The 57,671-nt window shown below is 74.6% G+C and carries 33 protein-coding genes (2 of these 33 running past the window's edge); 22 read left to right on the forward strand and 11 right to left on the reverse strand.

Features of this window, described 5'->3' with window-relative positions; translation table 11 throughout:
* A protein-coding gene (locus ACFVVL_RS23370) for a LacI family DNA-binding transcriptional regulator (RefSeq protein ID WP_387678198.1) crosses the window boundary here: on the reverse strand, nucleotides 1-824 show its 5' portion. Its footprint begins 148 nt before the window's first position; the window shows 824 of its 972 coding nt (coding positions 1-824); its start codon is at nucleotides 822-824; the stop codon falls past the left edge of the window.
* Nucleotides 825-1,207: 383 nt separating this feature from the next.
* On the opposite strand from ACFVVL_RS23370, the gene ACFVVL_RS23375 reads away from it, so the two are divergent.
* The 14 genes from ACFVVL_RS23375 to ACFVVL_RS23440 all read left to right on the forward strand — a co-directional run bounded on the left by ACFVVL_RS23375 (nucleotide 1,208) and on the right by ACFVVL_RS23440 (nucleotide 19,793).
* The gene (locus ACFVVL_RS23375; protein WP_387678201.1) at nucleotides 1,208-2,125 is read left to right on the forward strand and encodes an ABC transporter permease; all 918 of its coding nucleotides are present in this window, start codon (nucleotides 1,208-1,210) and stop codon (nucleotides 2,123-2,125) included.
* A gap of 82 nt (nucleotides 2,126-2,207) precedes the next feature.
* Nucleotides 2,208-3,005, forward strand: a complete 798-nt coding sequence (locus tag ACFVVL_RS23380) for an ABC transporter permease (protein ID WP_387678203.1) — start codon at nucleotides 2,208-2,210, stop codon at nucleotides 3,003-3,005.
* Between the two features lie 21 nt (nucleotides 3,006-3,026).
* Nucleotides 3,027-3,980: an ABC transporter ATP-binding protein gene (locus ACFVVL_RS23385; RefSeq protein ID WP_387678205.1), complete on the forward strand. Its 954-nt coding sequence runs from the start codon at nucleotides 3,027-3,029 to the stop codon at nucleotides 3,978-3,980.
* Complete coding sequence (locus tag ACFVVL_RS23390; RefSeq protein ID WP_387678208.1) at nucleotides 3,977-4,807, forward strand: ATP-binding cassette domain-containing protein; 831 nt, start codon at nucleotides 3,977-3,979, stop codon at nucleotides 4,805-4,807. The genes ACFVVL_RS23385 and ACFVVL_RS23390 overlap by 4 nt, the downstream gene beginning before the upstream one ends.
* A 68-nt stretch (nucleotides 4,808-4,875) precedes the next feature.
* The gene (locus ACFVVL_RS23395; protein WP_387678210.1) at nucleotides 4,876-6,411 is read left to right on the forward strand and encodes an ABC transporter substrate-binding protein; all 1,536 of its coding nucleotides are present in this window, start codon (nucleotides 4,876-4,878) and stop codon (nucleotides 6,409-6,411) included.
* Between the two features lie 74 nt (nucleotides 6,412-6,485).
* Nucleotides 6,486-7,298 (forward strand): IclR family transcriptional regulator, encoded by an 813-nt coding sequence (locus ACFVVL_RS23400; protein WP_380287900.1) that lies wholly within the window; start codon nucleotides 6,486-6,488, stop codon nucleotides 7,296-7,298.
* Nucleotides 7,295-8,482: an NAD(P)/FAD-dependent oxidoreductase gene (locus tag ACFVVL_RS23405; protein ID WP_387678213.1), complete on the forward strand. Its 1,188-nt coding sequence runs from the start codon at nucleotides 7,295-7,297 to the stop codon at nucleotides 8,480-8,482. The genes ACFVVL_RS23400 and ACFVVL_RS23405 overlap by 4 nt, the downstream gene beginning before the upstream one ends.
* Complete coding sequence (locus ACFVVL_RS23410) at nucleotides 8,482-9,450, forward strand: alpha/beta hydrolase (protein ID WP_387678216.1); 969 nt, start codon at nucleotides 8,482-8,484, stop codon at nucleotides 9,448-9,450. The genes ACFVVL_RS23405 and ACFVVL_RS23410 overlap by 1 nt, the downstream gene beginning before the upstream one ends.
* A 255-nt stretch (nucleotides 9,451-9,705) precedes the next feature.
* The gene (locus ACFVVL_RS23415; RefSeq protein WP_380287896.1) at nucleotides 9,706-10,308 is read left to right on the forward strand and encodes an isochorismatase family protein; all 603 of its coding nucleotides are present in this window, start codon (nucleotides 9,706-9,708) and stop codon (nucleotides 10,306-10,308) included.
* Nucleotides 10,309-10,491: 183 nt separating this feature from the next.
* The gene (aceB, locus tag ACFVVL_RS23420) at nucleotides 10,492-12,144 is read left to right on the forward strand and encodes a malate synthase A (RefSeq protein WP_380287894.1); all 1,653 of its coding nucleotides are present in this window, start codon (nucleotides 10,492-10,494) and stop codon (nucleotides 12,142-12,144) included.
* A gap of 135 nt (nucleotides 12,145-12,279) precedes the next feature.
* Nucleotides 12,280-12,864, forward strand: a complete 585-nt coding sequence (locus tag ACFVVL_RS23425; protein WP_380287892.1) for a TerD family protein — start codon at nucleotides 12,280-12,282, stop codon at nucleotides 12,862-12,864.
* Between the two features lie 591 nt (nucleotides 12,865-13,455).
* Nucleotides 13,456-17,856 carry a hypothetical protein gene (locus tag ACFVVL_RS23430; protein WP_387678220.1) on the forward strand — a complete coding sequence of 1,467 codons (4,401 nt, stop codon included), beginning with the start codon at nucleotides 13,456-13,458 and terminating at the stop codon, nucleotides 17,854-17,856.
* A 231-nt stretch (nucleotides 17,857-18,087) separates the two neighbouring features.
* Complete coding sequence (locus ACFVVL_RS23435) at nucleotides 18,088-19,239, forward strand: sulfotransferase family protein (protein ID WP_387678223.1); 1,152 nt, start codon at nucleotides 18,088-18,090, stop codon at nucleotides 19,237-19,239.
* A gap of 122 nt (nucleotides 19,240-19,361) precedes the next feature.
* Complete coding sequence (locus ACFVVL_RS23440; protein ID WP_380287924.1) at nucleotides 19,362-19,793, forward strand: MarR family winged helix-turn-helix transcriptional regulator; 432 nt, start codon at nucleotides 19,362-19,364, stop codon at nucleotides 19,791-19,793.
* A gap of 119 nt (nucleotides 19,794-19,912) precedes the next feature.
* Here the strand turns inward: ACFVVL_RS23440 and ACFVVL_RS23445 are convergent, their stop codons facing one another.
* The 8 genes from ACFVVL_RS23445 to ACFVVL_RS23480 form a co-directional block, all read right to left on the reverse strand.
* Nucleotides 19,913-20,710 carry an alpha/beta fold hydrolase gene (locus ACFVVL_RS23445; RefSeq protein WP_387678226.1) on the reverse strand — a complete coding sequence of 266 codons (798 nt, stop codon included), beginning with the start codon at nucleotides 20,708-20,710 and terminating at the stop codon, nucleotides 19,913-19,915.
* Nucleotides 20,707-21,351: a LysR substrate-binding domain-containing protein gene (locus tag ACFVVL_RS23450; protein WP_387678229.1), complete on the reverse strand. Its 645-nt coding sequence runs from the start codon at nucleotides 21,349-21,351 to the stop codon at nucleotides 20,707-20,709. Before ACFVVL_RS23450 ends, ACFVVL_RS23445 begins: the two co-directional genes overlap by 4 nt.
* 6 nt (nucleotides 21,352-21,357) lie before the next feature.
* The gene (locus tag ACFVVL_RS23455; protein WP_387678232.1) at nucleotides 21,358-22,146 is read right to left on the reverse strand and encodes a DUF6182 family protein; all 789 of its coding nucleotides are present in this window, start codon (nucleotides 22,144-22,146) and stop codon (nucleotides 21,358-21,360) included.
* Between the two features lie 92 nt (nucleotides 22,147-22,238).
* Nucleotides 22,239-23,363: a hypothetical protein gene (locus ACFVVL_RS23460; RefSeq protein ID WP_380287880.1), complete on the reverse strand. Its 1,125-nt coding sequence runs from the start codon at nucleotides 23,361-23,363 to the stop codon at nucleotides 22,239-22,241.
* Entirely contained in the window at nucleotides 23,363-24,814 is a 1,452-nt protein-coding gene (locus tag ACFVVL_RS23465) for an FAD-dependent oxidoreductase (RefSeq protein ID WP_387678235.1), read from the reverse strand. Before ACFVVL_RS23465 ends, ACFVVL_RS23460 begins: the two co-directional genes overlap by 1 nt.
* Entirely contained in the window at nucleotides 24,811-25,665 is an 855-nt protein-coding gene (locus tag ACFVVL_RS23470; RefSeq protein ID WP_380287876.1) for a class I SAM-dependent methyltransferase, read from the reverse strand. Before ACFVVL_RS23470 ends, ACFVVL_RS23465 begins: the two co-directional genes overlap by 4 nt.
* A 27-nt stretch (nucleotides 25,666-25,692) precedes the next feature.
* The gene (locus ACFVVL_RS23475; protein ID WP_387678238.1) at nucleotides 25,693-27,375 is read right to left on the reverse strand and encodes a GH3 auxin-responsive promoter family protein; all 1,683 of its coding nucleotides are present in this window, start codon (nucleotides 27,373-27,375) and stop codon (nucleotides 25,693-25,695) included.
* The gene (locus ACFVVL_RS23480) at nucleotides 27,372-28,031 is read right to left on the reverse strand and encodes a hypothetical protein (RefSeq protein ID WP_387678241.1); all 660 of its coding nucleotides are present in this window, start codon (nucleotides 28,029-28,031) and stop codon (nucleotides 27,372-27,374) included. Before ACFVVL_RS23480 ends, ACFVVL_RS23475 begins: the two co-directional genes overlap by 4 nt.
* 252 nt (nucleotides 28,032-28,283) lie before the next feature.
* Between ACFVVL_RS23480 and ACFVVL_RS23485 the strand changes: the two genes are divergently transcribed.
* Nucleotides 28,284-29,132: a helix-turn-helix domain-containing protein gene (locus ACFVVL_RS23485; protein ID WP_387678244.1), complete on the forward strand. Its 849-nt coding sequence runs from the start codon at nucleotides 28,284-28,286 to the stop codon at nucleotides 29,130-29,132.
* A 49-nt stretch (nucleotides 29,133-29,181) separates the two neighbouring features.
* On the opposite strand, the gene ACFVVL_RS23490 is transcribed toward ACFVVL_RS23485, so the two are convergent.
* On the reverse strand, nucleotides 29,182-31,290 hold the full coding sequence (locus tag ACFVVL_RS23490; RefSeq protein ID WP_387678247.1) for an acyl-CoA dehydrogenase family protein: 2,109 nt from the start codon (nucleotides 31,288-31,290) through the stop codon (nucleotides 29,182-29,184).
* Nucleotides 31,291-31,494: 204 nt separating this feature from the next.
* Here ACFVVL_RS23490 and ACFVVL_RS23495 point away from each other — a divergent pair, with 204 nt between their 5' ends.
* The 5 genes from ACFVVL_RS23495 (at nucleotide 31,495) to ACFVVL_RS23515 (ending at nucleotide 36,736) form a co-directional block, all read left to right on the forward strand.
* Nucleotides 31,495-32,268, forward strand: coding sequence for a thioesterase II family protein (locus ACFVVL_RS23495; protein WP_380287866.1), 774 nt, complete (start codon nucleotides 31,495-31,497; stop codon nucleotides 32,266-32,268).
* Nucleotides 32,269-32,457: 189 nt separating this feature from the next.
* Entirely contained in the window at nucleotides 32,458-33,594 is a 1,137-nt protein-coding gene (locus tag ACFVVL_RS23500) for an acyl-CoA dehydrogenase family protein (RefSeq protein ID WP_380287864.1), read from the forward strand.
* Complete coding sequence (locus ACFVVL_RS23505) at nucleotides 33,591-35,072, forward strand: amino acid adenylation domain-containing protein (RefSeq protein ID WP_380287862.1); 1,482 nt, start codon at nucleotides 33,591-33,593, stop codon at nucleotides 35,070-35,072. The genes ACFVVL_RS23500 and ACFVVL_RS23505 overlap by 4 nt, the downstream gene beginning before the upstream one ends.
* 39 nt (nucleotides 35,073-35,111) lie before the next feature.
* Entirely contained in the window at nucleotides 35,112-35,387 is a 276-nt protein-coding gene (locus ACFVVL_RS23510) for an acyl carrier protein (protein WP_380287860.1), read from the forward strand.
* A 2-nt stretch (nucleotides 35,388-35,389) separates the two neighbouring features.
* The gene (locus ACFVVL_RS23515; protein WP_380287858.1) at nucleotides 35,390-36,736 is read left to right on the forward strand and encodes an NAD(P)/FAD-dependent oxidoreductase; all 1,347 of its coding nucleotides are present in this window, start codon (nucleotides 35,390-35,392) and stop codon (nucleotides 36,734-36,736) included.
* Nucleotides 36,737-36,785: 49 nt separating this feature from the next.
* Here the strand turns inward: ACFVVL_RS23515 and ACFVVL_RS23520 are convergent, their stop codons facing one another.
* Nucleotides 36,786-37,481, reverse strand: coding sequence for a 4'-phosphopantetheinyl transferase family protein (locus tag ACFVVL_RS23520; protein ID WP_380287856.1), 696 nt, complete (start codon nucleotides 37,479-37,481; stop codon nucleotides 36,786-36,788).
* A gap of 76 nt (nucleotides 37,482-37,557) precedes the next feature.
* Between ACFVVL_RS23520 and ACFVVL_RS23525 the strand changes: the two genes are divergently transcribed.
* Nucleotides 37,558-52,578 carry an SDR family NAD(P)-dependent oxidoreductase gene (locus ACFVVL_RS23525; RefSeq protein WP_387678252.1) on the forward strand — a complete coding sequence of 5,007 codons (15,021 nt, stop codon included), beginning with the start codon at nucleotides 37,558-37,560 and terminating at the stop codon, nucleotides 52,576-52,578.
* A gap of 70 nt (nucleotides 52,579-52,648) precedes the next feature.
* Nucleotides 52,649-57,671, forward strand: partial view of an SDR family NAD(P)-dependent oxidoreductase gene (locus ACFVVL_RS23530; RefSeq protein WP_387678351.1) — the 5' portion only. It continues 1,541 nt past the right edge of the window; the window shows 5,023 of its 6,564 coding nt (coding positions 1-5,023); its start codon is at nucleotides 52,649-52,651; the stop codon falls past the right edge of the window.

Here is a 57,671-nt window from a genome sequence, read left to right on the forward strand (position 1 = left end):
AGGTCGATGCGCTCCCACGCGGACAGCGGCACGTCGTCGCAGCCCACGACGCTGAGCCCGGCCGGCACCGCGACACCGGCCGCCGCGGCCGCGTTCAGCGCGGCGTACGCCATCACGTCGTTGTGGCAGAACAGCGCCGTCGGCGGTTCGGCGCTCGCGAGCAGGGTGCGCACCGCCTCGTACGCGGTGGCGTAGTCGTAGGCCCCGTCGGTCTCGGTGAGGGTGGCGCCCGCCGTTGCCGCGACCGTGCGGCGGAAGGCGAGGGCGCGCTGCCGGGCGGTGCTCGTCCCGGCCAGGCCGCACACCATCGCGATCCGGCGGTGTCCCAGGTCCAGCAGGTGCGCCGCGGCGAGTTCGCCGGCGGTCGGGTTGTCGGCCTCGACCTGATCGGCGGGGAAGTCCTTGAGCGTGCGATGGCACAGCACCACGGGGATGCCGTGCGCCAGCATCCGGTGCGCGAGCGGCTCCTGCTCGACCGCCGCGGTGAACACGACCCCGTCGACGCCTTCGCGGCGCAGCAGCGCCAGCCCCTCCTCGTCGGACAGCACGTCGGTGACCAGCGACAGGCGCAGGTCGTGCTGGTGCAGCACGGTCTCCATCGCCTTGACCATCACCGGGTAGAACGGATTCGTCAGATCGCGGATCACCACGCCGATCAGGCCCGACCGGGCGCCCACCAGGCTCCGTGCGGCCTGGCTGGGCTGGAAGTCGTACTTCGCGACCACGTCGAGCACCCGGCGCCGGGTCTCCGGGGCGACGCTCCCGCCGTTCAGCACGCGCGAGACCGTCGACTGCGCGACTCCCGCCTCCCGTGCGATCTGCACGCTCGTGACAGTGGGCCGCCGCACCATGGGTCCTCACCTCCGGGTCATGTGGGGGCAAGCATAGGGATCCCCGCCGGACGTCCGCTCCCGCGGCGGGCCCGCGGCGGGCCCGTGGCGCCCCGGACGCGCGGCCTGCGCGCCCCGGCCGCCGTCGTCAACTCGCCTTTCGCCGCGGCCGGTTGGGAGCGGTCGAGGGATCCCTGCGGCGGATCCGCGCACCCGGCCCCGGACCGGGTCCCGACCCCGGCCCCGACCCGGGATCCGGCTCGGGTCCGGCCTTTCCGCATCGTGGAAAAGCATTGACGCATGACGGAAAAGGCTGCTAAACGTTTCCCCCCCGGCTCCGAATCGCACACCACGATGTACCCGAATGAGGAGGATCGTTGGGCTACTACGTCGGACGACGTCTGCTTGAAGTCGTCCCCACCCTCTTCCTGATCGTGACGATCGTCTTCTTCCTCGTCTACATCGTGGGGGATCCGGTCGCGCTGATGCTCGGCGAGAACGCCACGCCCGAGCGGATCTCGGCCATTCGCGACGCGATGGGACTGGACGACCCGCTGCCGGTCCAGTACTGGCATTACATCGTCTCGGCCGTCACCGGTGATTTCGGTGACTCGTACCAATACCACGAGCCCGCTCTGGCCATCGTTCTGGAGCGCCTTCCCGCCACACTGATGCTCGCCGTCGGGTCGATCGTCCTGGCCCTCGTCATCGCCATTCCGATGGGGGTGTGGGCGGCCGTGCACCGGGGCGGGGCCGTCGACCACCTCGTTTCCTCGGTATCGGTCGTCGCCAAGGCGGTGCCCACGTTCTGGCTGGGCATCATGCTGATCATGCTCGTCTCCGTGAACCTGGGCTGGCTCCCGGTCTCCGGCAGCGGAACCTGGGCCCACCTGGTGCTTCCCGTGATCACGCTCGGAACGGGCACCGCGGCCGAGATCACCCGGCTCGTGCGTTCGAGCATGGTGGAGATCCTCGGGCAGGACTACATCCGGACCGCGTACGGAAAAGGCCTGCGTGAATCGCTCGTCGTCTTCAAGCACGGTTTCAGCAACGCTTTCATCCCGGTCGCCTCGATCACCGTGCTCCAGTTCTCGGCGCTGCTCGGCGGCGCACTCGTCACCGAATCCGTATTCGCGTGGCCGGGGCTCGGACAGCTCCTGGTCAAAGCGGTGACACAGCGGGACATGCCCATCGTCCAGGCGGCGGTATTCGTCGTGGCGGTGATGGTCATCGGGCTGAGCATTCTGTCCGACATTTCGTTCAAGCTCGTCGACAGGCGGATCAACCTTGACTGAATCCATCGGCCTTCCGCGGGCGGGCACCGCCGCGCGGCGCAGAAAGGCCCTCCGGAGCATTCCCTTCCCGGCGGTCGTCGGAATGTTCCTGCTGATCGTGCCGGCCGCCGTCGCGATATTCGCGCCGTGGATAATGCCGCACGACCCCGCGGCGATCGACCCGTCGCAGGCGCTCATTCCGCCGCTCCCGTTCGAGGGGAGCGACCCGGCCCACCTGCTGGGCACCGACAACCTCGGCCGCGACATGCTCAGCCGCCTCATCGACGGTTCGCGCATCTCGCTGCTGGTCGGCGTGCTCGGCGTGGTCCTGGCCGGATCGATCGGCCTGGTGGCCGGCCTGCTCGCCGGCTACTACGGACGGTTCGTCGACGCGGTGATCATGCGGCTGGTCGACGCGCTGCTCGCCATTCCCGGCATCCTGCTGATCCTCGTCATCCTCGGCGTGGTGAAGCCCGGTCTGACGACGCTCGTCGTCGTGCTCGGCCTGACGAACTGGGTGGTGTACGCCCGTCAGATCCGCGCGGAGGTCCTGGAGATCCGCGAGCGCCTGTTCGTCGAGGCGGCGAAGAACTTCGGCGTCCCCCACACCCGGATCCTCCTGCGGCACATCGCGCCGAACGTCATGCCGACGTTCATCGTGCTCTCCACGCTGAGCGTGGCGACCATCATCATCACGGAGTCCTCGCTCAGCTTCCTGGGCCTGGGGGTGCAGCCCCCGGACGTCTCCTGGGGCCTGATGCTCACCAGCGGCCGCGACTACATCACCAACGCGTGGTGGCTGAGCACGCTGCCGGGTCTGGCGATCGCCGGCACGGTGCTCGGGATCCTCCTCCTCGGCGACTGGCTGCGGGACACCCTCGACCCGCGACTGGGGGTGTGAACAGTGCACGGGAACGAACCCATGCTCAGCATCCGGGACCTCCGGGTGAGGGCGGAGAAGCGCGACCTCACCCTCGTCGACGGCGTGTCGCTCGACATCCGCGCCGGCGAACGGGTGGCCCTGGTGGGCGAGTCCGGCTCCGGCAAGAGCCTCACCTGCATGGCGGTCATCAACCTGCTGGCGCGGGGCCTGCGGATCTCGGGCGGTGAGATCCTCTGGCAGGGCGAGGACGTCTCCCGGGTGTCCGCCGGCCGGATGCGGCAGCTGCGGGGCCGTGAGATCTCGATGATCTACCAGGAGCCGCTGACCTCGCTCAACCCGGTCCTCTCGATCGGGAACCAGCTGGGCGAGGCCGCCAGGCACGTCTCCGCCTCGCGCGCCGACGTGCTGTCGATGCTCGACCGGGTCGGCTTCCACGAGCCGGAGCGGGTGCTGCGCCGGCGCCCCCACGAGCTGTCGGGCGGGATGCGCCAGCGCGTCATGATCGCGATGGCCCTGCTGGGCAGGCCCCGGCTGCTCCTCGCCGACGAGCCCACCACGGCCCTCGACGTCACGGTGCAGGACCAGGTGCTGAAGCTCGTCTACGACATCACCGTCGAGACGGGCACCGCCCTGCTGCTGGTGAGCCACGACCTCAACGTGGTGCGCCGGATCGCGGACACGGTCGCCGTGCTGTACACGGGGCGGATCGCCGAGAGCGGACCGACCGAACGGGTGCTGTCCGAACCCAGGCACCCGTACACCGACGCCCTGCTGCGCTCGGTCCCCTCCCTCGGCTCGAAGGCCGACCGGCTCACCGCCATCCCCGGGCGGGTGCCGACGCCGCACGAGTGGACCGACGGCTGCCGGTTCGCCGCGCGCTGCGAGTTCGCCACCGGGACCTGCGGCGACAAGCCGCCGTTCGCGGAGTTCCGGGGGCAGGCCTCGGCCTGCTGGCACACCGACCGTCTGATCGAGTCGAAGGGCGCACGATGACCGCCGACACCGCGCTGCCCGGCACCTCCCCGGACGCGGCCGTGCGCGTCACGGCGCTGTGCAAGACCTTCCGGGTCGCCGACGGGTTCTTCGGACGCAAGAAGGACTTCGCCGCCGTGCGCGACGTCGGTCTGTCCGTGCCCAAGGGGGCGACCCTGGGCATCATCGGGGAGTCGGGCTCCGGGAAGACGACGGTCGCCCGGATGCTGGCGGGTCTGCTGACGCCGACCTCGGGCGACGTCCTGATCACCGGCGCACCGGTCTTCGACGCCAGGGGCCGCACCACGGCCGCGGGACGCACCGCGGCGCAGATGGTGTTCCAGGACCCGTACTCCGCGCTGAACCCGCGGATGAACGTGCGCTCCATCCTCGCGGAGCCGCTCACGGTGGCGCCGCGCGCGAGCCGGCAGGAGATCGCCCGGCGGGTGGCCGAGCTCACCGACCAGGTCGGCATGTCGGCCGCGGCGCTGGAGAAGTACCCGCACGAGTTCTCGGGCGGGCAGCGGCAGCGCCTGGTGATCGCCCGCGCCCTGGCGCGAAAGCCCCAGGTGCTGATCTGCGACGAGCCGGTCTCCGCGCTCGACGTCTCGATCCAGAGCCAGATCCTCAACCTCCTCAAGGACCTCCAGGAGGAGATGGGCCTGACCTACGTCTTCATCGGCCACGGGCTGGAGAGCGTCCACTTCATGAGCGACCGGATCAGCGTCATGTACAAGGGCGCGGTCGTCGAGCATGGCACGGCGGACGACATCCTCCACCGCCCCGGCCACGAGTACACCCGGCGGCTCATCGAGTCGTCGCGCGCGCAGCCCTTCAGGACGCGTTGACCGTCCGACCGCGACCCCTCCCGCCGGCACCGGCGGGAGCGGGCGAACCGTTCGTGAAAGGACCGATGATGAAGAAGAGACTCACCGCGGCGCTGGCCGTGGCGGCCGTGCCGCTGGCCGGGTGCATGCCCGTCGCGAGCAGCGGGGGAGAGGGCGGCGCGCACAAGGACACCCTCGTGTTCGCGCAGAACGTCGACCCCCGCAACCTCGACCCGCAGAACGCCGTGCAGACGTCGGCCGACCGCATCAACCGGAACATCTACGACCGGCTGTTCACCAGGGACGAGTCGATGAAGATCGTTCCTCAGCTGGTGACCGACTACCAGCAGGTGGACGACGAGACCTGGACGTTCCGGCTCCGCGAGGACGTCACGTTCCAGGACGGGTCGCCGCTGACCGCCAAGGACGTCGTGTTCACGATCCACCGGCTGAAGGACCCCGCGCTGCTGGAGGCCCGGTGGTTCGAGCAGATCGCCGACGCCACGGCGGTCGGCGACCACGAGGTCCGGATCACGACCAAGGGCGCGATGCCGACCCTGCTCGCGGTGCTGGCGAAGAGCGGCGCCGACATCGTCCCGTCGGCCTACATCGAGAAGAACGGCATCGAGGAGTTCGTCAAGGCCCCCTTCGGCTCCGGGCCGTACAAGTTCGTGGAGTGGAAGCGCGACGACCGCGTCACCCTGGAGCGCAACGACGCCTACTGGGGCGGCGCCCCGAAGTGGAAGCGCGTCGAGGTCCGCACCATTCCCGAGAACTCCACCCGGGTGTCCGAACTCCTCACCGGTGGCGTCGACATCGCGACCGAGATCCCGGTGATCGACTGGAAGCGCGTCGACTCCGGCAGGACCGCGATGGAGCTCGGGGAGACGACCCGGGTGATGCTGCTCGTGCTGCGCCTGGACGACCAGTACGCGACGAAGGACCCCCGGGTCCGTGAGGCGATCGACCTCGCGATCGACAAGAAGGCGATCGTCGACACGCTCTTCGGCGGCAAGGCGACGCCGGTGCGCACGCGCGCGCCCAAGACGGTGTTCGGCGGGGACCCGTCCCTCTACAACACCGCGGCGTACGACCCCGAGCGGGCGAAGGACCTGGTGAAGCAGGCCGTCGCGGACGGGCGCAGCGTGAAGCTGCACTACAGCGCGTCGCGCGGGACCTACCCGATGGACGCCGAGCTCGCGGAGATGGTGACCGCGATGCTCAAGAAGGCCGGCTTCAACGTCGAGCTGGAGATCCTCGAAGGCGGTGCCTTCGGCGACATCTACAGCAAGTACACCAACAAGGACGTGTACCAGGTCGCCTTCGCGGACGGCCTGATGGACTCCTCGTACGCGCTCCAGGGCTTCTCCACCGTCCTGGGCAAGCCCCGGATGGGATACAGCAACCCGAGGGTCGACGAGCTGCTCGCCCAGGCGAACCGGACGATGGACGAGGCCGCGCGCAGGACGGCGTACTCCGAGGTCCAGAAGATCATCGCCGACACGGACCGGCCGATGGTCTCCCTCTACACGCAGCCGGCGGCGTTCGGCGTCTCCAAGGACGTGGCGTTCACGCCGCGTGCCGACGACGGGTTCGTGTTCGACGACGTGACGCTCGCGAAGTAGTGCGCGGGAGATCCGGGCGGACACGGGTGCCGCCCGGGCCCCTGCCGACAACGATGCGGGAAGGAGAAATCACCATGGGGGCCGTTGATGCGAACAGCGGTGGTCAGCGGACAACCGGCGCGGTGCAGTCGCTCCGCAGGGCGTTCACGGTCCTGGAGGCCGTGGTCGACAGCGACGACCCGATCGGGGTCTCCGACCTGGCCCGCCGCAGCGGTCTGCCGGTCGGCACGGTCCACCGCCTGGCGCAGACCCTCCACGAACTCGGCTACGTCCGCAAGGACGAGCAGAGCAAGTACCTGCCGGGGCCGCGCCTGCTGAAGCTGGCCAAGAGCAATCAGAAGGCGATCACGGTCGTCGCGCAGCCCTACCTCGACGACCTCGCCAGGCGCTACGGGGAGTCGGTCGCCGTCGGGACGCTGAACGGGGACTACGTCGTCCACCTGGCCAAGACGCCGGGGTCACGGTCGATCAGGATCTGGACCAACCTCGACGAGCCCCTGTACCCGCACTCCTCGGCGATCGGGAAGATGCTGCTCAGCAGGCTCCCCGACGAGCGGGTCCGCACCATCCTCGGCCACACGAAGATGCCGCGCTTCACCGATTCGACCCTCACGGACCCGGACGAGCTGCTCGCCGAGCTGGCCGCCGTGCGCGAGCGCGGATTCGCCGTGAACGAGGGGGAGCAGGAGGCGGGGATGCGCTGCGTCTCGGTGGCCATCCCGCTCCGGGGGGAGCTCCTCGGGTTCTCGCTCTCCGCCCCGACCCTGCGGATGTCCGACGCGGTGCTCGCCGAGATCGTCACGGGGCTGAAGCGGGCCGCCGTCGCCCTCGCGGCGGAACTGGACGGCGCACGAGGCCTTTCACAGAAAGAGATCCACAGGAAGTGAACCGGGAAGTGAACAACGTCAAGAACGCGTCCGTCGTCGTCATCGGCGCCGGGATCGCCGGTGTGACCACCGCCTTCCACCTGGCGCGCCGCGGGGCCAGGGTCACCGTCGTCGACGACGGCGGATTCGGCCAGGCGACCGCGGCCGGCGCGGGGATCATCGCGCCCTGGGTGTCCTCCTCCGAGGGCGACTTCTACGAGGCCTACGCCGCCGGGGGCACCTACTACCCGGAGTTCCTGTCGCAGCTGGAGGCGCTCGGACTCCCCGAACTCGGGTACCGCCGCTCGGGCGCGCTGATGGTCAGCGCGGACGCCGCCGAGGTCGACGCCGTCGAGGAGCGGATCGCCGGCCGCGTGCGCGACGCCGGACCGGTGGCGGGCACCCTCGAACGCGTGGACGGCACCCGCGCCCTGGAGCTCTTCCCGGCGCTCGCGCCCGGGCTGAGCGGGCTGTTCGTCCCGGGCGGCGGCCGCGTCGACGGCCGGGTGCTCCGTGACGCGGCCCTGAGCGGGGCGCTCGCGTTCGGTGCCCGGCACGTGGTCGACGCGGTCGTCGGGCTCGCCCCTTCGGGGGCCGGCTGGCGGATCCGGACGGCCACGGCGGACCTCGACGCCGACGCGGTCGTCGTGGCCGCGGGTGCGCGCGTCACCGATCTGCTCGGCCGGCTCGGCCTCCGGGTGGGGGTCAGCCCGCAGCGCGGGCAGATCGTCCACCTGCAGCTGCGCGGCGTCAACACCTCGCCGTGGCCGACCCTCCACCCGTTCGCCGACCACTACATGACGCCCTTCGACGGCGGCCGGATCGCCGTCGGGGCCACCCGCGAGACCGGCAGCGGATTCGACCCCAGGGTGACCGCGGCCGGGCAGCTGTCGGTCCTGCGCAACGCCCTTGAGCTCGCACCGGGCCTCGCGGAGGCGACCGTGCTGGAGACCAGGGTGGGCATCCGCCCCATGGCGGACGGCCGGATGCCGCTGGTCGGCCGGGTGCCCGCCGCCGACGGCCTCTGGCTGGTCGCCGGGTACGGCGCGGCCGGGCTCACCATGGCGCCGCTGCTCGGCGACGCCGTCGCGCGCGATGTGCTGGGCGAGGCGGCTCCCGAGCTCGCGGCCTTCCCCGTGGCGGTCGAGCGGCAGGCCCGCGGGGACGGGGCCACCGGGGGCACGCCCCGTGGGGACGGGGCCTGATGGCGGCCGCCTCCCACGCGTACCGGCGGGCCCGGGTCGAGGTCGCGGGCGGTCGCTCCACGGTCGGGGTGTGGGAGCCGGTGGCACCCCCGCCCGGACCGGTTCCGACCGTCTGCGCGATCCACGGCATCACCTCGAACCACCTCTTCCTCGCCGGCCTCGTCGCCGCACTGCCGGGCGTCCGGGTCATCGCCCCCGACCTGCGCGGACGGGCGGGTTCGCGGCACCTGGGGGCCCCGTACGGGATGCGGGCGCACGCGCGGGACGTGCTGGCCGCGGTCGAGGCCCTCGCCGGGCCCGGAGAGGTGACCCTGGTCGGCCACTCCCTCGGGGGCTTCGTCGCGATGACCCTGGCGGGGCTCGCCGACGGGGACCTCGCGGTGGCGGAGCACCGCTTCCGCGGCCTCGTCCTCGTCGACGGGGGGCTGCCCCGGCCGCCCCGGCCTCCCCGGGCCGCCGATGCGGCCGACCCGGCCGACCGGCCGGCCGCCGTGGGGCCGGCGGCCCGGCTCTCCATGGTGTTCGACGGCGTCGAGGAGTACCTGGACTTCTTCCGCGCCCACCCGGCCTTCGCCGACGGGGTGGACCCGGTGGCGGCGGAGAGCTTCCGCTACGACCTGGTCGCCGACGACGCCGGCGGCTTCCGCGCCTCCACCGCGGTCGAGGCGATGCAGGCGGACTCCGACGACGTGTACGGCGCACCGGACTTCGGCCGCGGCGTCGAGCGCGTCATGGGGGATCCCGCGCGCCGGCGCGACGTCCACCTGATCGTGGCGGAAGGCGACCTGGTCGCCGCCCGCCCCGGCCTCCACCCCGCCGGGATCCTCGCCGACTACCGGCGGCGGTGGCCCGGCGTGCGGATCACCGAGGTCGCCGGCACCAACCACTACGACATCCTGCTCGCCGGCCGCGGCATCCGCGTCTGCGCCGAGGCGGTGCTCGCCGCCCTCGGCCCCGACCGCGCCTGATCACGACCGACCACGACTGATCGCGACCGGCCGCGACCGGCCGCGACCGATCCCCACCGATCGCGCAGCCGTCCACCGGGACGCGGCCGCGCCGGCCCACCCGCATCGCCGGGCGCCGCGGGCCCCGTCGCCGGCACGCCACGGTCCGTGCCGGCCGGCCCCGCGCCCCCGGCCCGACCTCCAGCCCGACCTCCGGCGACACCCGGCCGGAACACCGCAGCGGACAACGCGCTGCCCAGCCAACGAAAGGTACCCATGAATCTCTTCGACCCCGCCACCACCGCCCTCGTCTGCATCGACCTCCAGGGAGCGAACCTCTCGCACGGGGCCGAGCCGCACTCTCCGGAGGAGGTGCTCGGCCAGAGCCTGCGGCTGCTGGAGGCCGCGCGCGCCGCCGGATCGCTGGTGGTCCACGTCCGCACCTCCTTCCTCCCCGACGAATCGGATTCGCTGCAGCCGCTGCGCATCGAGCAGATGCGCCCGGCGCGGCCCCACCGGGAGCCGGGATGGGACGAGCTGCTTCCGGAGGTCGCGCCCACGCCCACCGAGCCGGTGATCTCGAAGCGCAGCTGGAACGCGTTCCACGGCTCCGACCTGGACGTCCAGCTGCGCCGGCACGGGATCTCGACGATCGTCCTGCTGGGGATGTCCACCAACTTCGGCGTCGAGGGCACCGGCCGCGCCGCGTACGAGCACTACTACAACGTGGTGTTCGCCAAGGAGGCCATGTCCTCGGTCACGGCGGAGGGCCACGCGTTCTCGGTGGCGAACATCCTGCCGCTGATCGGCGTGGTGCGCTCGGTCGACGAGATCGCCGGGGCCTTCGCGGGCGCGCCGAACGAGGAGGCCGCCGCCTGACCCGGCCCACGCCGGTGCGAGCAACTCCCCCGGGGAATGCTCGCCGTTGACGGAGCCGCGCCCGGTTCAAGCACCCCACCGGGCGCGGCTCCCACCCCGGAACCCCTTCTGCGGGCTCCGACCGGGGACGCTCCCGCCGGAGCTCCCCCCACCAGGCTCAACCGTCCTAGGAGTGTCCTGTTCATGGCTGCACATCAGGGGCCCGTCAGCGCCTCGCCCGCCGATCCGGCGGTCACCGTCACCGGTCCGCACGTCCACCGGGCGGAGGAGGTGCTCACCCCGGAGGCGCTCGCCTTCGTCGCCGGCCTCCACCGTGCCTTCGAGGGCCGCCGGCAGGAGCTCCTCGCCGGGCGGAGGACCCGCCGCGCCGAGATCGCCCGGACCGGCGTGCTGGACTTCCTCCCCGGGACCGCGGACGTCCGGGCCGGCGACTGGACGGTGGCCGGGGCGCCGCGTGCCCTCCAGGACCGCCGGGTCGAGATCACCGGTCCGACCGACCGCAAGATGGTGATCAACGCGCTCAACTCCGGCGCGAAGGTCTGGCTCGCCGACTTCGAGGACGCCACCGCCCCGACCTGGGAGAACGTGGTCGGCGGCCAGGTCAACCTGATCGACGCCTTCGAGGGCCGGATCGACTTCACCACCCCCGCCGGCAAGGCCTACACCCTGCGGCCCGCCGCCGAACTCGCCACCGTCGTGGTCCGCCCGCGCGGCTGGCACCTCGACGAGAGCCACCTGCTGGTCGACGGCGTCCCGGTGGCCGGCGCGTTCGTCGACTTCGGCCTGTACTTCTTCCACAACGCGGCCCGGCTGCTGGCCAAGGGCGCCGAGGACCCGAACTCCGGCCCGTACTTCTACCTGCCGAAGATCGAGAGCCACCTGGAAGCCCGGCTGTGGAACGACGTGTTCACCCGCGCCCAGGCCGAACTCGGCATCCCGCACGGCACCGTTCGCGCCACCGTGCTCATCGAGACCATCACCGCCGCGTTCGAGATGGACGAGATCCTCCACGAACTGCGCGACCACGCGGCCGGCCTCAACGCCGGCCGCTGGGACTACCTGTTCTCCCTGGTCAAGAACTTCCGCGACGCCGGCGCGCACTACGTCCTGCCGGACCGCAACAGCGTCACCATGACCTCCCCGTTCATGGCCGCCTACACCCGGCTGCTGGTGCGGACCTGCCACCGGCGCGGCGCCCACGCGATCGGCGGCATGGCCGCGTTCATCCCCAGCCGCAGGGACCCCGAGGTGAACGCGGCCGCCCTGGCGAAGGTCACGGCCGACAAGGAGCGCGAGGCCGGTCAGGGCTTCGACGGCTCCTGGGTCGCCCACCCGGACCTGGTGCCGGTCGCCCGGGCCTGCTTCGACGCCGTCCTCGGCGAGCGCCCGCACCAGAAGGACGACCCGGGCCCGTCCGGGCCGGTCACCGCCGCCGAACTGCTCGACGTCGCGGGCGCCGGCGGCAGCTGCACCCGCACCGGGCTGCACAACGCCGTCCAGGTCGGCGTCCGCTACCTGGAGGCGTGGCTGCGTGGGCTCGGCGCGGTCGGCATCTTCAACCTGATGGAGGACGTGGCCACCGCCGAGATCTCCCGTTCGCAGGTCTGGCAGTGGGTCAACAACGGGGTCGTCCTCGCCGACACCGGCGAGACGGTCACCGCCGGACTCGTCCGCGCACTGGTCGCCGAGGAGCTGGCGGGGCTCCGCGCCGAGCTGGGGGAGGAGGCCTACCGGTCCGGCCGCTGGCCGGAGGCCGCCGAACTCTTCGAACAGGTCGTCCTGGCCGAGGAGTTCGTGGACTTCCTGACCCTCCCCGCGCTCCCCCTGCTGGGCTGATTCCCCCCCCGTCGGCGGCGCGGACGTCCGCCCCGGCAGGATCGGGGGCGAACCGGCTCACCGGCTGTTTCGGGTCGGTGAGCCGGCTCAGGCAGACTTGAATCTGCAACAGTTCCCCCACCGAGAGGACCACGCATGATCACGCTGACGAAGGACGACGGCCCGGCGGATCTGGACGGGGTGACCCACCTGTCCATCGGGGTTTCCTGGGATCCGACCGCAGGGAGCAGCGGCGGCCTGCTGGGCAAGCTCCGGCAGAAGCAGGGCACCGACCTCGACCTGATCGCCATCGCCATGCAGGGCGCCGAGCCCGTGCGTCTCGCCGGCCTGGACTCCCTGGATCCCCTGGGCAACGGCTCGCTGGTCCACAGTGGCGACAACCAGACGGGCCACGGAGACGGTGATGACGAGACGGTCACCGTCGAGTTCGCCCGGGTGCCCGCCAACATCACCTCCATCGTGTTCATCGCCGCCGCCTACAAGAAGCGCAGCGCTTTCCAGAACGCCCGCAACATCAGCTTCAAGGTCTACGACGCGACGGGCGGCAGCACCCAGCAGGTCGCGGACATCTGGCCCAGCATGCTCACCAACGACAACGGCTGCGCCGTGGCCAAGGCGATGCGGGCGGGCTCGGGCTGGAAGCTCCAGGTGATCAACGAGACGGGGAAGATCAAGCAGGGGGACGAGAAGGACCTGATGCGTTTCGCCGTGAGCAAGTAGCACGGGCCCGGGCGCGACGTCACGCAGGACCGGAAGGGCCGGCAGGCCGGCAACATCCGCCCGCCGCGGTTCCTTCCGCTCCGGTGTCCGCCCGGCCGCGAGGGGCCCGCACCGCGATGTGTCGCACGGTGCGGGCCCCGGCGTTTCCGGGCGCCGTCCGCCACCCGGGCGATGGTCCCGGCTTCCAGGTAGTTCATATGACTGATTCCCTGGCTTGTCCGTGCCTGCCTGCCGGGCGTGTCCGCGTCGGCGGGTGAACGTGGGGGCGTTCTGTACTCATCGACCGATCGACGTTCCAGGGGCCGCCCGGTCCGATCGGCCGGCACGGAGGGCTGGTTCGTCATGGTTCGGACGTGGTCGGGATCCCGGCGGAGACGGTGCGCGTCCTTCGCGGCCGCACTGCTGGCCTGGGGGGCGGTGGTGCTCGCCGTACCGCCGGTGGTCGTGGCCGATCCGGGCCCGGCCGACCGGACACCCGCCGCCGCCCGGGCCGCGTCGCCCACGCCGCCGCCCACGGCGTCGGCGTCGCCCGCACCGGCCGCACCGGCCGCACCGGCCGCACCGCGGGCGAAGCGGGCCGCGGAGGTCGACGTGACGACCAACGTCGCCGGGCCGACCAGCGGATCCGCGGGCCAGGAGTTCACCTACACGGTGACCATGAGCAACAACGCGCTGACCGCAGCCGACGGATCGCCGTTCACCGTGACGCCGCCGGCCGCCGCGACGAACGTGGCGGCGAGCTGCTCGGCCGCCGCCGGCGCCGCCTGCCCCGCCTCGCTGACCGTGTCGGACAGTCAGATCTCGGGCACGGCGGTGACCCTGCCGCACCTCGGGGTGCTGACGTTGACCGTGACCGGCCGCTTCGGCGCCCCCTCGGCGTCGTCGGTGACGGCCTCCTCGCACATCGACCCGCCGCCGGGGGCCACGGACTCCGACCCGAGCTCCAACGACAGCTCGGTCAGCACGACGGTCAGCAACCAGATGAGCCTGCGGGTCACCAAGTCCCAGTCGTCGACCACGATCCTGCCGGGTCAGCCGAACACCTACACGGTGACCTTCGGCAACGAGGGCAACGGCTGGGCGGACGGCGCGACGATCCGCGACTACCTGAGCGCGTCGCGGTCGCTGTACACGTCCTATGCCGTGCACATCGTCTCCTGCGACGGCACCGGCGGCGCGTCCTGCCCGTCGTTCATCCAGGACACCACGGCCAACAACAGCACCATGATCTTCTCCGGCCCGGTCGGGTCGTTCCCGCCGGGTGCGAAGCTGACGGTGGTGATGACGGTGGACCCGTCCGGTCCGGAGCCGGAGTGCTCGCCGTCGCCGACCGCCGACATCGTCGGCAACACCGCCAACATCTTCACGCCGACCGGCGTGACCAACACCCTGTCCAGCCAGGCGTACGTCTCGGCGACCGGCCTCACTCCGGGCAACTGCCCGCAGACGGACATCTCCGTCACCAAGACGCAGAGCAACACGCAGATCCTGCCGGGCATGCCCAACACCTACACGGTCACCTACCGGAACAACGGCCCGAACGCGGCGGACGGCTCGACCATCCGCGACTACCTGGAGTCGACGCAGCGGATCTTCACCTCCTACGCCGTGCACATCGTCTCCTGCGACGGCACCGGCGGGGTGAGCTGCCCGTCATTCGTCCAGGACACCACGGCCAACAACAACACGATGGTCTACTCCGGCGAGCTGGGCGCGTTCCCGCCCGGCGCCGCGCTGACCATCGTCATGACGGTCGACCCGACGGGCGCGCCCACCACCTGCAGCAGGAATCCGACGGTCGACATCGTCGGCAACACCGCGCAGCTGTTCACCGTCAGGCCGCTGGTCAACACCGGCGACACCACGGCGTACACCAGCGCGACCGGGCTGACGCCCGAGGCCTGCCCGCAGACGGAGATCTCCGTCACCAAGACGCAGGCCAACACGGTGATCCTGCCGGGCATGCCCAACACCTACACGGTCACGTACGAGAACAAGGGGCCGAACCCCGCGGACGGGTCCACGATCCGGGAGTACCTCAGCTCGCCGACGACCCTCTTCCGCTCGTACGCCGTGCACGTCGTCTCCTGCGACGGCACCGGCGGCGCGACCTGCCCGTCGTTCATCCAGGACGGGACGGTCGGCGACAGCCAGCCGGCCTACTCCGGCGAGGTGGGCGCGTTCCCGCCCGGCGCCAAGCTGGTCGTCGTCGTGAGCATCGACCCGGCGGACCCGACCCCGCTGGCGGCCTGCCCGAACACCGCCACGATCGTCGGCAACAACGCGAACTTCTTCGTCCCGACGACGCTGGTCAACACCGGGAACAGCTCCGCCGGCACCTCGGCGACGGCTCCGTGCGCGGACATCGCGGTCAACAAGGCGGTCGAGCCGGCCGCGGTGCAGGCCGGGGAGGCCGTCACCTACACGATCAAGGTCTCCAACGGGTCGCCGCAGACGGCGAGGACGGTGGAGTTCTCCGACCCGCTGCCCCCGGCCACCGCCTTCGTCTACGGCTCGGCGAGCTGCGTGGCGAACTCCGGCGCCTCGGTGTGCGGTCCGGTGGTGTTCGACCCGGTGACCCGCACCGTGACCTCCACCATCCCGCAGATCGGCGCCGGCCGGGACTTCGTCACCATCACCGTCACCGGCACCGCCGGGCCGATCCCCGGCACCTACCCCAACACCGCGACCGGCCGCTCCTCCACCGGTCCCGACGCGTTCCTGGACGCGATCCCCGCCTCGAACGAGAGCACCGTCTCGCTCCAGGTCTTCAACACGGCCTCCACCATCACCGTCGTCAAGCAGCTCACCGGTCTGCCCGCCGGCGGCCTGCCCGCCCCGCTCACCTTCACCGGAACGGTCACCTGCGGCACCCAGGCGCCGCAGACCTGGTCGGTCACCGTCCCGGCCGGAGCGAGCGGCGCCACCGCCGCACCGCTCACCTTCTACGACGGCCAGCAGTGCACCATCACCGAGGACCCGCCGCCGCCCCCGCCCGGGGGCCTGCACTACACCGGTCCGACGGTGATCAACCCCTCCGTCATCGACAGCCTCGGGCCGCAGGCCGACCATCAGGTCATCAGCTCCACCCCGCTGGGCGACAACGCCGACCTGAACCTCACCAAGGAGGTCGACCGGGTCACCGCGACCGCCGGGGACACCGTCACCTACACGTACGAGGTGGCCAACACCGGCACCGTCCCGGTCACCGGCACGACGATCGACGAGAACGTCTTCACCGGCAGCGGCACCAAGCCCGTCCCCGTCTGCCGGAGCACCGACCTCGCCCCCGCCGCGACCACCACCTGCACGGCCACCTACACCGTCACCGCGCAGGACGTGACCGCAGGATCGATCACCAACACCGCCACCGCGACGGCCATCGCGGCCACCGGGCCCGACCCGGTGAGCAACGAGGCCACCGCGACCGTGCGCACCGTCACCGCGCCCGGCATCCTGCTCGCCAAGGGCGTCACCCCGGACACCGTCGACCGGGCGGGCACCGTGCTGTCCTACTCCTTCACCGTCACCAACACCGGCGGCGTCCCGCTCACCGAGGTGCACATCACCGAGACCGCGTTCAGCGGCTCCGGCGGCGCGCCGACGGTCGACTGCCCGGCCGCCGCGCTCACCCTGGCACCGGGCGACTCCGTGGTCTGCACCGCCACCTACACCACCACCCAGGCCGACATCGACACCGGCACGATCACCAACGCCGCCACCGCCACCGGCCGCGCGCCCACCGGCTTCGACAGCCCCGTCTCCGCCGAGGTCCGCGCGACCGTCACCGCGCCGGCCGTGTCCGGGCTCACCCTGGCCAAGACCGCGGACTCCGCCGACACGCCGCCGATGGAGGGCTCCACGGTGACGTACCGGTTCCTCGTCACCAACACCGGCAACGTCACCCTCGGCGGACTCGACGTCCGGGAGACCGCGTTCGACGGCCACGGCACCCCGCCCACCGTCACCTGCCCGCCCGAGGCCGGCTCCCTCGCCCCGGGCGTCGCCATCGCCTGCACCGCCACCTACACCGTCACCGCGGCCGACGCCGCCGCCGGATCGATCTCCAACACCGCCGTCGCGAGCGCAACCGACCCCCGCGGCCTGCCCGTGCAGGCCGAGTCCACCGCCACCGTCCTCCCGGCCCAGGCCAACCCGGCCCTGACCGTGGCCAAGACCGCGTCCCCGACCACCGTCCACCAGGCGGGCGACACCGTCCACTACACCTTCACCGTCACCAACACGGGCAACGTCGTTCTCACCGACGTGACGGTGGCCGAAACCGCGTTCAACGGCCACGGCACCGCGCCGACCCCCGACTGCCCGCCGGCCGGCACCGCCCGACTGCTCCCGGGCGGGACGGCGACCTGCAGCGCCACCTACACCGTCACCGCGGACGACCTGCGGGAGAAGCGGATCGAGAACACCGCGACCGCCACGGGCCACGCGCCCGGCGGTGCGACCGTCGCCTCGCCCGGGGCCACCGCCCAGGTGACGGTGGAGGTGGCCGGCCCCAGCCCGTCGCCGAGCCCGTCGCCGTCGCCCAGTCCGTCGCCGTCGCCGAGCCCTTCGCCGAGCCCGTCGCCGTCGCCGAGCCCGTCCCCCAGTCCGTCGCCGAGCCCGTCGCCGAGCCCGTCGGCGTCGCCCAGCCCGTCGCCGTCACCGTCGCCCAGCCCGTCGGTGTCTCCGAGCCCCTCGCCCTCGCCGACGGTCAGTCCCTCGCCCTCGCCGAGCCCGTCACCGTCGCCCAGCCCGTCGGCGACCCCGACGTCGCCGTCGCCGTCGCCCGGCCCGAGCCACCCGGGCCCGAGCCACCCCGGTCCTGGCCACCCCGGCCCGGGTCATCCCGGTCCGACCCACCCCGCCCCGACCCACCCCGGCCACGAACTCGCGGAGTCCGGCATGAGCATCGCGCCGGTGCTCGGGTACGCGGCGCTGGTCCTGCTCGCCGGAACGGTCCTGGCCCTGACCGTCAGCAGGCGACGCCGCTGACGACGGCCGACCCGTGGACCACGGCGCCCGCCCCCTTCCCGGGGCGGGCGCCGTGGTCCGCCGTCACCGCGCCGGCCGTGCACGGGGGCGGGGGCGGGTGGACGGGGGATTTGGTCGGGTGGCGGGATTTTTGGGTCGAAGTGTTTCGGCCAATCGTTGTGGCGGGGGAGCAGTTGATCATTAGTGGTGCGCTACTCTCCGCTGAGACGAATCCCGTTTTGGGGGGTACAAGTGAATGATCGGCACGATGGGTGCGGCTCGCTGTTCGAGTTGCGCGATATTCTTGCTGTTGCCCGGCAGGAGGAATTCGAGGGGAAAGCGCTGGAGCCGTCTTTCGTGCCGGCCTTCGGTGAACTCGTGGCGTCGTTGGAGGGGGAGGCGGCGCTGACGCCGGCGGGGGTGGCGGTCACGCGGCAGCGGCTGGCGCTTTCGCTGGCCAATCAGCTCAGGGTGCGGGAGCTGGTCGAGAGCGGGCGGGTCGATCCGTGGGGCTGCGGGGACGACGCGGTATTCGTGGTGGGGCTGCCGGGCAGCGGGCTCCAGCGGTTGCAGCGGTTGCTCAGCCGGCACCCGGGGCTGAACATGCCCTCGCTGTGGGAGGTGGCGCGGCCCAGCACGGACTGGCTGCCGTGGCGGTGCGACCCCTCGCTCGTCGACCCGTTCGTGTACCCGCTGTGGGAGCGGCGGCCGGGCGGGGCGGCGGGGCCGCAGCCGGATCCGGGGGCGCCGTGCGGGGACCACCTGCTGCTGTCGTACGCGTTCCACGCCCTGTCCGCGCCCATGGAGTACCGCGTTCCGGGGTACACGGACTGGCTCGACGCGCAGGACGCGACGGCGGCGTACACCTTCCACCGCAGTGCGCTGGCGGTGATCCTGGACCGGGTGCACGGCGGGCGGCCGGTGCTGGTCAGCGAGTTCCACTCGCTGCGGCTGGGCAGCCTGCTGTCGGTGTACCCGAACGCCCGCATCATCCGGGTGCACCGGGACCCGATGGAGTCGCTGGCCAATGTCGCCGGGACCAGCGCGCTGCGCCGGCGCGCCTGGTCGCTGCAGGTGGACCCGTACGCGGTGAAGGCGGAATGGGCGCGGCGGCTCGGCCGGGGGCTGGCCGGCCCGGAGTGGTACGACGCCTCGGTCGGGTCCCGGGTGCTGGACATCGCGTACGCGGAACTGGTGGAGCGGCCGCTGCGCACCGTCCGGCGCATGTGTGAGTTCATCGACGCGCCGCTGCCGAGCGGCGTCGAGCACCGCATGCTCGCGGAACCCCTGGGGGATTTTTTCGGGGATCATATCGAGACCGTCGACGTGCGACTTCCCGATATTTTCCACGACCACCGGGAAAACTACTGCCGGCATTGGGGGGTCGGCATGGCGACCAAATGACAGGTAATTCGGGCGGGGAATCCCCTGTTCGTGTTAGAATCCGCGCCGGTGGTTATTCCCGGAATGGATTCTCCCGGCGCCGGTGAAGGCGGGTGGGACCGGAAGGTTAGGCCGTGACGACAATGGCCCGTGAACGCGGAAGTGACATCGAGCTCTGGTGGCAGGTGTCGCGGCTGTCGACGTACGTGTCGCAGTTGCTTGAGCGCAGGCTCATGCGTTCCCACGGCATCGGCCTGACGGACTTCATCGCGCTCAGCACCATGCAGCAGTCCGAACCGCGGGTGATGCAGATGCAGGAGCTGGCGGAGGAGATGGGGGTCAACCAGTCGACCCTCAGCCGGGTGGCGGTCCGCCTGGAGCGCAGCGGGCTGGTGAAGCGCACCACCAGCGAGCACGACCGGCGGTTCGTCGTCATCCGTCTCACCGAGGTGGGGCGCCGGGAGCTGGAGCTCTACTCGGCCACCTTCACCCAGGAGCTCCACACCGCCTTCGAGATGGCCGCGATCTCCCCGGTGCTCTCCCCCTTCCTGGCCCGGATCCGTCCCGGGCAGTAGCGCGCCCGGGCGGTGGCGCTCCCGGTGCTCGCGGCGCCCGCGCTCGCCGGTCCGGTGGTTCCGCGGTTCCGTCCGCGGGAGGCGGGGCCACCGGACCGGCGCGGGGGCGAGGTCCCCGGTCAGCGGGTGCCGTCCCCGTCCAGCAGGGTGGTGAGCAGCCGGGTGGTCAGCTCCGGTGCCTCCAGCGGCTGGAGGTGCCCGGCCCCGGGCACGGTGACCAGCCGACCCTGCGGCAGGGAGCCGGCCGTCAGCGTCGCCTCGTCGACGGAGACCAGTTCGTCCTCCGTGCCGATGGCCACCAGGGCGGGGACGTCGGTGGCCCGCAGGACCTCCACGGAGTCGGGTCGCGTCGCGACGGCCTCCTGGGCCCAGGCCACCGCGCGCGGGTCGGCGGCCCTGGACCAGGCCAGCACCTCGGCCAGGGTGCCGGGGCGCTCGGCCTTGGTGGTGGCGCCGAGGAGCAGCGGCGTGGTCCGGGTGATCAGCTCGTCCCGCTGGGCGTCGTCGACCACGAGGCCGGCGAAGGCCCGGCGTCCGGCGGCCTGTTCGGGGGTGTCGGCGGTGGCCCTGGTGGCCAGCAGCGCCAGGGCGCCGACCCGCCGGCGGTGCCGGCGCAGGAACGCCATCGCCGCGTAGCCGCCCATCGAGCAGCCGACCAGGGTCACCTTCCGGTGGCCCAGGGCGTCGAGGCGCGCGGCCAGGTCGTCGGCGACGGTGTCCAGCGAGGGCGGCTGCTCGCCGAGCGGCTCGGCGCCGAAGCCGCGCTGGTCGGGCACGATGACGGTGTGTCCGCGCTCGCGCAGCGCCGTCGCCTGGGCCTGCCACATGGCGGAGCTCAGCGGCAGCGCGTGCAGCAGGACCACGGGCAGGCGCGGGGTCACGGCCCCGGTCGCGGTTCCGGTGGCGGCCCCGGTCACGGCTTCGCGCTCCGCTCGGCGGCGGCGACGAGGGCGGCGGCCTCCGGGGAGAGCCGCGCCCCGCGCAGCCAGCCGATCATCACCGGGGCGGGCGGCAGACCGCGCATCGGCACCACCCTGATGTGCGGCGGCACGACGTCGGCGAGCGACTGGAACGACACGTGCACGGCCTGCGTCGTGGCGAGCACGGCGGCCATGCCCTCCTGCGTGGTCATCGGGTGGACCCGGCGGATCGGCGTGCCGGCGGGCGTGCGCGGCGGCACGATCAGGTCCCAGACGTACGGCGGGAAGTCGCCGGGACAGCTGAAGGCGTCGTACTCGGCGGCCTCCTCGATCGACACCTCGTCGCGCCCGGCGAGCGGGTGGTGCTCCCCGACGATCACCGCCCGGTGGTCCTGGGCCAGGGTGGCGCTCGCGGCGATGTCCGCCTCGAACAGGTCGTACTTGACGATCATGAGGTCCATCGCGCCCTCGCGCAGCAGCCGGAACGGCTCGGTGACCTCGTAGGGGACGAACTCGACGGTGTCGGGGTCGGTGCCGGCCGCGGCGATGAGGCGCCGGGCCAGGTGCGAGGAGCCGTGCACGCCGAAGCGGACGGGACGTGGGGGAGCGGGTGCCGCGGCCGGCGGGGTCTCGGGCATGTCGGGTCAGGTCTCCTCGGTCAGTCCGGCGTACGCCTGGAGCTTGTGCGGGTGGTGGGTGTCGGTGTCGATGCGCAGGGCGGTGAAGGGGACGGCCATGCCGGTCAGACGGGGGACCGGGCGCAGGGTCAGCCGGTCCCCGGGGTGGATCAGCCCGTCCAGGACCGCCTCGACCAGGAGGTGGTTGAGCTGGACGAGGGCGTCGGAGACGGTGACCCCCGCCGTGGCGAGGTAGAGGTCGCGGTCGCGCGGGCGGCGGCGCGACCCGGCAGGCGGACCGGCAGGCGACCCGGTCGCCGGGCCGGCCGGGGGGCCCGCCGCCGGAGCGGCGGGGACCTCGACGGTCAGCGGCGGCCGGGAGCCGAGCGGGCGCCTGCCGTCGAAGGTCTTCAGCAGCCGCCGCAGCGAGGCGCTGTCGCCGTCCGTCCCGGGCCCGGCCCAGGCCGCCGAGCCGTCGGGCGCGATGTGCTCGAAGGCGAACCGCTCGCGCAGGTTCTCGGGCCGCCCGGCCAGGAAGACGGTCCGGGTGAAGGCCCGACGCCACGGTGCGGCGCGGTCCTCGGGCACGCCCAGCGCGAAGCGGCAGGTCTCCCGCACCCAGCCGTCGAGCGAGAAGCGGCCGATCACGGCGACCGCCACGGTGCCGTCCGCGGCCCCGTCCCGCGCGGTGATCTCGGCCTTGGCCGCCCGCAGGGCCTGCGGGCTGGACAGGTCGAGCCGCCCGGCCAGCTCGGGCAGGGCCGTGCGGAGCCGCTCGGCGGCGACGGAGAGCAGCAGTTCCGGGGTGATGGGCACGGGAGCGGTGGCAGGAACGGTCGCAGGAGCGGTGGCAGGAACGGTCGCAGGAGCGGTGGCGGGAGCGGTCACGGGAGCCGTCACAGGAGCGGTCATAGGAACACCGAGGCCAGCAGGGAGTGGTCGGGGACCGTCCGGCCCCGGCGCAGCAGGGAGGAGGTCAGCCGGTAGGGGTCGATGTGGGTGTGGTCGCGGCGGTGCGGGGTGAGGGCGGCGAGCAGCGCGTCCCGGCCCTGCTGCGGGGCGGTGCGGGCCCTGTTCAGCAGCTGCTCGGCCCGGGCCAGGCTCTTGCGCAGCAGGTCGTGCCGGAAGGACTGCTGCTGACCGGGGCCGAGCCCGGCGATGAAGTACAGCCGCAGCCCGAGCAGCCGGGCCTCGGGCGGGTGGTCCTCGCCGACGGCGTGCAGCAGGGCGTCGACCGTGTAGCCGTGCCAGCCGCCGTGCCGGGCCGAGGTGATCCTCCCCTCGATGGGCGTGCGGCCGATCGGCACCCGGTGCACGGTCGGGCCCAGGGCCGCCAGCACCCGTTCCAGCAGCTGGTAGTCGGGGTCGAGTTCGCGGTCGTACAGCACCACGATCTCGTCGTACCGGGGCGCGAGCGGCAGCAGTTCGCGCAGTGCGCAGGCCAGGTAGTTGGGGCGCCCGTCGGCGGAGACGATCTTGCGCAGCGGCAGGCCGAACCGGGTGGCGTCGAGGTACACCGGGCCGCCGCAGTCCCGGTGGTCCAGGCCCATCCCGGCGGCGACCAGGTGCTCGATCATCTCTTCGAGGCCGAACTCCGGCGGCTGGTGGGCCAGCAGCCCGGGGTCGTGCAGGCCGAGCCGCTGGTAGTGGCCGGACCACAGTTCGAGCACCCGGGTGCTGGCGGGGTGCACGAAGCCGGTGTGCTCGATCGCCTCCGTGTACGGCCGCAGGGCCGCCGCCGCGGGAGGCGTCCCCTCCTTGCGGAACGCGACGTAGAGCTCCCCGATCTCCTCCTCCGACAGCGAGCCGTAGTCGGTGTCGCCCCGGGTGCGGTCGAGGAACTCCCAGAAGCCGACGACCTGTTCGGTCGGGTGGTAGGTGGTGTGGCTGTAGCGGAAGGTCACCTCGGCGAGCTGCGCGGTGGCCCGGAACATCACGTCCGCCCAGAGCAGGCCCTTGAGGTGGCTGGGGGTCAGCGGCTTCGAGGGGGTGATGGTGATCGGTGCCAGCAGGACCCGGCCGGCCGCTGCCATCAGGCTCCCTCCCCGGTGGCGACGGCGTGCACCAGTTCCTCGCGGGTCGGCGGCTTCGGGCCGGCCGGGACGGCGGCGGCGGCGCGCACCCGCGCGCGGAAGCCGGCGTCGTCGAAGACCTCCGCGGGGGTGCTCAGGGTCATCAGCATCCGGGTCAGCCCGCGCCACACGGTGGCGTCGGTCGCGGCGGCCGCCGCCACCTCGCGCGTCGTGGGGCGGCCGGGCACGGCGGGCACCGGGACCGGCGGTGTGCTCCCTTCGGCCCGCGCCCGCCAGAGCCGGTCGCGGTCCAGGCTGTCCCGGGCGGAGTGGTCGTACCAGGGCCGCAGGAGCGTCTCCACGAGCCGGGCCGCCGCCTCGGCGCGCCCGGTGCCCGTCGCCGGACCGCCGTCGAGCAGATCGGCGGTGCCGAAGGCGTGCGCGAGGGAGAGCGACATGCCGCGCCCGTAGAGCGGGTCGACGACGCAGGCCGCGTCGCCGACCGGGAACAGGCCGGTGACCGGCCTCCCGTCCGCGGTGGGCGCGCCGTGCAGGAGGTTGGGCGGAACGGTCATGGTCTGCACCGGCGTCAGCGGTGTCGCGACGCGTTCGTCGCTCCACGCCCCGACGTACGGGGAGAGCCGGGCGACGGCGGTGAACGCGGCGGGCTCGCGCAGCGCGTCGGTGGCCGGATCGGCGGTCGGCACCCCGATGCTGATCGCGAAGACGCCGTTGTCCGCCGGGTGCACCACCACCGCGTAGTGGTCCCAGATGCCGCCGGCCGCGTTGCCCCGGTTGAGGGGGCCCGGCAGCGTGCCGTCCGCGGCGTTCAGCCGGTAGTAGCGGGTGAACGCCCGCAGCCGGTTGGGCGAGCTCAGGCCCTCCCCGACCGTCAGCCCGGCGGCGGCCAGCCAGGAGCGGGACTCCGCCCGGCGGCCGGTGGCGTCCACCACGAAGGAGGCGGGCAGCCGTTCGCCGCCGTCGGTCACGACGCCGGTCACCGCGCCGGCCGCTCCGCTCGGCCCGGCGTCCAGCAGCAGGCCGCGTACGGCGGTGCCATGGCTGACCGTCACGTTCGGCAGCGCCCGTACGGCCTGGTGGAGCAGCAGGTCCAGGTACGGCCGGCGGGCCGCGAGTGCCACCAACTGCTCGTCGCCGGCCTCGCGCCGGCGCGCCGCGGCGGGCGCGGCCGCCATGAGGTCGAGCAGCCGGGCGCCCTCCTCCAGCGCCCGGTCGAGCAGGCGGGGGGCCCGTTCGCGCAGCGTGCGCACCCCGAGCGAGGTGAGGATGTGGGAGTGGGCGCTCTGCGGCACGGTGGGCCGGTGCCACAGGCCGGCCGCCTTGCCGGCGGGCCCGTCCGGCGGGGGAGCGGCGCGCTCCAGGACCCGCACCGGCCGGCCCCGTTCGGCGAGGGCGAGCGCGGTGGCGAGGCCCGAGACGCTCGCTCCCACGATGACGGCGGGCGCGGTCAACGGCGCCGCCCGTGGACGAAGAAGACCCGGCGCACGTCCTTGACCTCGCGCGGCGGGACCGGGTCGGGCCAGCGGCCGAAGTTCGCGCCGCGGTCGCCGGGCTGGAGCGCCTCGACCTCGAAGCCGTACTGGTCGAACAGGGCCTCCGGATCGTCGCTGCCGAACAGCCAGGGGCAGCCCCAGCCCGCGAAGACGTCCAGGAGCCCGCGCATCTCCGGCAGGGTGAGGGCCGCGGTGTTGACGAGGTCGGCGGCGATCCGGCTGCCCGGTGCGCAGATCGCGGCCACCCGCTCCAGCATCCGGCGGGTGTCCGCCTCGGGGATGTAGTAGAGCAGCCCTTCGAGCAGCCAGGTGGAGGGCAGCGCCGGGTCGTACCCGGCCGCGATCAGCTCGGCCTCCCAGTCGTCCGAGGTGAGGTCGACCGCGACGGTCCGCAGGGCGCCCTGGGGGGCGACGCCGGCCAGCCGTTCCTCCTTGAACCGCAGCACCGCCGGCCGGTCGACCTCGAAGTAGCGGACGTGCTCGGGCCAGCGCATCCGGTAGACGCGCGAGTCCATGCCCGAGGGGGCCAGCACGATCTGGGTCATCCCCGGGTCCTCGGCCGCTCCGTGCAGGAAGTCGTCGAAGAACCGGGTCCGGATCGCGTTGTAGTCGGGGGTGCTGGGCAGCGACCGCGGCCGGTCGGGCGGGAAGGTCGCGGCGCGGACCTCGGTCAGCAGTTCGGGGCCGATGTCGCCGGCCAGCAGCGCCGCGTAGGGGTCCTCGTAGAGGCGGTCGTCGCGCCGGGACTCCGCGGCGCGCAGGGCGGCGGTGAGGAGCGCGGTGCGCTCCACCGGGTTCAGGTCTGCCATCTCGTTGCTCCTCGTGTTCGGTCCGGTTCAGGCCGCCGGGGTGCCGGTCAGGCGCTGCCACAGCAGGTCGTCCTGCCGGAAGAGGCGGTCCTTGACCTGGGTGGGGCGGACGCCGCCGCCCACGGCGGTGTGCCAGTCGCGGTGGAACGCCTCGGGGGCGAGCGGCAGCAGGGCGGGCGGGTCCAGCCGTCCTTCGGCGCGCGCCCGGTGGTAGCCCGCCGACTCCCGCCGCAGCGCGGCGTCCAGCAGGGCGGTGAAGCGGGTCCGTTCGGCGTCCTGCCAGGGGAGGGTGGGGGCCACCGCGAAGACGTAGCGCCGGGCCGTCCCCCCGGCCGGCTCCACCCGGCAGGCGACGTTGCGCAGCCCCAGGCCGGTGCTCTCCAGGGCGGTGCGCAGCGCCCGGACCACCTGGGACTCGCGCAGCCGCTCGCCCACCGCGTCGGAGCGGTTGGCCCGGCCCGCGTACCGCACCCGCGGCGCGCCGTCCGCCGAGTCGACCACCTGGACGACGTCGCCGACGGCGTAGCGGTAGAGGCCGCCGACGTGGCTGAAGACCACGTGGTACTCGCGCCCGGGCTCGACCTCGTGCGGCAGCAGGGTCGCGACGTCCGGGGTGAGGTCGGCGTCGGCGTCCACGAACTCGTACACCGCGGCGGTGGCCACCAGGCTGCCGGCCGAGCCGTGCCGGTCGAGCGGCACGCCGACCGGTCCCTCGGAGGCCGCCACCGGTGCGGGCAGCGCGCTGACGCCGGTGCCGAAGTCCTCGCGCAGGGCGGGCAGGTAGAGCGAGGCGACGCCGGTGGTCCAGCCGAACAGGGCGCGGATCCGGGGCCACACCAGGGCGGGGGTGACGGTGCCGAAGTACTCGGCGAGCCGCTCCAGTTCGGCCGCCCGCGCGGGGTCGGGGCGGCCGTGCCGGACGCCGCCCAGGGTGCCGTCGCGCACCTCCCGGACGATCCGCTCCCACCAGAGGTTCAGCTGGTACGGCACCGCCGCGATCATCGCCGGGTTGATGCCGATCAGGCAGCGCACGTCGCTCTGGACCGCCAGCCGCAGCCGCAGGTACATCTTCTCCAGGTGGTCGCCGGGCGCGACCTCCACCGGGAGGGTGGCCCAGGGGGCGGCCGTGCCCAGCTCGGCCGAGAGGGGCTCGCCGAACTTCTCCCCGAAGTCGACCTGGCTCGCGCCGACGTGCGGGTGGCCGTCGCGGGTGGTGGGCGGCGCGGCGAGCGGGTCGTGCTTGAGGTTGAGCACCGCGTCGGGCCGCTGCGCGACCTCGGGGAAGTTCTCGATCAGCGGCGCCCAGGCGGCGTAGTAGAAGGGGAAGAAGACCGTGCGCATGAAGCGCGGGGTGATCGGGATCTTCTTGTGGGCGCCGGTGCTGCCGCTGCTGGTGAAGTAGACGACGGGCCGGTCGGCCGAGAGCAGGTTCTGCTCCCCGGCGGCCATGCGCTCGATCAGCGGCGCGTGGGCGGCGTAGTCCTGGACCGGGACCGCCTTGCGGAAGTCGTCCAGGTCGCGGATCCGCCCGAAGTCGTGGGCGCGCCCGAACTCCGTGCCCGCGTTGAACTCCAGGAGGTCGGTGAGGACGTGCTGCTGCCGCTCCCGCAGGTCGGGGAGGGCCGCGCGCAGGGCGTCGCGCTCGGCGAGCACCCTGGTCCGGTAGCGGTCGGCGTGCCCGGGGGAGGCCCAGCCGTGTTCCGTGGTCACCGCGCGAGCACCTCCAGGACGGCGTCGGCCGTCCGTTCGGCACTGGGTTGTTCCTCGATCATCGCCACCGGCACGTGCCGCACCTCTTCCAGCATCAGCTTGCGAAGACTCTTCTGATAGCTCTCGAACCCGCCCCAGTCGGGCAGCCGGCCGAAGTGCTCCAGGGGGTTGAGCCGGGCCCCGCGGCCGAGGCGCTGCCACGCCGAGGCGGGGGAGACGTCCAGGTAGACCACCGCGCGGGGCTGGGGGAACGACCGCCACCAGGAGTACATGGGGTTCTCGTCGACGCCGGCCAGCCGGCACTTCGCGAGGATCTTGTAGTAATAGGAGTCGATCAGGAGCGGGACCTCCGGGTCCTGGCGCCGGATCTCGTCCCGCAGGTGGACCACGGCGGTCTGCAGCAGGCTGGCCAGGAACTCCGTGGAGTAGGCGCTGCCCAGGCCCGGCAGGACGTCCTCGAACACGCCGCGCCGCAGCCGGTCGATCAGCGCGTGTTCGGGGCGGACCAGTCCGCCGTCGGTGGACAGGGTGCGCCAGCCGGACGGCCCGGCCTCGACCGCGGACATGACCGAGGACTTGCCGGCCCCGTCCGGGCCCAGCAGGACGAAGAACGGACGGTCGGCCCCGGCGGGATCCGGGACGTCGGGCGAGGTCATGGAAGAGCACACCTCCTGCGTGGAAGGGTTGCTGAGCGGGGTGCGCGAAGGGAGACGGCCGCTTCGCGAGGCGCTAGAGGAACCTTCTTGCACGAGGCATGACTAGTCAAGTACTTTGATATGCATGCGTTTTGCACAGTGAGGGCGCCGGGGCCGGTGACGGCGGGCGGGGGCGTGCGGAGGGGGCGCGCGCGGGAGTGCGGCCGGGAATTCGCATGATGCGCGGCCCGCTCCGGCCGTAGCCTGGACGTCATGCGTGCGGTTCGTTCGGCCTACGACGTGGTCGCGGTGTGGGAGATCGCCACCCCCTCGGGGGCCGGCCCGGTCCCGGGGGTCGGCATGGCGGGATTCCGCGCCCGCGCCGCCGATCCCGTCGACCTCGGCGTGGTGCCCTTTCCCGCCGTCACCCTGGCCCTCGACCTGGGCGAGGCGCCGCTCGCCGTCGACGACGCCTCCGGCGGCCGGGAGCGCGGCAGCGTCCTGGTCGGTCTCGACCCGGGACCGGTGCGCGGGCGCGGCAGCGGCGTCGACTGCCTTCAGGTCCGGCTGTCGCCGCCGGCCGCGCACGCGGTGCTGGGCGGCGCCGCCGCGGAGGCGGGCGGGTCGGTGGTCCCGCTCGACGCGCTGTGGGGCCGTGACACGGCGCGGGTGCTGGAGCGGCTGCGGGCCGCCGGGTCCTGGGAGTGCCGGTTCGCGATCGCCCAGGCCGAACTCGCCCGCCGGTGCGCGGAGAGCCGCCGGGTCGACCCCGAGGTCGCCGAGGTGTGGCGGCGGATGGTGACGGAGCACGGCGGGGCCCGGGTGGAGCGGATGGCGGCGGAGGTCGGCTGGAGCCGCAAGCGCCTGTGGTCCCGCTTCCGCTCCCAGGTCGGCGTCACGCCCAAGCGCGCGGCGCAGCTGGTCCGCTTCGACCACGTGGCCCACCGCCTGGCCGCCGGTCACGGCGTCGCCCGGATCGCCGCGGAGTGCGGCTACGCCGACCAGTCCCATCTGCACCGTGACGTGGCGGCCTTCACCGGGGCGACCCCGGCGGCGCTGGCGGGCGCGCCCTGGCTGGCGGTGGACGAGATCGCCTGGCCGCGCCGCGCCGCCTGCCGCTGAGCGGCCCGGACGCCCCGGTGCGGGCCCGCCCGGGCCTACCCGGGCCGGCTCAGACCAGGCCGAGCCCGCGGGCGATCAGCCCGCGCTGCACGTCGTTGGTGCCGCCGCCGAGGAAGGCGAGGACGGACAGCCGCAGGCCCTGCTCGAAGATGCCGGCACCGGGGGCGTCCGGCGTGCCGAGCGCCGCCGCGGGGCCGAGCACGTCCAGGGCGTCGCGGCTCAGCTGCTCGGAGGCCTCGGCGGCCTGCACGCCGGCGATCGACGAGGCGAGGCGGGCGACGTGGGCGGGGCTGGACTCGGCCCGCTCGGCGGCCTCGGCGAGCAGCAGGTTCACCGCCCGGACCTGCACGGCCATCCGGCTCAGCGTGGCGCGGGCGGCCGAGCCCGGCGGACCGGCCACGGCGTCCGGGTCGGCGCGCACCACGGCCAGCAGTTCGTCGAACTGCCGGCGGGACTGCCCGGCCACCTCGCCGGCCAGCAGCAGCCGTTCACCGGCAAGCGTCTCGGTGATGACGTGCCAGCCGCGGTCGACCGGGCCGACGAGCGCGGAGCCGCTCACCCGGACGTCGTCGAAGCGCACCGTGCAGCAGGTCTGCCCGGACAGGCCCCGCAGCGGCTCCGTGCTGATCCCCGGGGTCGCCATCGGGACCATGAACATGCTGATCCCGGCGATCGCGGGCCTGGCGTCCACGTTCGTGCGCACGGCGAGCCAGATGTACTCGGCCCGGTCGGCGTTGGCGATCCAGGACTTCGTCCCGTTGATCACCCAGTCCTCGCCGTCCCGGGTCGCGGTCGTGGTCAGCGAGGCCAGGTCGGAACCGGCCTCCGGCTCGCTGTAGCCCAGGCAGAAGGTCAGTTCCCCGGCGCGGATCCGCGGGAGGTGGCGGGCCTTCTGCTCCTCCGTCCCGTACCGGACGACGGGCGCGCCGACCACCGAGACGGCCGCCAGCGCGTTGGCGGCCGGCAGCTGGTTGTAGGCGCACTCCTCCTGCATCGCGAGCTGCTCGGGGACGGTGGCCCCGCGTCCGCCCTCGGCGGCGGGCCAGGCCATCCCGAACCACCCGCGCCCGGCCATCGCCGCCACCAGGGCGGGGTCGTCGCACTCCCTGAACCTGCGCACAGGGGCCCGGTGTTCGGCGCCGAAGGCGCGGGCCTGCGCGCGGACCTCCGCCGCCTCGGCAGTGAGGTCCACGACGGGCAGACCGGCCGGGCCCGCGATCAGGAGGTCGGCGACGGTGCCGCCCGGGGCCGGGTAGCAGGGCAGCCGGGCGACGTCGGCGTGCACCCGGCGGAACAGCCACGGGGCCTCGTGGCCCTCGAAGTACCCGCCCGCGCCGAGCGTGTGATGGGCCGTCAACTGGATGCGCGGCGCGACGGCGGCCACGTGGCAGACCGCGAGCTCGGTGGCGAGGAGCGCCGCCCCGGCGTCCGGCGCCGCGGCGTGCCGGCGGACGGCGTCCTCGATCAGGAGCTCGCCCGCGACGAGTTCGATCTCGCGGGTCGCCGTGCGCTGCTGGATCGCGCCGAGGCTGCCGATCGTCTGCCCGAACTGCCGGCGGACCTTGGCGTGGGCGACCGACTGCCGGTGGGTGTGCCGCGCGGCCGCCAGCGCCCGCACCGCGAGCCCCAGCCGGAGCAGCGACAGGCCCCGGTCGGCCTCCTCCGGCCCGACGGTGAACTCCGCCTCCGGATCGCCGAGTTCGAGCCGGGTCCAGGCGGGCGAGGCCAGCCCGGGCTGCGGGACGGCGAACTCCACCGGCCGCACCGAGGCGACTCCGCCCCCGGGCGGCAGCAGCAGGACGTGCGAGGCGGCGGATCCGCCCTCGGCGAAGGGGAGCGAGCCGTCCACCGCGTCCGCCGGCACCGCCACCAGGATCCGGACGTCGCCGGACGCGATCGCGTCGACGATCCCCGGGGCGGCCTTGGCCAGCAGGTCCGCGGCGACGTGGCCGTCCATGACGGGCAGCGGGCAGGCGGCCGCTCCGGTGGCCCGCAGGAGTCCGACGGCGGCGTCGAGGCCGCGCGGGCCGAACCAGCCCCGGACCGCCGCGAGCCGCCACAGCCGGGCCAGCGCGGCATCGTCCGCCTGGCCGGGGAAGCGCCACTGCCGGGTCAGCAGTTCGCCGACTTCGTCGTTGGTGAGTTCCGCGCTGAGCATTCGCCCGTCCCGCCTGCGTTGTTCGCTGTCACCCTGTCCGATTCGAGCGCCGGATAACCGAGCGTAGGGAACGGGCGGAATGCCGGGCAATGCCGGGCCGGGCGTTTAGGGGTCGGCTAGGGGTCCGCCGTGCGACCCCCGGGGATAAGGTCGGACCCGGCCGATGAATCGGTTGTTCGTGCTGCGCTCAGAAAGGTGACCGCCGTGGGAAATACCGACAGCGGCAGTTGGATCCGCGTCTACCGCCAGGCACCCGAAGGCATCCGCCTGTTCTGTTTCCCGCACGCGGGTGGCGCCGCCACCTCGTTCTTCTCGTGGGGGGCGGCGCTGCCCGGCGACGTCGAGGTGCTGGCCCTGCAGTACCCGGGCCGCCAGGACCGCGGCGCCGAGGCGCACCTGCGCTCCGTCCCCGAGCTGGCCGACCGGATCCACGAGGCGGTCCGCCCGCTGCTGGACGCGCCGTACGCGTTCTTCGGCCACAGCATGGGCGCGATCCTCTCCTTCGAGGTGGCGCGCCGGATCGCCCGGGAGGACGGGCCGGCCCCGGCGCACCTGTTCGTCTCCGGCCGGCGGGCTCCCTCCCTGGTCAAGCACGAGGAGCTGCACCGGGCGAGCCGGGCCGACTTCGTCGCGGAGATGGGCCGGCTGGGCGGCACCGACCCGCGGATCCTCGCCGACGAGGAGCTGCTGGACCTCGTCCTGCCGACGGTCCGCGCCGACTACGAGGCCATCGAGACCTACCGGTACGAGCCCGGACCGCCGCTGTCCTGCGCCATCACCGGACTGACCGGCGACCGCGACCCGCGGGCCTCCGTCGACGAGGTGGCCGCCTGGACGCAGCACACGCTCGGCCGGTTCGACCTACGGATTTTCCCCGGCGGTCACTTCTATCTGGAGGACTGCCGGGCCGGAGTTCTCGACGTCATCTCGTCCGTGCTTTCCGGGGTGCGCCAGGACGGTACGTCGCTGCTGCCCTGACCGGCACCCCTAACGAACCCCTAGCCGCGCCCCCCGGCCTGCCTAAGGGTGCGGTAAGGGTTGGGGTGCGCCCGGTCCGAACATACCGTTGCGGAGTGTGCCGGGGAGAAAGAAAAACACGGTGCGGCGACGCCACTTTCTGAAGGGGACGGAATTGGAAACGGTCGACTACACGCCGGAAGCTGACTGATGGATTTCGACCCTTCGCCGGTTCAACGTGCACGCTGCGCCGATATCAGCGCGGCTGTTTCCGAGCGGTTCGCCGACCACGTGACGAGCGCCGACCCCGAGTCGGCGCGGCTGGCGTGGAAGGACGCGGCGGACATCGGTCTGACCGGGCTGTGCCTGCCCGAGGAGTACGGCGGGGCCGGCCTGGGCGCCCTGGACACCGCGCTGGCCCTGGAGGCGTTCGGACGCTCCTGTCCCGACATGGGCCTGGTCTTCGGGGTCGCCGCCCACCTGCTCTCCTGCGCCGTGCCGGTCCGGGAGTTCGGGACGGAGGCGGCCCTCGCGCTGCTGTCGGGCATGGCCGCGGGCGACCTGGTCGCCGGCAACGCCATGACCGAGGACGAGGCGGGCTCGGACATCAGCCGGATCCGCACCACCGCCACCCGCCGGGGCGGCGGGTACGTGCTCGACGGGGAGAAGTCCTTCGTCAGCAACGCCCCGATCGCGGACGTGTACGTGACCTACGCCGTCACCGACGCGTCCGCCGGCTTCCTCGGCGTCTCGGCGTTCGCCGTGCCGAGGGAGCTCAGCGGCGTCGAGGTCGGCCCGCCGCTGCAGAAGGCGGGACTCCAGGGCTGCCTGGCGGCCCGGGTGCGGTTCGACGGCTGCGAGGTGCCGGCCGAGTTCATGCTCGGCGAGGAGGGCAGCGGAGCGGCGATCTTCCAGCACTCGATGGCGTGGGAGCGCGGCTGCCTGTTCGCCGGCTACCTCGGGCTGATGGAACGCCAGCTGGACGAGTGCGTGGCCCGGGTGAAGCAGCGCCGCCAGTTCGGGCGCAGGATCGCCGACTTCCAGGCCGTCTCGCACCGGATCGCCCGGATGCGGCAGCGCCTGGAGGGCGCGCGGCTGCTGCTGTACCGGGCCTGCTGGCTGCTCGAACAGGGCCGTACGGACGTCCGCGCGATCGCCCTGTCGAAGACCGCGGTGTCCGAGGCCGCGGTCGCCAACAGCCTCGACGCGATGCAGCTGTTCGGCTCGGCCGGCTACCTGGCCGACCACGGCATCGAGCAGCAGCTGCGCGACTGCCTGCCCACGACGATCTTCTCCGGGACGACCGAGATCCAGCTGGAACTCATCGCACGGGAGTCCGGGCTGTGACCCTCCACCAACTGGTCGTCGACGCCGCGGCGCGACGGCCCGACGCTCCGGCCGTCAGCGGGCCCGCCGGGTCCGTCGGCTACGGCGAACTCGACGCCATGGCGGACGCGATCGCCGCCCGGCTGATCCGCCGGGGCGTGCGGCCCGGCGACCGGGTCGTGATCTGGGCGGGCAAGAGCCCCGCCACGGTGGCGGCGATGCAGGCGGTGCTGCGGTGCGGCGCGGTCTACGTGCCCGTCGACGGCGGCAGCCCGGTGGCCCGGGTCGCGACCATCGCCCGGGACTGCGCGGCGCGCCTCGTGGTGACCGCCGCCGCCTGGATCCCCCGGATCTCCGCCGAGCTGGGCGAGGGGGCCGGCTACCAGGAGCTCGACGGCCCCTACGAGCCGGCCCCGGCCGCCCATGCCGCCGTCACCCCCGACGACCTGGCGTACATCCTCTACACCTCGGGATCGACCGGCACGCCCAAGGGCGTCTGCCTGACCCACCGCAACGCCCTGGCGTTCGTCGACTGGGCGTACGAGCTGCTGGCGCCGGGGGAGGACGACCGGTTCGCCAACCACGCGCCCTTCGGCTTCGACCTGTCGGTGCTCGACCTGTACGTGGCGTTCCGCGCCGGCGCGTCGGTGCACCTGATCCCCCCGGAGCTGTCCTTCGCCCCGGGCCAGCTGGTCGAGTTCCTCCACCAGGAGCGGATCAGCGTCTGGTACTCGGTGCCGTCCGCGCTCGCGGTGATGATGCGCTTCGGCGGCCTGCTGGACCGCCCGGCGCCGGAGTCCCTGCACACGGTGCTGTTCGCCGGGGAGCCGTTCCCGATCGCGCAGCTGCGCGACCTGGCGGGCTGGACCGGCGCCCGGCTGATGAACCTGTACGGCCCGACCGAGACCAATGTGTGCACCTACCACGAGGTCACCGGGAAGGACCTCGACCGCGACCGGCCGGTGCCGATCGGGATCGCGGCCGCCGGTGACCGGGTGTGGGCGCAGCAGGACGACGGGGGGACCGCGGCCGCCGGCGAGGAGGGCGAGCTCGTGGTGGACGGTCCCACCGTGATGGCCGGCTACTGGGGGCACCCGCCGCAGAGCGGCCCCTACCGCACCGGCGACCTGGTCCGGGTCCTGCCCGACGGCGCGTTCGACTACCTGGGCCGCCGCGACCACATGGTCAAGATCCGCGGCCACCGGGTCGAACTCGCCGAGGTCGAGGCCGTGCTGGAGAACCACGCCGACGTCGCGGAGGCCGCCGCCGTGGCGGTGGACGAGGGCGTCGACACCCGGCTGGTGGTCTTCGTGGCCCCGCAGGCCGGGCGCGAACCGGGGGTGCTGGCCCTGCGGCGGCACCTCGCCCAGCACCTGCCGCGCTACATGGTGGCGGACGAGGTGCGCTTCCTCTCCCCGTTGCCGAGGAACGGCAACGGAAAGATCGACCGGCGGGCGCTGAAGACGCACGCCGGCGGCTCCGCGGCGCACCGTGCGTGAGCGGACCCGACAGTCACCCTTCAACGGAAAGGCGGCGCCATGACCCAGGACGAGGTCACGCTGCGGATCACCACCTTCATCAGTGAGAGTTTTCTCGACGGTGACCCGAGAGGCGAACTGACCGAGACCACACCGCTGCTGGAGTGGGAGGTCCTCAACTCTATGAACAGCGCGCTCCTGCTGAACTTCCTGCGGGAGGAACTGCGGGTCGACGTGCCCCTTGCGAAGATCAACGCGGCGAACTTCCGTGACATCGCCGCCATCAGCAAGCTCGTTTCCGGTCTGAAGGCCGCCCCTGTGGAAGGTGTCCGATAACCATGAGTGTCGACTATGACGTCGTGATCGTCGGTGGTGGGCCGGCCGGTTCCAGCGCCGCCGCCTACCTCGCCAAGGCCGGTCTGTCGGTGGCCGTCTTCGAGAGCGAGAACTTCCCCCGGCCGCACGTGGGCGAGTCGCTGGTCCCGGCGACCACCCGGGTGCTGCTGGAGACCGGCGCGATGGACAAGATCGAGGCGGCCGGCTTCCCGCGCAAGTACGGCGCGGCCTGGACCTCCTCCCTCCCGGTCAACGTCACCTCCCCCCAGGTCACCAAGTTCACCCACGAACTCGGCGTCGCGGACGTCCTGTTCAGCGAGCGCGACCAGCCGGGCGTCGACCGGGACTACACCTTCCACGTCGACCGCAGCAAGTTCGACCTCATCCTGCTGAAGCACGCGGAGAGCCTGGGCGCCAAGGTGTTCCAGGGCGTCCGGGCGCTGCGCGCGGACTTCGACGACCCGGACAAGGTCACCCTGACCTGCCGCCTGGGCTCGCGGGAGGTGGACTTCACCGCGAAGATGATCGTCGACGGTTCCGGCCGCCAGACCATGCTGGGCCGGCAGCTCGGGATCAAGCAGGCGGACCCGGTCTTCAACCAGTACGCCGTGCACGCCTGGTTCGAGGGCCTCGACCGCGCCGCGGTCGCCAACAGCCCCGAGAAGGTCGACTACATCTACGTGCACTTCCTGCCGATCAGCGACACCTGGGTCTGGCAGATCCCGATCAGCGAGACCGTCACCAGCATCGGCGTGGTGACCCAGAAGCACCGGTTCGCCGAGGCGAACATGGACCGCGAGAAGTTCTTCTGGAGCTTCGTGGAGAGCCGTCCGGACCTGTACGAGGCCCTGCAGAAGACCGAGCAGGTGACGCCGCTCAAGGTCGAGGGCGACTACAGCTACGCCATGAGCCAGATCTGCGGCGACCGGTACGTGCTGCTCGGCGACGCCGCCCGCTTCGTCGACCCGATCTTCTCCAGCGGCGTCAGCGTCGCGCTCAACAGCGCCCGGCTGGCCTGCAAGGACATCCTGAAGGCCGTCGAGGCCGACGACTTCTCGAAGGGCATGTTCGCCGACTACGAGCGGCAGCTGCGCAACGGCACCCGCAACTGGTACGAGTTCATCGCGGTCTACTACCGGCTGAACATCCTGTTCACCACCTACGTGGCGGACCCGCGCTACCGGCTGGACGTCCTGCGGCTGCTGCAGGGCGACCTCTACGACGAGGAGGAGCCGGAGGTGCTGCGCATCATGCGCGAGACGGTGACCGCCGTCGAGAACGACCCGACGCACCTGTGGCACCCGTACCTGGGCAACCTGCGGTCGCCGTTCGTGGCGCCGTCGTTCTAGCGCGCCCCGCGGATCCCGCCGGGCCCGGCGGGGTTCCGCAGGGAGGGCGCTAGACGGCGGGACCGTCCGGGTCCTCGTCGGCGGGCAGCGCGAGCGTCCGGGCCACCACCCGGACGCCGGGCGCCCGGACCGCGACGGTGGCGATCACGCCGTCGTGCACCGGGAGCCCGGCCAGCGTCCAGCCGGCGGGGTCGCCGCACTGGGGCGGGAGCGTCACGACGGCACCGTCCGCCGTCGTGACGATGCCGCGCAGGTCGGTGGCGAGCCCGGTGCCCAGGGCCTTCGCCACGGCCTCCTTGCGGGTCCAGAAGCGGATCACCTGGGCGTCGCGCCGCGCCTCGGGCAGTTCGTCCACGGCCCGCTGCTCGGAGTCCGACAGGGCCGCCCGGGCCAGCGCGTCACGGGCGGCCAGCGGCCGCAGCCGCTCGACGTCGACGCCGACCGGGCCGTCCCCAGCCAGCGCGGCCGCCACCACGGACTCGGCGTGGCTGAGGCTCACCTGGAGGCCGGCGGGGCGGGCGAGCACCGGGCGTCCGCGTTCGTCGCGCTCCCAGGCCTGGTGCTCCGGCGGACACCCGGTGTGCGCGGCGACGAGCGCCCGGCCGACCCGGCGGGCGGCGGCCCGGGCCCGGCGGTAGCGCCGGGCCCGCTCGTCGAGTCCGAGCGGTCCGCCCCCGGGCGCGGCCGCGCCCAGCGCGACCCAGACGGCGACATGACCGGGACCGGCGAGCTGGTTCCCGGTCATCGCCGCCCCCTCCGGTGCCCCGCGGGCACCGCTGCCGAAAAATTCGAAGATCATTGTAGAGCAAGGACAATCTCCAATGGTAGAACGATCGCTGACGAGCCATCACGACACCCCGATCGCCGTCGTCGGCATCGGCTGCCGGTTCCCCGGAGGCGCCCGCGATCTCGAATCCTTCGGCGCGGTGCTCAGGTCCGCGAGCCCGGTGTTCCAGGACGTCCCCCCGACCCGCTGGCGCCGGGACTTCGCCGGTCCGGACGGCCAGGGGACCTCCAGCGACGCCGGTGGCTTCCTGGAGGACATCGACCGCTTCGACGCCGCCTGGTTCGGGATCTCGCCGCGCGAGGCCGCCGCGATGGACCCCCAGCAGCGGCTGCTGCTGGAGGTGGCCTGGGAGGCGATGAGCGACTCCGGGCGCCCCGCGGACCTCTGGCGCGGCACCCGCACCGGGGCCTTCTTCGGGATGTTCGCCCACGACTACGCGACGCTGCACGCCAAGACGCTCGGCATCAAGGGCATCGGGCCGCACTTCGGCGGCGGCAACGAATTCAGCTTCGCGGCGGGCCGGCTGGCCTACGCCTTCGACCTGCACGGGCCGATGGCCTCGGTCAGCACCGCCTGTTCCTCCTCCCTGCTCGCCGTCCACCTGGCGAGCCAGAGCCTGCGCACCGGCGACAGCGACATCGCCCTGGCCGGTGGCGTCAGCCTGATGATCACGCCGGAGCTGAGCGTCTTCATGAGCCGGATCGGCGCGATCTCGCCGACCGGACGCTGCCGGCCCTTCGCCGCCGACGCCGACGGCATCCTGCGCGGCGACGGCTGCGGCGTGGTCGTCCTGAAGCGGCTGCCCGACGCGCTCGCCGACCGGGACCGGATCTACGCGGTGATCCGCGCCTCGGCCGTCAACCACGACGGCCTGAGCCTCGGCATCACGGCGCCCAACGGCGCCGCCCAGGCCGAACTGCTGCGCACCGCGCTCGGCGGCGCGGGCCTCGCCCCGTCGGACCTCGACTACGTGGAGGCGCACGGCACCGGGACCCCGCTCGGCGACCAGGTCGAGCTGATGGCGCTGAACGAGGTCTTCGGCCGGGGCCGGGAGTCCGGCCGCGCGCCCCTCTACGTGGGCTCCAACAAGGCGGTGTTCGGCCACACCGACGGCGCGGCCGGGGTCGCCGGACTGCTGAAGAGCCTGTGGGTCGTCAACGCGCGGGAGGTCCCGGGCCAGCCCGACCCCGGCCGGCTGACCTCGGCCGTCTCCTGGGACCGCGGCGAGCTGGCGGTGCCGCTCGGCCCGGTCGACCTGGCGCAGGCCGGCCGGCCGCTGCGCGCGGGCGTGAGCTCCTCCGGGCTCAGCGGCACCAACGTCCACGTGATCGTGGAGGGCGTCGAGCCCGCCGCCGAGCCGCCGGCCGTCCGCCCGGAGGGCCCCTGCGTGCTGCTCGCCTCGGCCTTCCACCGGCCGGGCCTGGACGAGCAGGTCGCCGGGATGGCGCGGCGGGTGGCCGGGGACGACGAGGGCGCGCTCGGCGACCTGCTCGCCTCCGCCGCCACCCGGCGCACCCACGAGCGCCACCGGTTCGCCGCCGTCACCGCCGGGCCGCAGGAGCTGGCCGCCGCCCTGGAGGGGATCGAGGAGGGGCCGGACGGCGCCTACTTCGGCTCCGTGGACCCCGACGCGGCCGTCGAGCCGGTCTTCGTCTACTCAGGGCAGGGCTCGCAGTGGGCGGGCATGGCGGCCGACCTGTACGCGTCCTCGCCGGTGGTCCGCGCGGCCCTCGACGAGTGCGACGCGCTGATCCGGCGCGACGCCCCCTGGTCCCTGGTCGAGGAACTGCGCCGGGGCGCGGACGGCGCGGACGGCGAGAGCCGGCTCGACCGCACCGACATCGCCCAGCCGGCCCTGCTCGCCGTCCAGGTGGCGCTGACCGACTGGCTGGCCGAGTGCGGGATCCGGCCCACGACCGTCGTCGGCCACAGCGTCGGGGAGATCGCCGCCGCGCACGCGGCCGGCGCCCTGTCCCGCGCCGACGCCGTGCGGCTGGCCGTCCGGCGCGGTGAGATCCTGCACGGGACGGCCGGCCTCGGCGCCATGCTGGCCGTGCGCGCGGACCGCGAGACCGTCCTCGCCGCGCTGGCCGACGGCGGCCTGCCGGTGGTGGTCGCCGCGGTCAACGGACCGCAGGCGGTGGTGCTGAGCGGCCCCGGCGACGCCGTCGACGCGGCCGCCGCCGAGCTCGAAGGCCGCGGCCTGCGGTGCAAGCGGCTGGCCGGCGCCTACGCCTTCCACAGCCCGGTGGTGGCCGACCGCGGCCCGCTGCTGCGCGAGGCCCTGGCCGGGCTCGCCTGCGCCGACCCCTCGGTGCGGCTGCTCTCCACCGTGCGGCCGGACGAACCCGACGTCGCGCGCGACGCCGCTTACTGGGAGCGCAACCTCACCGACCCGGTGCTGTTCTGGCCCGCGGTCGACGGCCTGCTCGCCGCGACGGACGGCGCGTTCGTCGAGATCGGCCCGCACCCCACGCTGCTGCGGCCGCTCACCGACGCGCTGCGCCGCAGGGAGCGGCGGGGCCCGGTGACGGCCACGCTGCGCCGCGGCGAGGCCGGGCCGCTCGCACTGCACCGGACCCTCGCCCAACTGCACGTCGGCGGCGTCGAGGTGGACTGGACGCGGATCACCGGGACGCCCGGCCGGTACCGGACGCTGCCGGTGCCCTCCTGGGGCGGCGAGCGGCACTGGCTGCCGGGTGTCGAGCCCGGCGAGCAGGGGCGTGCTCCCGGCGCCGAGGCGCCCGCGCAGGTGCGGGTGAGCCTGCTCGACGCCGAGGGCCGGGTGATCAGCGAGCTGGTCGCCCGCCCGGAGGACGCCCTGCCGGGCGCGCCGGCGGCGGCCCTGTCCGCCGCGCCGTCCGCGCCGTCCGCCACCCTGTCCGCGCCGTCCGCCGCGCCCGCCCCGGCGGTCGCCCCCGCCCCCGCCGGCGCCCCGGCGGCGCCGGCCGGTGGCGCGCTGCGGCGCGTCGAGGAGCACCTCGCGGCGGTCCTCGGCCTCGCCGCGGACGAGCGGCTCGCCCGCCGTCGCGGCCTGTTCGACCAGGGCCTGGACTCGCTGACCGCCGTGGAGCTGCGCGACCGGCTGTCCGCCGAGTTCGGCCTGGACCTCCCCAAGACGATCGTCTTCGAGCGGCCCACGATCGAGGCGCTCGCCGGCTACCTGGCGGAGGCGGCCCCCGAGGCGGCCGCGCAGGCGCCCGCCGCGGCGGACGCCGCGACCGCCGCGACCGTCGCGACCGTCCCCGGCGCGGACGCCGCGGCCGGTGACGACGGATCCGCGGACGACGCCGTCGCCGTGATCGGCATCGCCTGCCGGCTGCCCGGGGCGAACTCGCCGGAGCAGTTCTGGTCGCTGCTGACCGAGGGCCGCGACGCGATCCGCGACATCCCGGCGGTCCGGCTGGCCGACCCGGTGTGGGCCGAGGCCGGGGCGGACGTCCCCACCCGGGGCGGCTTCCTGGACGAGGTGGAGGGCTTCGACGCGGAGTTCTTCCGGGTCTCGCCGCGCGAGGCGAAGTCGCTCGACCCGCAGCACCGCCTGCTGCTGGAGGTCGCCTGGGAGGCGCTGGAGGACGCCGGGCAGCCCGCGCTCGCGCTGGAGGGCCGGCCCGCGGGCGTCTACTTCGGCCTCAACACCGGCGACTACCAGCAGCTGCTGACCCGCGACATGGCCGACGTCGACCACTTCTACGGGACCGGCACGACCTTCGCCGCGGCCGTCGGACGCCTGTCGTACTTCCTCGGGCTGCGCGGCCCCAGCATCGCGGTCGACACCGCCTGCTCCTCCTCCCTCACCGCGGTCCACCTGGCCTGCCAGGGCCTGCGCCAGGGGGACTGCGAGATCGCCGTCGTCGGCGGCGCCAACGTGATCGTCGCCCCCAGCGTGTCGGTCTCCATGGCCGGGGCGGGCGCCCTGGCCCCCGACGGCCGGTGCAAGACCTTCGACGACGCGGCCGACGGCTACGGCCGCGGCGAGGGCGCGGCGGCCGTCATCCTCAAGCCGCTGAGCGCGGCCCGGCGCGACGGGGACCGCGTCTACGCGGTGATCCGGGGCACCGCGGTCAACCAGGACGGCGCGAGCGGCGGGATGACGGTGCCCAGCGCCGACGCGCAGGTCGCCGTCGTGCGGCGGGCGGTGGAGTCCGCCGGCTGGGCGCCGCGCGACGTCGACTACGTCGAGGCGCACGGCACCGGGACCCCGCTCGGCGACCCGATCGAGGTCCGCGCCCTCGCCGAGGCGCTCGGCTCCGGGCGCGCGGCCGACGAGAACCTGCTGATCGGCTCCGCCAAGGCCAGCATCGGCCACCTGGAGGCCGCGGCCGGTGTCGCCGGACTCCTCAAGGTCGTCCTCTCGCTCCACCACGGGGAGCTTCCGCCGCACCCGCTGGACCGGCCCTCGACGAACATCGACTGGGACCGGCTGCCGGTCTCGGTGGTGACCGAGCGGCGCCAGTGGCCGCGGCGCGACCGTCCGCACCGCGCGGGCATCAGCTCGTTCGGCTTCAGCGGCAGCAACGCGCACGTGGTCGTCGAGCAGGCGGCGGCGCCCGCCGAGCCGGCGGCGCCCGCGCCCCGCAGCGCGCCCTACGTCCTGATGGTCACCGCGGAGGCCGAGCCGGCGGCCCGTCAGGCGGCCGGCCGGCTCGCCGCCCGGCTGCGCGGGGCCCCGGCCGAGCTGGACGACATCGTCTTCACCGCCGCCTACCGGCGCAGCTGGCTCAGCCACCGGATCGGTGTCACCGGCCGGGACGCCGCCTCGCTCGCGGCGGCCCTGGAGGCGGTCGCGCGCGGGAGCGGCACGCCGGCCGCCCGGACCGGGGAGGTGACCGGGGGAGAGGTGCGCACCGTCGGCCTCTGGTTCGGCGCCGAGCCGCCGGCCGCCGCCCTGCGCGAGCGGCTGGCCGGGCTGCCGGAGTACGCGGCCGCGCTGCGTTCCTGCGCCGAGCGCCTGACCACGCTGACCGGTGTGGCCCTCGACCCGTTCGCCGAACCGGCGGACGGGCAGGCCGCGGCCCACCTGCTGTGCCACCAGGTCGCGGCGGCCCGGCTGTGGGCCGCCGTCGGGCTCGCGGCGCAGGCCGTGGCCGGAGCCGGGGCCGGCCGGCTGGGCGCCGCCTGGGCGGCGGGCCGGCTGGACCTCGACGACGCCCTGCGGCTCGCCGTCGGGCGGTCCTCCGGCGTGGAGCTGCGGCCCGGCGTGCTGCCGGAGGTGTCCGGCGACGGCGAGGACGTCGCGGGGTCGGCCGAGGAGCTGGCCCGGCTGGCCGGCGGTGTGCCCGGCGAGCCGGCGCCCTCGCTCGCCGACGCCCTCGGCGACGCGGGCGTGGACGCCCTCCTCGACGTCCTGGCACGGCCCCTGCCCGCCGCGCTGGCCGAGCGGTTCGGCGTGGCGGTGGACGCCGAGGACCCGCTGGAGCGGTTCGCCCTCGGTGCGGCGGAACTCTTCGTCACCGGCGCCCTTCCCGCGCCCGTCCAGGCCGCCCGCCGGCCCGTCAGCCTGCCCGCCTACCCCTGGCAGCGCCGCCGCCACTGGTACCGGGAGGCCGTCGAGGTCCCCGGCGAGCGGCCGGTGCTGCCGTGGGCGGTCGCCGCCTCCAGCGCGACCGGTCTGCGGGCCCGGGCCGCCGCGCTCCGCGACCTGGTGGCCCGCGGCCCGCAGACCGACCCCCTGGAGGTGGGCGCCGCGCTGGCCGCGCTGCCGGGCGGGGGTGCCCACCGGGCCGTGGTGCTGGCCGGTGACGGCGCGGGCTTCGGCGACGCGCTGAGCGCGCTCGCGGACGGCCGGACCGCGGCGAGCCTGGTCCGGGGCCCGGCCTCGGACGGCCCGAGGACCGCCCTGATCTTCCCCGGGCAGGGCGCCCAGTGGCAGGGCATGGCCGCCGAACTCATGGCGGCTGAGCCGGTCTTCGCCGAACGGATGCGCGCATGCGAGGAGGCCCTGGCCGAGTTCACCGACTGGTCGCTCGGCGCGGTGATCAACGGCGAGGCCGGCGCGGCGTCGCTCGACCGGGTCGACGTGGTGCAGCCCGCGCTCTTCGCGGTGATGGTCTCGCTGGCCGGGCTCTGGCGCTCCTACGGCGTCGTGCCCGCGGCCGTGGCCGGTCACTCGCAGGGCGAGATCGCCGCCGCGTACGTCGCCGGGGCGCTGTCCCTGCGCGACGCGGCCAAGGTGGTGGCGCTGCGCAGCGCCGAACTGTCCCGGCTGTCCGGCCGCGGCGGGATGGCCTCGGTCGCCCTGGGGGCGGCGGAGGTCACCGGCCTGCTGGACCGGTTCGCCGGGCGGCTGTCCGTCGCCGCGGTCAACGGCCCGCAGAGCGTCGTGGTGGCGGGCGACGCCGACGCCCTGGAGGAGTTGGAGGCCCGCTGCCTGGACGGCGGCATCCGGTTCCGGCGCGTCGACGTGGACTACGCCTCGCACTCGCCGCACGTCGAGCAGCTCCGTGAGCGGCTCGGGAAGGTCCTCCAGGGGATCACGCCCCGTGCGGGCACCGTTCCGTTCTACTCCTCGGCCACCGGCGGCCTGCTGGACGGCACCGAACTGGGCGCCGACTACTGGTACCTGAGCCTGCGTCAGCAGGTCCGCTTCGAGGAGGCGGTGCGCGCCCTGCTGGCGAGCGGCCACGGGCTGTTCGTCGAGGCGAGCCCGCACCCGGTGCTCACCTCGGCGATCGAGGCGACCGTCGAGCAGGCCGGTGCCGACGCGAGCGCGCTCGGCACGCTGCGCAGGAACGACGGCGGCGCCGGGCGCTTCCTGACCTCCCTCGCGGAGGCCTACACCCGCGGCGCCGAGGTCGACTGGCAGCGGGTCCCCGCCTGGGGCGGGGCGCAGCCGGCCGTGATCCCCGACCTGTCCGGCCGGGAACTCGACGCCTGGCGCTACCGGGTCGACTGGCAGCCCGCCGCCGAGCCCGGCGACGCGCGGCCGGCCGGCCGCTGGCTGGTCCTGGCCCCCGGCGACGGCCCGGGCCGGGAGTGGGCGGCGGCCGTGTGCCGGGCGCTCACCGACGGCGGCGCGCAGGCCCGGGAGCTCCCGCTCGACCCGGCGCGCGACGGCCGCGAGCACCTCGCCGCCCTCCTCGCGGAGGCGGACGCCGCGGACGCCGCGGGCGTGCTGTCGCTGCTGGCGATGGACGAACGCCCGCACCGGGACTTCCCGGACGTCCCGGCCGGCACCGCCGCCACCCTGGCCCTGGTGCAGGCGCTGGGCGACGTCGCGGCCGACGTCCCGATGTGGCTGGCCACCAGCGGCGCGGTCGGCGCGGACGGCGACGACCCGCTGTCGCCCGCCCAGGCCCAGGTCTGGGGCATGGGCCGGGTGGCCGGCCTGGAGAGCCCGCAGCGCTGGGGCGGCCTGGTCGACCTGCCGGCCGCACCCGACGAGGACGCGGTGCGGCGCCTGTGCGGGGTGCTCGGCGGCGGTCTCGGCGCCGAGGACCACGTGGCGCTGCGCGACAGCGGCGCGCACGTGCGGCGCCTGGTGCGCGACCCGGTGGCCGACCGGCCCGCGACGCGCACCTGGCAGCCGGGCGGCAGCGTGCTGGTCACCGGCGGCACCGGCCGCCTCGGCCGGCGCCTGGCCCGCTGGCTGGCGGCCTGCGGGGCGGAGCACGTCATCCTCACCGGCCTGCGCGGGCCCGGCGCCCCGGGCGCGGCCGGGCTGGAGGCCGAACTGGTGGGCTCCGGCACGCCGGTGACGCTGGCGGCCTGCGACGCGGCCGACCGGACCGCGATGGCGGCCCTGCTGGAGGAGGCCCGCGCCGCAGGACGGCCGGTGCGCACCGTCGTGCACGCGGCGGTCGTCCCCGAGCCCGGCCCGCTGGCCGGCACGACGCTCGAACGGCTCGCCGGAACGCTGCGCGCCAAGGTGACCGGCGCCCGCGTCCTGGACGAACTGCTCGGCGAGGACGCGGTGGACGCCTTCGTGCTGTTCGCCTCCGTCGCCGGTGTCTGGGGCGCGGCCGAGAACGGCGCGTTCGCGACCGCCGACGCCCACCTGGAGGCGCTGGCCCTGCGGCGCCGCGCCCGGGGCCTGGCGGCCACCACCGTCGCCTGGAGCTTCTGGAACGCGTTCGGCGAGGACGCCGACGACCCGGCGGTGCGGGACATGTTCCGCAGCCAGTCGGAACGCCAGGGCCTGCCGCTCCTGGAGCCCGGGCAGGCGCTGCGCGCCCTGCGCCAGGTGCTCGACCGGGACGAGACCTCCGTCACGGTGGCCGACGTGGAGTGGGAGCGTTTCGCCCCGCTCTACACGGCGGCCCGCCCCCGGCCGTTCCTCGACGCACTGCCGGACGTCCAGGGCGGCGCCGGCGGGTCCGGGACCGGCGAGCCGGCGGCCGGGCAGAGCGACCTCGCCCGGCTGCTGGCGCAGACCCCCGACTCCGAGCGGGAGTGGGCGGTGCTCGACCTGGTCAGGACCGAGGCCGCGATCGTGCTCGGCTACGGCCGGGCGGGCGAGGTGGACCCGGAGCGCCCGTTCACCGAGATGGGCTCCGACTCCGTCACCGCGGTCGAGTTCCGGACCAGGCTGAACACGGCGACCGGGCTGCGCCTGCCGGCCTCCCTCGCCTTCGACTACCCGACCGCCGCGGCCGTCGCCGGCTACCTGCTCGACCTCGCCCTCGGCGAGTCGGCCGGCCCGGAGGAGACCGCGCCGGCCGTGACCGCCGGTGCCCCGGACGAGCCGATGGCGATCGTCGGCATGGCCTGCCGGCTGCCCGGCGGCGTGGCCTCGCCGGAGGACTACTGGCGGCTGCTGGCCGAGGGCCGCGACGCGGTCTCCGGCTTCCCGGCGGACCGCGGCTGGGACCTCGCCGGACTGTTCGACGACGACCCGGACCGGGTCGGGACGTCCTACGTCCGCGAGAGCGGCTTCCTGGACGACGCGGCGGGCTTCGACGCCGAGTTCTTCGGGATCTCCCCGCGCGAGGCCGTGACCATGGACCCCCGCCAGCGGCTGCTGCTGGAGACCGCGTGGGAGCTGTTCGAGAACGCCGGGCTGGACCCGCTGAGCCTGAAGGGCAGCCGGACCGGGGTGTTCGTCGGCGCGGGCCCCACCGACTACGCGACCGGCGCCCCGCTGGCGCCGCACAGCGCCGAGGGCTACGCGGTCACCGGCAGCACGCCGGCCGTGATCTCCGGACGCGTCTCCTACGTGTTCGGGCTGGAGGGCCCGGCCGTCACCGTCGACACCGCGTGCTCCTCCTCGCTGGTGGCGCTGCACCTCGCGGGGCAGGCGCTGCGGGCCGGCGAGTGCTCGATGGCGGTGGTCGGCGGCGTGGCGGTGATGTCGAGCCCGAAGGTCTTCGTCGAGTTCAGCCGCCAGCGGGCGCTGTCCGCCGACGGCCGGTGCCGGGCGTTCGCCGACGCCGCGGACGGCACCGGCTTCGCCGAGGGCGCCGGTCTGATCCTGGTCGAGCCGCTGTCGCAGGCCCGGCGCCTGGGGCACGAGGTGCTCGCGGTGATCCGGGGTTCGGCGATGAACCAGGACGGCGCGTCGAACGGCCTGACCGCCCCGAACGGACCGTCCCAGCAGCGGGTCATCCGCCAGGCGGTGGCGAACGCGGGCCTGGCCCTGCGCGACGTCGACGTGGTGGAGGCGCACGGCACCGGCACGACGCTGGGCGACCCGATCGAGGCGCAGGCGCTGCTGGCCACCTACGGCCAGGACCGGCCCGCCGGGCGGCCGCTGCTGCTCGGCTCGGTGAAGTCCAACATCGGCCACACCCAGGCCGCGGCCGGGGTGGTCGGCGTGATGAAGATGGTGCTGGCGATGCGCCACGGGCTGGTGCCCAGGACGCTGCACGTCGACGCGCCGAGCCGGCAGGTGGATTGGACGGCGGGCGAGGTCGACCTCGTCGTGGACGCCGTCCCGTGGCCCGAGAGCGGACGGCCGCGCCGTGCGGGCGTCTCCTCGTTCGGCGTCAGCGGCACCAACGCCCACCTGATCCTCGAAGAGGCCCCGGCCGAGGAGCGGGAGCAGGAGCCGGCACCCGCCGCCGGGCCCGCTCCGGCGACCTCGCTCGTCCCCTGGCCCGTCTCGGCCGCCTCGCCGGTCTCGCTGCGGCTGCAGGCCGACCGGCTGCGCCGGCTGCTGGCCGACGGGTCCGCGCCGCTGCCGCGCGAGATCGGCTGGAGCCTGGCCACGACGCGCGCGGCGCTGCCGCACCGCGCGGTGCTGCTCGGCGCCGAGCGGGGCGACTACTTCGGCCCGCTCACCCGGATGGCCGACGGCGAGCCGGACCCCCGGCTCGTCCTCGGCACCGCGCAGCGCAAGCCGCGGGTGGTCTTCGTCTTCCCCGGCCAGGGCAGCCAGTGGCCCGGCATGGCCGCCGAACTGCTGGACGCCAGCCCCGAGTTCGCCGAGTACATCGGCGAGTGCGAGCGGGCCCTGGCGCCCTGGACCGACTGGTCGCTGACCGAGGTGCTCCGCCGGAGCGACGGCGCGCCCGGCCTCACCCGGGTCGACGTGGTGCAGCCCGCCCTGTTCGCGGTCATGGTCTCGCTGGCCCGGCTGTGGCAGCACCACGGCGTGAACCCGTCGGCGGTGGTCGGCCACTCCCAGGGGGAGATCGCCGCCGCGTACGTGGCCGGCGCGCTGTCGCTGGAGGACGCCGCCCGGGTGGTGGCCGTCCGGGCGGGCGAACTGGCCCGGCTGACCGGCTCCTCGGGCATGGCCTCGCTGCACGCCGACGAGCAGCGGGCGGCCGAGCTGCTCGCGCCCTGGGAGGGCCGGGTGTCGATCGCGACGGTCAACAGCCCCTCGCAGGTCGTCGTCGCCGGCGACACCGAGGCGCTGGACGGGCTGACCGGGGAGTGCGAGCGCCGCGGCATCCGGATCCGGCGGATCGACGTCGACTACGCCTCCCACTCGCCGCAGGTCGAGCCGATGCGCGAGGGCCTGGTGGCGAAGCTCGCGGGCATCGCCCCCCGGCGGGCGCGGATCCCGTTCTACTCCGCGGTGACCGGCGAGCCGATCGACACCACCGGGCTCGGCGCGGAGTACTGGTACCGCAACCTGCGCGAGCCGGTGCTCTTCGCCCGGGCCACCCGCGCCCTGCTCGACAACGGCTTCACCACCTTCGTCGAGGCGACCCCGCACCCCGTGCTGACCGGCGCCGTGCTGGACACCGCCGCGTCGGTGGAGGACGGCCCCGAGCCGGTGACGCTGGGCTCGCTGCGCCGCGACGAGGGCGGCCCCGCCCGCTTCGCCGCCTCGCTCGCCGAGGCCTGGGTGAACGGCGTGGACCTGGACTGGGCGAAGTTGATCCCCGGCGGCACGAGCGTCCCGCTGCCCACCTACGCCTTCGACCGGCAGCACTTCTGGCTGGCGGAGGAGAACACCGCGGTGGACCCGGCGGCCCTCGGCGTCACCGCGCCGGACCACCCGCTGCTCGGCGCCGCGGTCGAACTCGCGGACACCGGCGGTCTGGTGCTCACCGGGCGGCTGTCCGTCGCGAGCCGGCCGTGGCTGGCCGACCACGCGGTCAACGGCGTGGTGCTGCTCCCGGGAACGGGCTTCGCCGAGCTGGCGCTGCGCGCCGGCATCGAGGCGGGCTGCCCCCGGGTCGACGAACTGACCCTGGAGGCACCGCTGCTGTTGCGCGGCGACGCCTCGGTCTCCCTCCAGCTGGTGGTGGGGGCGCCCGACGACACGGGCGCGCGGTCGCTGGCCGTCTACTCCCGGCCGTCCGGGGAGAGCGGTCCGGACGCCGAGTGGACGCGGCACGCCTCGGCCGTGCTGACGGCGGAGGAGGTGCCCGCCCCGGCCGCGTCGGGCGACTGGCCGCCGCCGGGCGCCGAACCGGTGCCGCTGGACCCGGCCGCCTTCTACGCGGAGGGCGCCGAGGCCGGCTACACCTACGGGCCCTCGTTCCAGGGGCTGGTCAGGGCGTGGCGCAACGGCGACGAGGTCTACGCCGAGGTGTCGCCGCCGTCGCCGGTGCGCGAGGAGGCGGACCAGTACGGCGTCCACCCCGCGCTGCTCGACGCGGCGCTGCACGCGATGGTGCTCATCCCGTCCCACGACCGCCAGGTGCGGCTGCCGTTCACGCTCTCCGGCGTGTCGCTGTTCGCGGCCGGCGCGCGCTCCCTGCGGGTGCGGATCGCCCCGGCCGAGTCGGGCGCGGTGGAGCTGACCGCGGCCGACGAGACCGGCGCGCCGGTGCTGGCGGTCGAGCGGCTGGTGACCCGGCCGGTCTCGGCCGAGCAGCTCTCGGTGGCCGCGAGCCCGGTCAACCGCTCGCTGTTCCAGCTGGACTGGGTCCCGCTGGCGACGCCCGGATCCCGGGCCGACGGCGAGTGGGCCGTGCTCGGCGCGGACCCGTTCGGCCTGGCCGGCTCGCTGCGCGCGGCGGGGATCGCCGTGCACGCCCGGCCCGATGTGGCCGCCCTGCTCGGCGCGACGGCCGGCGGCGCTCCGGCTCCCCGGATCGCGCTGCTCCCCTGCGCGACGCAGCCGGGCGCCGAGCCGGCCGCCGCGGCCCTCGGGCTGACCGCCCGGGTGCTGGACGAGCTCCAGGCGTGGCTGGCCGACGACGCGACGCTGGACACCCGGCTGGTGGTGGTCACCCGCCGCGCGCTGCCGGTCACGGACGCGGGCGACGTGGGCGACCTCGCCGCCTCCCCGGTGTGGGGCCTGGTCCGCTCGGCGCAGGCCGAGAACCCGGGCCGGATCGTCCTGGTCGACCTGGACGACCAGGACTGCGCGGACGCGCTGGCCCACGCCCTGGCGGGCGACGAGCCGCAGCTCGCGGTCCGGGCGGGGGCGCTGCTGATCCCCCGGGTGGCTCCGGCGGTCCGGCCGGCGGGCCGGCTGACGCCGCCGCTCGGCGGACGCTGGCGGCTCGAACCCGACCCGGCCGGTGTGCTCGACGCGATGTCCGTGGTGGCCTGCCCGGAGACCGGGGAGCCGCTGGGCGCCGGTCAGGTGCGGGTGCGGGTGCGGGCGGCCGGGATCGCCTTCCACGACCTCCTGGTCGCGCTGGGGCTGCCGCCGGACGACGGCCTGTTCATCGGCGGCGAGGGCGCCGGCGTGGTCCAGGCGACCGGCCCCGGCGTGACCGGGATCGAGCCGGGTGACCGGGTCCTCGGGCTGATGCCGCGCGCGTTCGGCACCGAGGCGGTGACCGATCACCGCTGGCTGGTCCGGTTCCCCGGGGACTGGTCGTTCGAGCAGGCGGCCGCGGTGCCCTCCGCCTTCCTGACCGCGTACTTCGCGCTGACCGAGGTGGCCGGTCTGCGCGCCGGGCAGCGCGTCCTGGTCCACTCGGCGGCCGGCGGCGTCGGCACGGCGGCGGTGCGGCTCGCCCGTCACCTGGGCGCCGAGGTGTTCGCCACGGCGAGCCCGGCCAAGCACGACGCGCTGCGGCAGCTGGGCCTGGACGACGACCACATCTCCTCCTCCCGGGACGCGGACTTCGCCGACCGGGTGCTCGCCGCCACCGGCGGCGCGGGGGTCGACGTGGTGGTCAACTCGCTGGCCGGCGACCTCATCGACGCCTCGCTGCGGCTGCTGCCCGAGGGTGGCTGCTTCATCGAACTGGGCAAGACCGACCGCCGGGACCCGGAGGAGGTCGCGGCCGCGTGTCCGGGCGTGCGGTACCGGCCGGTGGACCTGGTGCCGGACACCACCCCGGAGTCGGTGCGCGCGATGCTGGGCGAGATCGTCGCCCTGCTGCGCGACGGCACGGTGCAGCCGCTGCCCGTCCGCACCTGGGACGTGCTCGACGCGCCGGAGGCCTTCCGGTTCATGGCCCAGGCCAAGCACGTCGGCAAGCTCGTCCTGACCGTCCCGCCCACGCCCGACCCCGAGGGCGTGGTCCTGATCACCGGCGGGACCGGCACGCTGGGCGCCCTGGTGGCCAAGCACCTGGCCGGCCCCTGGGGGATGCGCCACCTGCTGCTGGCGAGCCGTCAGGGCCCGGGCGCGGCGGGCGCCGGGGAGCTGTGCGCGGAACTGGCCGCGCTCGGCGCCGACGCCCGGGTGGTGGCCTGTGACATCGCCGACCGGGAGTCCCTGGCCAAGCTGCTCGCCGGGATCCCGGCGGAGCACCCGCTGACCGCGGTGGTGCACACGGCGGGCGTGCTGGACGACACCGTGTTCACCTCGCTGACCGGCGAGCGGCTGGCGCCCGTGCTGCGCCCCAAGGTCGACGCCGCCGTGCACCTCGACGAGCTCACCGCCGGTCTCGACCTCGGGATGTTCGCGATGTACTCCTCCGCCGCCGGTCTGCTCGGCAACGCCGGACAGGCCAACTACGGCGCCGCCAACGTGTTCCTGGACACGCTCGCGGCGGTCCGGCGCTCGCGCGGCCAGGCGGCCTCCTCGCTCGCCTGGGGCCTGTGGGCGAACGACAGCTCCCTGACCGGCCAGATGAACGAGCTGGACCGGGGCAGGCTCTCCCGGGCCGGGGCGCAGGCGATGTCCGCCGCCGAGGGCCTCGCCCTGTTCGACCTGGGGGTGCGCAGCGGGCTGCCGCTGGTCGTCACGGCCCACATCGACCGCGCGGCGCTGCGCGTCCAGGACACCCAGGGCACGCTCCCGCCGGTGCTGCGGCAGCTGGTTCCCCGGGGCGCCGCCGCCCGGCCGGGCCGGGCCTCCGCCGAGAGCGCGGCCTCCGCCGGGGGCGCCGACCAGTTCGCCGGGATGACGGCGGCCGAGCGGCGCCAGGCGCTGGTGAACCTGGTCAGGAAGCAGGCGGCCGCGGTGCTCGGCCACGGTTCGGCGTCCGCGGTGGACGTCGACCGCGGGTTCGTCGAGATGGGATTCGACTCCCTGACCGCGGTCGAGCTGCGCAACCGGCTGGCCACGGCCACCGGACTGCGGCTGCCGGCCACCGTCGTCTTCGACTGCCCGACGCCCGTCGAGCTCGCCCGCCGGCTCCACGAGCGGCTCAGCCCGGTCGAGGAGGAACCGGCCGGACAGGACGGCGCGCAGGCCGCGGCCAGGGCCGAGGCGGAGGCCGAGATCAGCACCGTCGACGACATGGACGTGGACGAACTCATCAACGCCGCGCTCGCCGCCGGCGGCCACGAGCAGAACCCCGGAGAGTGAGGCCGCGATGCCTGCATCAGTCGAAGAGATCACCAACGCGCTGCGGGAGTCGGTCAAGGAGACCCGGCGGCTGCGGCTGCGCAACGACGAGCTGGAGGCGAAGCTCGGCGAGCCGATGGCGATCGTGGCCATGGCCTGCCGGCTGCCCGGCGGGGTGAACTCGCCGGAGGAGTACTGGCGGCTGCTGTCCGAGGGCCGGGACGCGGTGGCCGGCTTCCCGGCGGACCGGGGCTGGGACCTCGCCGGGCTGTTCGACCCGGACCCCGACCACCCGGGGACCTCGTACGTCCGGGAGGGCGGCTTCCTGGACGGGGTGGCGGGCTTCGACGCGGAGTTCTTCGGGATCTCCCGGCGCGAGGCGCTCGCCATGGACCCCCGGCAGCGGCTGCTGCTGGAGACCACCTGGGAGCTGTTCGAGAACGCCGGGGTGGACCCGGCGGGCCTGAAGGGCAGCCGGACCGGGGTGTTCGTGGGCGCCGGTCCCACCGACTACCCCCACAACATCGAGGGCTACGCGGTCGCCGGGACCACCCCGAGCGTGCTGTCGGGCCGGCTGTCCTACGTGTTCGGGCTGGAGGGCCCGGCCGTCACCGTGGACACCGCGTGCTCGTCCTCGCTGGTGGCGCTGCACCTCGCGGGGCAGGCGCTGCGGGCCGGTGAGTGCTCGATGGCGGTGGTCGGCGGCGTGGCGCTGATGTGCAGCCCGAAGGTGATCGTCGAGTTCAGCCGCCAGCGGGCGCTGTCCGCCGACGGCCGGTGCAAGGCGTTCGCCGACGCCGCGGACGGCTTCGGGTTCGCCGAGGGCGTCGGCCTGGTGCTGCTGGAACGGCTCTCCGAGGCCCGGCGGCGCGGGCACGAGGTGCTCGCGGTGATCCGGGGTTCGGCGGTGAACCAGGACGGCGCGTCGAGCGGGCTGACGGCGCCGAACGGGCCGTCCCAGGAGCGGGTGATCCGCCAGGCGGTGGCGGACGCCGGCCTGACGCTGCGCGACGTGGACGTGGTGGAGGCGCACGGCACCGGCACGACGCTGGGCGACCCGATCGAGGCGCAGGCGCTGCTGGCCACCTACGGCCAGGACCGGCCCGCCGGGCGGCCGCTGCTGCTCGGGTCGGTGAAGTCCAACATCGGCCACACCCAGGCGGCCGCCGGGGTGGCCGGTGTGATGAAGATGGTGCTGGCGATGCGCCACGGGGTGGTGCCCAGGACGCTGCACGTCGACGAGCCGAGCCGGCACGTCGACTGGTCGGTGGGCGACATCGAGCTGGCGGTCGAGCCGGTGCCGTGGCCCGACGGCGGACATCCGCGCCGGGCGGGCATCTCCTCGTTCGGGGTCAGCGGCACCAACGCCCACCTCGTCGTCGAACAGGCCCCGGCCGGCGAGGGCACGGCCCCCGCCGCCCGGCCGTCCGCCCCCGGGGCCGGCGCCCCGGCGGGGGAGGGGCTGCCGGTCCTGGCGTGGGTGCTGTCGGGGCGCGGCGAGCAGGGTCTGCGCGGGCAGGCCGCCCGGCTCGCGGAGTTCGCCGGGGCCCACCCGGAGGTGACCGCGCCGGACACGGCCCGCGCGCTGCTGCGGCGCGGAGCGCTGTCCCACCGGGCCGTCGTGCTCGGCTCCACCCGGGCCGAGCTGCTCGCCGGACTGGACACCCTGGCCGCCGAGCAGCCCTCGGCCGCCGTGGTCCGGGGAACGGCGCGCACCCGGTCCGGGGAGGCGGTGCTGGTCTTCCCCGGCCAGGGATCCCAGTGGCGGGGGATGGCGCTGGGGCTGCTGGAGACGTCCCCGGTCTTCCGCGACCGGCTCGCCGCCTGCGAGCAGGCGCTCGCCCCGTTCACCGGCTGGTCGGTGCGCGACGTGCTGCGGGAGGCGCCCGGCGCCCCGGACCTCGACCGGGTGGACGTCGTCCAGCCGGTGCTGTTCGCCGTCATGGTGTCGCTGGCCGCCCTGTGGCGGTCCGCGGGCATCGAGCCCGCCGCGGTGGTCGGGCACTCCCAGGGCGAGATCGCGGCCGCCTGCGTGGCGGGCGGGCTGTCCCTGGAGGACGCGGCCCGGGTGGTGGCGCTGCGCAGCCGCGCCCTGCGCTCGCTCTCGGGCCTGGGGGCGATGGCCTCGCTGGGCCTGGGGCCCGAGGAGGCCGAGGCGCGGCTGTCCCGGTGGGACGGCCGGCTGGTGGTCGCGGTGGTGAACGGGCCGGGCTCCGTGGTGGTGTCCGGGGACGCCGACGCGATCGCCGAGCTGGTCGCCGAGCACCAGGACTCCGAGGTCCGGGTGCGGCTGCTGCCCGTCGACTACGCCTCGCACTCGCCGCACGTCGAGCGGATCCGGGAGGAACTGCTCGCCCAGCTGGCCGGGATCACCCCCGGCCCCTCGCGCATCCCGTTCTACTCGGCGGTGACCGGCGGCCAGTGGGACACCACCGGGCTGGACGCGGACTACTGGTACCGCAACCTCCGGCAGCCGGTGCGCTTCGACGAGGCCGTCCGGACCCTGGCCGACCGGGGCTACGAGCTGTTCGTGGAGGCGAGCCCGCACCCGGTGCTCACCGTGGGCGTGGAGGAGACGCTCGCCGCCGTGGACGCCGCCGCGGTCGTCATCGGGACGACGCACCGCGACCGCGGCGGCCCGGACGACTTCCTCGGCTCGGTCGCGCAGGCGTACGTCCGCGGCGTGCCGGTCGCCTGGGAGGCGCTGCTCGGCGAGGGCGAGGGCGAGGGCGAGAGCGGGGACGGGGACGGCGGCGTCAGGCTGCCCTCGTACGCTTTCCAGCGCGAGCACTTCTGGCAGGACCCGGCCGCGCCGTCCAAGGACGCCCTCGGCCGCGCCGGACTGCGGGCCGGCGCGCACCCGATGCTCGGCGCCGCGATCGACGTCGCCGGCACCGGCTCGGTGGTGCTCTCCGGCCGGCTGTCGCCGCAGACCCACGGGTGGCTGGCCGACCACGCCGTCCAGGACCAGGTGCTGCTGCCCGGCACCGCCTTCGTGGAGCTGGCCCTGCGCGCCGCGGCCGAGACCGGCTGCTCCGGCATCGAGGAACTGACGCTGGAAGCCCCCATGCTGATCCCCTCGGCGGGCGCGGTCCAGCTCCAGGTCGTCGCCGGGGCGCCGGACGACTCCGGCAAGCGCCGGGTGACGGTCCACTCGCGGCCGGAGGACACCTCCGTGGACGGCGAGTGGACCTCCAACGCCGTCGGCGAGCTGACCGCCGCACCGCTCGCGGAGGACTTCGCCGACCTCGTGCTCTGGCCGCCGGCCGGTGCGCAGGCGCTGTCCACCGAGGGGATCTACGGGGGGTTCGCGGAGCGCGGCTACGAGTACGGCTCGGCCTTCCGCGGGATCCGCCGGGCCTGGCGCCGCGGCGACGAGGTCTTCGCCGAGGTCGGCCTGCCCTCCCGGCAGCGCGACGAGGCCGGGCGGTTCGGGGTCCACCCGGCCCTGCTGGACGCGGCGGCCCAGGCGGCCGGGATCCTCATGCCGCAGCAGGGCGACGGGGCCGGCACGGGCCTGTGGCTGCCGTTCGTGTTCAGCGAGGTCGCCCTCGCCGCGTCCGGCGCGGCCGATCTGCGGGTCAGGGTGCGGCGGATCGGACCGGACCGGGTGGCGCTGACGGCGGCGGACCTCGACGGCCGGCCGGTCGTCTCGGTGGGCACGATCGTGGTGCGCCCGGTCTCGGCCGAGCAGCTGCGGGCGCAGGACACCGGCGCGCGGCGTGACGCGCTCTTCCGGCTCGACTGGACGCCCGTCACCGCGCCCGTCACCGCGGCCGGGTCCGGCCCGGGCGCGGCCCGGCCGCGCTGGGCGGTGCTGGGCGCGGACCGGGCGGCGCTGGTGCGGCGGCTCGCCGACGCCGGCGCGGCGGTCGACGGGTACGACGACCTGGCGGGGCTGCGCACGGCGGTCACGGGCGGCGCGCCCGCGCCCGACCTGGTGGTCCTGGGCGTCCCCGAGCCGGCCGGACCGCTCTCCGGGGACGGCGAGGACCCGCTGCCCGCCCGCGTCCGGGTGGTCGCCGCGGATGCGCTGGCGGTCGCCCAGGAATGGCTGGCGGCCGACGAACTCGCCTCCGCCCGCCTGGTGTTCAGGACGCAGGACGCGGTCGCGGCGGCCGACGGGGACGGCCTGACGAGCCTGGCCTCCGCCACCGTGTGGGGCCTGGTGCGCAGCGCGCAGACGGAGCACCCGGGCCGGTTCGTCCTGGTCGACGACGGCACCGGGGCGGACGACACCGGATCCGCGCAGCACTGGGCGGCGGTCGCGGACAGCGACGAGCCCCAGTTCGCCGTGCGGGCCGGCTGGCTGCTGGCACCGAGGCTCGCCCGGGCCGACGGCGGCGAGAGCCTGACGCCGCCCGCCGGGGCGGACGCCTGGCGCCTGGAGTGCGGCGGCACCGGGACGCTGGAGGGGCTGCGGCTGGCCCCGGCCCCGGCGCCCGCCGGACCGCTCGGCCCGCGCGAGGTGCGGGTGGCCGTGCGCGCGGCCGGCCTCAACTTCCACGACGTGGTCGTCGCGCTGGGGCTGCTCCCCGGGGAGACGGACCTCGGCGGCGAGGGCGCGGGCACGGTGACGGCGGTCGGCAGCGAGGTCCACGACCTGGCGCCGGGGGACCGGGTCCTGGGCCTGCTGACCCACGCGTTCGGCCCGGTCTCGGTGACCGACCACCGGCTGCTCGCCAAGGTCCCCGAGGGGTGGTCGTTCGAGCAGGCCGCCTCGGTGCCGGTGGCCTTCCTCACCGCGCACTACGCGCTCTACGGGCTGGCCGGGCTGCGCTCCGGCGAGTCGGTGCTCGTGCACGCCGCGGCCGGCGGGGTCGGCATGGCCGCCGTCCAGCTGGCGGAGCACCGCGGCGCGCGGGTGTTCGCGACCGCCGGCGAGGGCAAGTGGCCGGTCCTGCGGTCCGCCGGACTGGACGACGCGCACATCGCGTCCAGCCGCACCCTCGACTTCGAGCGGCACTTCGCCGGGACCAGCGGGGGCCGGGGCGTGGACGTCGTGCTGAACTCCCTGGCCGGGGAGTTCGTCGACGCCTCGCTGCGGCTGCTGCGGCCCGGTGGACGGTTCGTCGAGATGGGCAAGACCGACGTCCGGGACGCCGAGGACGTCG

The sequence above is a fragment of the Kitasatospora sp. NPDC058115 genome, assembly GCF_042884635.1.
Taxonomy (GTDB): Bacteria; Actinomycetota; Actinomycetes; order Streptomycetales; family Streptomycetaceae; genus Kitasatospora.

What these genes read in the sequence shown, in the direction of transcription:
- ACFVVL_RS23425 (WP_380287892.1), top strand. Translation starts at nt 12,280, where the DNA reads ATGATCACGCTGACGAAGGACGACGGCCCGGCGGATCTGGACGGGGTG.
- ACFVVL_RS23400 (WP_380287900.1), top strand. Translation starts at nt 6,486, where the DNA reads ATGGGGGCCGTTGATGCGAACAGCGGTGGTCAGCGGACAACCGGCGCG.
- ACFVVL_RS23440 (WP_380287924.1), top strand. Translation starts at nt 19,362, where the DNA reads ATGGCCCGTGAACGCGGAAGTGACATCGAGCTCTGGTGGCAGGTGTCG.
- ACFVVL_RS23470 (WP_380287876.1), bottom strand. Translation starts at nt 25,665, where the DNA reads ATGGCAGACCTGAACCCGGTGGAGCGCACCGCGCTCCTCACCGCCGCC.
- ACFVVL_RS23410 (WP_387678216.1), top strand. Translation starts at nt 8,482, where the DNA reads ATGGCGGCCGCCTCCCACGCGTACCGGCGGGCCCGGGTCGAGGTCGCG.
- ACFVVL_RS23520 (WP_380287856.1), bottom strand. Translation starts at nt 37,481, where the DNA reads ATGACCGGGAACCAGCTCGCCGGTCCCGGTCATGTCGCCGTCTGGGTC.
- ACFVVL_RS23510 (WP_380287860.1), top strand. Translation starts at nt 35,112, where the DNA reads ATGACCCAGGACGAGGTCACGCTGCGGATCACCACCTTCATCAGTGAG.
- ACFVVL_RS23395 (WP_387678210.1), top strand. Translation starts at nt 4,876, where the DNA reads ATGAAGAAGAGACTCACCGCGGCGCTGGCCGTGGCGGCCGTGCCGCTG.
- ACFVVL_RS23485 (WP_387678244.1), top strand. Translation starts at nt 28,284, where the DNA reads ATGCGTGCGGTTCGTTCGGCCTACGACGTGGTCGCGGTGTGGGAGATC.
- ACFVVL_RS23500 (WP_380287864.1), top strand. Translation starts at nt 32,458, where the DNA reads ATGGATTTCGACCCTTCGCCGGTTCAACGTGCACGCTGCGCCGATATC.
- ACFVVL_RS23490 (WP_387678247.1), bottom strand. Translation starts at nt 31,290, where the DNA reads ATGCTCAGCGCGGAACTCACCAACGACGAAGTCGGCGAACTGCTGACC.
- ACFVVL_RS23385 (WP_387678205.1), top strand. Translation starts at nt 3,027, where the DNA reads ATGCTCAGCATCCGGGACCTCCGGGTGAGGGCGGAGAAGCGCGACCTC.
- ACFVVL_RS23390 (WP_387678208.1), top strand. Translation starts at nt 3,977, where the DNA reads ATGACCGCCGACACCGCGCTGCCCGGCACCTCCCCGGACGCGGCCGTG.
- ACFVVL_RS23515 (WP_380287858.1), top strand. Translation starts at nt 35,390, where the DNA reads ATGAGTGTCGACTATGACGTCGTGATCGTCGGTGGTGGGCCGGCCGGT.
- ACFVVL_RS23450 (WP_387678229.1), bottom strand. Translation starts at nt 21,351, where the DNA reads ATGCCCGAGACCCCGCCGGCCGCGGCACCCGCTCCCCCACGTCCCGTC.
- ACFVVL_RS23380 (WP_387678203.1), top strand. Translation starts at nt 2,208, where the DNA reads ATGTTCCTGCTGATCGTGCCGGCCGCCGTCGCGATATTCGCGCCGTGG.
- ACFVVL_RS23480 (WP_387678241.1), bottom strand. Translation starts at nt 28,031, where the DNA reads ATGACCTCGCCCGACGTCCCGGATCCCGCCGGGGCCGACCGTCCGTTC.
- ACFVVL_RS23525 (WP_387678252.1), top strand. Translation starts at nt 37,558, where the DNA reads ATGGTAGAACGATCGCTGACGAGCCATCACGACACCCCGATCGCCGTC.
- aceB (WP_380287894.1), top strand. Translation starts at nt 10,492, where the DNA reads ATGGCTGCACATCAGGGGCCCGTCAGCGCCTCGCCCGCCGATCCGGCG.
- ACFVVL_RS23460 (WP_380287880.1), bottom strand. Translation starts at nt 23,363, where the DNA reads ATGGCAGCGGCCGGCCGGGTCCTGCTGGCACCGATCACCATCACCCCC.
- ACFVVL_RS23415 (WP_380287896.1), top strand. Translation starts at nt 9,706, where the DNA reads ATGAATCTCTTCGACCCCGCCACCACCGCCCTCGTCTGCATCGACCTC.